The 57,671-nt window shown below is 74.3% G+C and carries 45 protein-coding genes, 1 tRNA gene, 1 other RNA gene, 1 pseudogene and 1 riboswitch (1 of these 49 only partly in view); of the genes and pseudogenes, 40 read left to right on the top strand and 8 right to left on the bottom strand.

Translation table 11 applies throughout. The annotated features are described in order from the left end of the window. Positions 1 to 287 precede the first annotated feature (287 nt). A pseudogene (locus ABD353_RS40380) lies at positions 288 to 1,178 on the top strand (DUF4407 domain-containing protein); the annotation flags it as partial. Between the two features lie 675 nt (positions 1,179 to 1,853). Here ABD353_RS40380 and ABD353_RS11420 read toward each other — a convergent pair. Next, positions 1,854 to 4,652, bottom strand: a complete 2,799-nt coding sequence (locus ABD353_RS11420) for an FHA domain-containing protein (RefSeq protein WP_344623408.1) — start codon at positions 4,650 to 4,652, stop codon at positions 1,854 to 1,856. 289 nt (positions 4,653 to 4,941) lie between these two features. Here ABD353_RS11420 and ABD353_RS11425 point away from each other — a divergent pair, with 289 nt between their 5' ends. The 3 genes from ABD353_RS11425 (at position 4,942) to prfB (ending at position 9,328) form a co-directional block, all read left to right on the top strand. After that, positions 4,942 to 6,762, top strand: coding sequence for a serine/threonine-protein kinase (locus ABD353_RS11425; protein ID WP_344623409.1), 1,821 nt, complete (start codon positions 4,942 to 4,944; stop codon positions 6,760 to 6,762). A gap of 162 nt (positions 6,763 to 6,924) precedes the next feature. Next, positions 6,925 to 8,184 carry a serine/threonine-protein kinase gene (locus ABD353_RS11430; RefSeq protein ID WP_344623410.1) on the top strand — a complete coding sequence of 420 codons (1,260 nt, stop codon included), beginning with the start codon at positions 6,925 to 6,927 and terminating at the stop codon, positions 8,182 to 8,184. Positions 8,185 to 8,218: 34 nt separating this feature from the next. Continuing rightward, the gene (gene prfB, locus ABD353_RS11435) at positions 8,219 to 9,328 is read left to right on the top strand and encodes a peptide chain release factor 2 (protein ID WP_344623411.1); all 1,110 of its coding nucleotides are present in this window, start codon (positions 8,219 to 8,221) and stop codon (positions 9,326 to 9,328) included. Between the two features lie 150 nt (positions 9,329 to 9,478). Here prfB and ABD353_RS11440 read toward each other — a convergent pair whose 3' ends face one another. Further along, positions 9,479 to 9,673, bottom strand: a complete 195-nt coding sequence (locus ABD353_RS11440; protein ID WP_263105151.1) for a hypothetical protein — start codon at positions 9,671 to 9,673, stop codon at positions 9,479 to 9,481. Between the two features lie 337 nt (positions 9,674 to 10,010). Here ABD353_RS11440 and ftsE point away from each other — a divergent pair, with 337 nt between their 5' ends. The 10 genes from ftsE to ABD353_RS11490 all read left to right on the top strand — a co-directional run bounded on the left by ftsE (position 10,011) and on the right by ABD353_RS11490 (position 22,185). Further along, positions 10,011 to 10,700 carry a cell division ATP-binding protein FtsE gene (gene ftsE / locus ABD353_RS11445; protein WP_344623412.1) on the top strand — a complete coding sequence of 230 codons (690 nt, stop codon included), beginning with the start codon at positions 10,011 to 10,013 and terminating at the stop codon, positions 10,698 to 10,700. A gap of 59 nt (positions 10,701 to 10,759) precedes the next feature. Continuing rightward, positions 10,760 to 11,671: a permease-like cell division protein FtsX gene (gene ftsX / locus ABD353_RS11450; protein WP_344623413.1), complete on the top strand. Its 912-nt coding sequence runs from the start codon at positions 10,760 to 10,762 to the stop codon at positions 11,669 to 11,671. 60 nt (positions 11,672 to 11,731) lie between these two features. Then, entirely contained in the window at positions 11,732 to 12,847 is a 1,116-nt protein-coding gene (locus ABD353_RS11455) for a S41 family peptidase (protein ID WP_344623414.1), read from the top strand. A gap of 150 nt (positions 12,848 to 12,997) precedes the next feature. Then, positions 12,998 to 13,480 carry an SsrA-binding protein SmpB gene (gene smpB, locus ABD353_RS11460; RefSeq protein ID WP_263105154.1) on the top strand — a complete coding sequence of 161 codons (483 nt, stop codon included), beginning with the start codon at positions 12,998 to 13,000 and terminating at the stop codon, positions 13,478 to 13,480. A gap of 146 nt (positions 13,481 to 13,626) precedes the next feature. Further along, positions 13,627 to 14,004: a transfer-messenger RNA gene (gene ssrA, locus ABD353_RS11465) on the top strand. Between the two features lie 198 nt (positions 14,005 to 14,202). Continuing rightward, positions 14,203 to 15,570: a nitrate/nitrite transporter gene (locus ABD353_RS11470; RefSeq protein WP_344623415.1), complete on the top strand. Its 1,368-nt coding sequence runs from the start codon at positions 14,203 to 14,205 to the stop codon at positions 15,568 to 15,570. Between the two features lie 213 nt (positions 15,571 to 15,783). Next, a complete protein-coding gene (locus ABD353_RS11475; protein ID WP_344623416.1) occupies positions 15,784 to 16,971 on the top strand; it encodes a uroporphyrinogen-III synthase in 1,188 nt (395 codons plus the stop codon). 286 nt (positions 16,972 to 17,257) lie between these two features. Beyond that, the gene (locus tag ABD353_RS11480) at positions 17,258 to 19,546 is read left to right on the top strand and encodes a HelD family protein (protein WP_344623417.1); all 2,289 of its coding nucleotides are present in this window, start codon (positions 17,258 to 17,260) and stop codon (positions 19,544 to 19,546) included. A gap of 400 nt (positions 19,547 to 19,946) precedes the next feature. Next, the gene (locus ABD353_RS11485) at positions 19,947 to 21,422 is read left to right on the top strand and encodes an NAD-dependent malic enzyme (protein ID WP_344623418.1); all 1,476 of its coding nucleotides are present in this window, start codon (positions 19,947 to 19,949) and stop codon (positions 21,420 to 21,422) included. A gap of 481 nt (positions 21,423 to 21,903) precedes the next feature. Then, positions 21,904 to 22,185 (top strand): HU family DNA-binding protein, encoded by a 282-nt coding sequence (locus ABD353_RS11490; RefSeq protein ID WP_030271959.1) that lies wholly within the window; start codon positions 21,904 to 21,906, stop codon positions 22,183 to 22,185. A gap of 85 nt (positions 22,186 to 22,270) precedes the next feature. On the opposite strand, the gene murA is transcribed toward ABD353_RS11490, so the two are convergent. Then, on the bottom strand, positions 22,271 to 23,611 hold the full coding sequence (gene murA / locus ABD353_RS11495) for a UDP-N-acetylglucosamine 1-carboxyvinyltransferase (protein WP_263105159.1): 1,341 nt from the start codon (positions 23,609 to 23,611) through the stop codon (positions 22,271 to 22,273). A 305-nt stretch (positions 23,612 to 23,916) separates the two neighbouring features. Here murA and ABD353_RS11500 point away from each other — a divergent pair, with 305 nt between their 5' ends. The 9 genes from ABD353_RS11500 (at position 23,917) to ABD353_RS11540 (ending at position 34,594) form a co-directional block, all read left to right on the top strand. Continuing rightward, entirely contained in the window at positions 23,917 to 24,486 is a 570-nt protein-coding gene (locus ABD353_RS11500) for a YqgE/AlgH family protein (RefSeq protein WP_344623419.1), read from the top strand. A 73-nt stretch (positions 24,487 to 24,559) separates the two neighbouring features. After that, entirely contained in the window at positions 24,560 to 24,838 is a 279-nt protein-coding gene (locus tag ABD353_RS11505) for a DUF3039 domain-containing protein (protein WP_344623420.1), read from the top strand. Between the two features lie 60 nt (positions 24,839 to 24,898). Then, positions 24,899 to 26,542, top strand: coding sequence for a beta-N-acetylhexosaminidase (locus tag ABD353_RS11510; RefSeq protein WP_344623421.1), 1,644 nt, complete (start codon positions 24,899 to 24,901; stop codon positions 26,540 to 26,542). A gap of 326 nt (positions 26,543 to 26,868) precedes the next feature. Then, positions 26,869 to 27,735 (top strand): FAD binding domain-containing protein, encoded by an 867-nt coding sequence (locus ABD353_RS11515; protein ID WP_344623461.1) that lies wholly within the window; start codon positions 26,869 to 26,871, stop codon positions 27,733 to 27,735. Beyond that, on the top strand, positions 27,732 to 28,964 hold the full coding sequence (locus ABD353_RS40385) for a (2Fe-2S)-binding protein (protein WP_425555134.1): 1,233 nt from the start codon (positions 27,732 to 27,734) through the stop codon (positions 28,962 to 28,964). The genes ABD353_RS11515 and ABD353_RS40385 overlap by 4 nt, the downstream gene beginning before the upstream one ends. Continuing rightward, entirely contained in the window at positions 28,961 to 31,231 is a 2,271-nt protein-coding gene (locus tag ABD353_RS11525; RefSeq protein ID WP_344623422.1) for a xanthine dehydrogenase family protein molybdopterin-binding subunit, read from the top strand. Before ABD353_RS40385 ends, ABD353_RS11525 begins: the two co-directional genes overlap by 4 nt. A 146-nt stretch (positions 31,232 to 31,377) precedes the next feature. Next, entirely contained in the window at positions 31,378 to 32,679 is a 1,302-nt protein-coding gene (locus ABD353_RS11530) for a S8 family serine peptidase (RefSeq protein ID WP_344623423.1), read from the top strand. Positions 32,680 to 32,799: 120 nt separating this feature from the next. Beyond that, positions 32,800 to 33,129: a hypothetical protein gene (locus ABD353_RS11535; protein WP_344623424.1), complete on the top strand. Its 330-nt coding sequence runs from the start codon at positions 32,800 to 32,802 to the stop codon at positions 33,127 to 33,129. 1 nt (position 33,130) lies between these two features. Then, a complete protein-coding gene (locus ABD353_RS11540) occupies positions 33,131 to 34,594 on the top strand; it encodes a WXG100 family type VII secretion target (RefSeq protein WP_344623425.1) in 1,464 nt (487 codons plus the stop codon). Positions 34,595 to 34,748: 154 nt separating this feature from the next. On the opposite strand, the gene ABD353_RS11545 is transcribed toward ABD353_RS11540, so the two are convergent. After that, positions 34,749 to 34,823: transfer RNA gene (locus ABD353_RS11545), tRNA-Cys, on the bottom strand. A gap of 285 nt (positions 34,824 to 35,108) precedes the next feature. Continuing rightward, a riboswitch (guanidine-III (ykkC-III) riboswitch) is annotated at positions 35,109 to 35,172 on the top strand. 50 nt (positions 35,173 to 35,222) lie between these two features. Here ABD353_RS11545 and ABD353_RS11550 point away from each other — a divergent pair. Both ABD353_RS11550 and ABD353_RS11555 read left to right on the top strand, forming a co-directional pair. Then, positions 35,223 to 35,537, top strand: a complete 315-nt coding sequence (locus tag ABD353_RS11550; RefSeq protein WP_344623426.1) for a DMT family transporter — start codon at positions 35,223 to 35,225, stop codon at positions 35,535 to 35,537. Between the two features lie 95 nt (positions 35,538 to 35,632). Further along, on the top strand, positions 35,633 to 37,111 hold the full coding sequence (locus tag ABD353_RS11555; RefSeq protein WP_344623427.1) for an MFS transporter: 1,479 nt from the start codon (positions 35,633 to 35,635) through the stop codon (positions 37,109 to 37,111). Between the two features lie 58 nt (positions 37,112 to 37,169). Here the strand turns inward: ABD353_RS11555 and ABD353_RS11560 are convergent, their stop codons facing one another. Next, positions 37,170 to 38,435 (bottom strand): polysaccharide deacetylase family protein, encoded by a 1,266-nt coding sequence (locus ABD353_RS11560; RefSeq protein WP_344623428.1) that lies wholly within the window; start codon positions 38,433 to 38,435, stop codon positions 37,170 to 37,172. A 224-nt stretch (positions 38,436 to 38,659) separates the two neighbouring features. Here ABD353_RS11560 and ABD353_RS11565 point away from each other — a divergent pair, with 224 nt between their 5' ends. The 4 genes from ABD353_RS11565 (at position 38,660) to ABD353_RS11580 (ending at position 45,914) form a co-directional block, all read left to right on the top strand. After that, positions 38,660 to 41,368, top strand: a complete 2,709-nt coding sequence (locus tag ABD353_RS11565) for a phosphatidylglycerol lysyltransferase domain-containing protein (RefSeq protein WP_344623429.1) — start codon at positions 38,660 to 38,662, stop codon at positions 41,366 to 41,368. Between the two features lie 127 nt (positions 41,369 to 41,495). Next, the gene (locus ABD353_RS11570) at positions 41,496 to 42,050 is read left to right on the top strand and encodes a class F sortase (RefSeq protein WP_425555137.1); all 555 of its coding nucleotides are present in this window, start codon (positions 41,496 to 41,498) and stop codon (positions 42,048 to 42,050) included. Between the two features lie 19 nt (positions 42,051 to 42,069). Next, positions 42,070 to 43,389 carry an alpha/beta hydrolase gene (locus ABD353_RS11575; protein ID WP_344623431.1) on the top strand — a complete coding sequence of 440 codons (1,320 nt, stop codon included), beginning with the start codon at positions 42,070 to 42,072 and terminating at the stop codon, positions 43,387 to 43,389. Beyond that, a complete protein-coding gene (locus ABD353_RS11580) occupies positions 43,386 to 45,914 on the top strand; it encodes a bifunctional lysylphosphatidylglycerol flippase/synthetase MprF (RefSeq protein WP_344623432.1) in 2,529 nt (842 codons plus the stop codon). Before ABD353_RS11575 ends, ABD353_RS11580 begins: the two co-directional genes overlap by 4 nt. 17 nt (positions 45,915 to 45,931) lie before the next feature. Here ABD353_RS11580 and ABD353_RS11585 read toward each other — a convergent pair whose 3' ends face one another. After that, entirely contained in the window at positions 45,932 to 46,369 is a 438-nt protein-coding gene (locus ABD353_RS11585; protein ID WP_344623433.1) for an SsgA family sporulation/cell division regulator, read from the bottom strand. A gap of 239 nt (positions 46,370 to 46,608) precedes the next feature. On the opposite strand from ABD353_RS11585, the gene ABD353_RS11590 reads away from it, so the two are divergent. The 7 genes from ABD353_RS11590 (at position 46,609) to ABD353_RS11620 (ending at position 51,886) form a co-directional block, all read left to right on the top strand. Then, positions 46,609 to 46,779, top strand: coding sequence for a CopG family transcriptional regulator (locus tag ABD353_RS11590; protein ID WP_344623434.1), 171 nt, complete (start codon positions 46,609 to 46,611; stop codon positions 46,777 to 46,779). Then, positions 46,776 to 47,162: a type II toxin-antitoxin system death-on-curing family toxin gene (locus tag ABD353_RS11595; protein ID WP_344623435.1), complete on the top strand. Its 387-nt coding sequence runs from the start codon at positions 46,776 to 46,778 to the stop codon at positions 47,160 to 47,162. The genes ABD353_RS11590 and ABD353_RS11595 overlap by 4 nt, the downstream gene beginning before the upstream one ends. Before the next feature lie 135 nt (positions 47,163 to 47,297). Then, positions 47,298 to 49,127, top strand: a complete 1,830-nt coding sequence (locus ABD353_RS11600) for a DEAD/DEAH box helicase (protein ID WP_344623462.1) — start codon at positions 47,298 to 47,300, stop codon at positions 49,125 to 49,127. A gap of 54 nt (positions 49,128 to 49,181) precedes the next feature. Then, the gene (locus ABD353_RS40390) at positions 49,182 to 49,574 is read left to right on the top strand and encodes a TM2 domain-containing protein (protein WP_425555138.1); all 393 of its coding nucleotides are present in this window, start codon (positions 49,182 to 49,184) and stop codon (positions 49,572 to 49,574) included. Between the two features lie 2 nt (positions 49,575 to 49,576). Next, positions 49,577 to 50,029, top strand: coding sequence for a DUF2752 domain-containing protein (locus ABD353_RS11610; RefSeq protein ID WP_425555135.1), 453 nt, complete (start codon positions 49,577 to 49,579; stop codon positions 50,027 to 50,029). A 350-nt stretch (positions 50,030 to 50,379) separates the two neighbouring features. Continuing rightward, positions 50,380 to 51,030 carry an IclR family transcriptional regulator gene (locus tag ABD353_RS11615; protein WP_344623436.1) on the top strand — a complete coding sequence of 217 codons (651 nt, stop codon included), beginning with the start codon at positions 50,380 to 50,382 and terminating at the stop codon, positions 51,028 to 51,030. Positions 51,031 to 51,070: 40 nt separating this feature from the next. Further along, positions 51,071 to 51,886: a hypothetical protein gene (locus tag ABD353_RS11620; RefSeq protein ID WP_425555136.1), complete on the top strand. Its 816-nt coding sequence runs from the start codon at positions 51,071 to 51,073 to the stop codon at positions 51,884 to 51,886. Positions 51,887 to 51,930: 44 nt separating this feature from the next. Here ABD353_RS11620 and ABD353_RS11625 read toward each other — a convergent pair whose 3' ends face one another. Beyond that, positions 51,931 to 52,413 (bottom strand): Lrp/AsnC family transcriptional regulator, encoded by a 483-nt coding sequence (locus ABD353_RS11625; protein ID WP_263105176.1) that lies wholly within the window; start codon positions 52,411 to 52,413, stop codon positions 51,931 to 51,933. Positions 52,414 to 52,627: 214 nt separating this feature from the next. Between ABD353_RS11625 and ABD353_RS11630 the strand changes: the two genes are divergently transcribed. Further along, complete coding sequence (locus tag ABD353_RS11630; RefSeq protein WP_344623437.1) at positions 52,628 to 53,173, top strand: VOC family protein; 546 nt, start codon at positions 52,628 to 52,630, stop codon at positions 53,171 to 53,173. A 32-nt stretch (positions 53,174 to 53,205) separates the two neighbouring features. On the opposite strand, the gene ABD353_RS11635 is transcribed toward ABD353_RS11630, so the two are convergent. After that, positions 53,206 to 53,751, bottom strand: a complete 546-nt coding sequence (locus ABD353_RS11635; protein WP_344623438.1) for a hypothetical protein — start codon at positions 53,749 to 53,751, stop codon at positions 53,206 to 53,208. A 167-nt stretch (positions 53,752 to 53,918) separates the two neighbouring features. Between ABD353_RS11635 and ABD353_RS11640 the strand changes: the two genes are divergently transcribed. From ABD353_RS11640 to ABD353_RS11650, 3 genes are all read left to right on the top strand, one after another. Beyond that, positions 53,919 to 54,635, top strand: a complete 717-nt coding sequence (locus tag ABD353_RS11640; protein WP_344623439.1) for a response regulator transcription factor — start codon at positions 53,919 to 53,921, stop codon at positions 54,633 to 54,635. An 83-nt stretch (positions 54,636 to 54,718) separates the two neighbouring features. Beyond that, on the top strand, positions 54,719 to 56,044 hold the full coding sequence (locus ABD353_RS11645) for a sensor histidine kinase (RefSeq protein WP_344623465.1): 1,326 nt from the start codon (positions 54,719 to 54,721) through the stop codon (positions 56,042 to 56,044). A gap of 201 nt (positions 56,045 to 56,245) precedes the next feature. Continuing rightward, positions 56,246 to 57,671 carry the 5' portion of a glycoside hydrolase family 18 protein gene (locus ABD353_RS11650; RefSeq protein WP_344623440.1) on the top strand. Its footprint extends 98 nt past the window's final position, so the window shows 1,426 of its 1,524 coding nt (coding positions 1-1,426); the start codon lies at positions 56,246 to 56,248; the stop codon falls past the right edge of the window.

Consider the following 57,671-nt stretch of genomic DNA (forward strand, 5'->3'; position numbering starts at 1 on the left):
GCCCCCCCGGGGGCTGGTCCCCCGCCTGCCCCCCCCCCCCCCCCCGGCCGGCCCCCCCCCCCCCCCCGACCGGCGGATCACCCGGGGCGGCCAGGAGGTCTCCGCCCTCGCCGGCGCGCGGCCCAGGAAGGAGAACGATGAGAATCCTCCCGACGAGAACGACCTCTTCGACTGATCCGGGCCCCGGGGCCGCCGGCCGCCGGCTGCGGGTGCTGACCGGCGTGGACGAGGAACTGCTCGCCCGCGTCCGCACCGAGCGGGCCCGGTACAGCGCGCTGGGCGCCGTCATGGTGTGCACCGCGGCCATCGGCGGGTTCTCGATGTTCTTCGCGCTCGAGGAGATCATCGGCGGGGTCCGGCCGTGGTTCGTCCTCGCGGCACTCGGCTGGGCCGTGTTCGTGCTGTGCCTGGACCGCTGGCTGGTGTCGAGCTCCGGCGGTTCCCGCTGGCGCACCCGCGCCTCGGTCCTGGCACCCCGGCTCGTCATCGCCTGCTTCTTCGGCTTCCTCATCGCGGAGCCGATCGTGCTGCGGATCTTCGAGCCGTCGGTGCTGTCCGTGGTGGCCCAGGACCGGCAGCAACACCTGGACCACCTGCGCCAGGAGCTGCTGGCGTGCAACCGTCCGCCGGGCGCCGCCGATGCGTCGCAGCCCGCCGGCGCCGACTGCGCCGACCGGGACCTCGGCCTCTCCGGGGAGCTCGGTGCCGTCTCCAGGAAGCTGGACCAGCTGCGGTCGCAGGCCGAACAGCTGCGGACGGGGATCGCCGAGGACCAGAAGACCCTCGCCGGGCTGCGGCAGACGGTCAACGAGGAGTGCAACGGCACCGAGGGCCGGGGCCTCACCGGCCGGGCCGGGAACGGTCCGGCGTGCCAGTACGACCAGGAGGCCGTGCGGAACTTCGTGGCCGCGCACCCGGTCGAGGACCAGCAGCGGCAGCTCGCCGAGCTCGACCGTGCGATCACCGAGGCCTCGAAGGGCCGGGCCGGGACGGAGTCGGACTTCCAGAACCTGCTCGTCCGGCGGATCGACGAGCGGTTGAAGCAGGAGGACCAGCCGGGTGCCCCGGTCGGCCTCGGCGACCGGTTCGACGCGCTGTTCGCACTGGCCGGCCGGAGCGGCTTCATCGGCGCGGCGAGCTGGCTCGTCCGGGTCTTCTTCGTCCTGATCGACTGCATGCCGGTCCTGGTGAAGTTCTTCAGCGGAGCGACCGCCTACGACCGTCTCGTGGAGAACGAGACCGTGTCGGCGGAGCGGATCCACACGGACGAGATGCGGGTCCGCGAGGAGGCGGCGTCCGAGCGGCTCAAGACCGAGCTGCACGAGATCCGGGCGCACGCCGCGCGGCGCCGCATGGAGATCGACCTGGAGACCCGGCGGCACGCCAACGAGCAGGAGACCCGCCAGCAGCAGGCCGTCGACGAGCTGTGGGAGCGCAAGCTCGGTGAACGCCGGACGGTGTCGTCCGACGGCGGGGGCGTCCGTCCGGCCGCCGCCGAGCGCCGTGCCGCGGAGGCACCCGTGTCGACGCCGGTGCAGCCTGCGGCCGAGGCGCCGACGGTCGACTCCGACGCCCTGGAGCGGCTCGTCGCGCAGAAGCTCGCGGAGAAGCGGGCCGCTCGGGGGCAGGCCGCGCCCGCCGGGGGACCGGTGGCCGACACCGTGGTGCCCGCGGAGCCGCCCGTGACCGCCCCGGCCGCCGGGCGGCCGGGCGGGGGGGGGCCGGGGGTGCCCGGGGGTGGCGGGGGAGAACTCCGGGGCGCCGCCCGCGGCCGCCCCCGCCGCCGAGCGGCCGGGCGGGCGGGGACCGGTGGTCCCCGTGCCCTGGTCGCTCCTCAAGCCGCCCGCCGAGCCTCAGCGGCACGCCGGTGTGAACGGCCACCAGGCCTGAACCCCGGTCGAGCGGCCGCCCTGGGCGGCGGCGCGCTGGAGGGCGCTGGCGAGCAGGGCGAGGTCGGTCGGGCCGTTGCCGAGTTCGCGGACGGGGCGGCGGGTCGGCGGCAGGCCGAGCTGCATCAGGTCCACCGCCACGACCGTCGGCCGCAGCGTGGACGTCCGCGGGATCCGGCCGCTGACCCGCGCGGTCTGGAAGGCCGTCACCCCGCCGTCCGGGCGCCGCAGGTAGCCGCGGCCCGGCGTCTCCTCCGGCAGCGCCGCGGCGTCCGGCAGGTGGATCAGCTGGTCGGACTCGGCCGGGTGGTCGGTGCGCAGCGCGATCCGTACCTGGGCGGCCTCGTCGATCTCGGTGCCCGCCGTCCGCTCCGGCGCGCCGGTGGCGGCGACCAGGTGCACGCCGAGCCGGCCGCCGCGCTCGGCGACCGCGGCCAGGGCCCGGGAGAGCGGCCGGCCGGCCGGCGAGGTCGGCGCGTACAGCGCGTCCAGGTCGTCGACCACCACGACCATCCGGGCGGGTACCCGCGGCGCGGCGGCCGCGTCCGGCGCGGTGCGCTGCTCGACCACCCGGGACGTCGCGGCGGCGGCCGCGGTGAGACCTCCGGCGGTCACCAGGGCGGGCGCCTTGCGGAGTATCCGGGCGGTGTGCCAGGCGGTGAAGTCCCGCCCGCCGAGCAGGGTCTCACGGCGCGCCAGCTCGTCCAGCAGGGCCTCGGCGGTGAGCAGGGCCTGCCGCGGGTCCGCGGCGGCGTCCAGGTGGGCGGTGACGTGCGGCAGGTCGGTGCAGGCCCGCAGGCCGGCCGACTGGTCCCGGTCGGCGGGGGAGCGGGACTCCACCACGGTGATCTCCAGCCGCTCCGGGCGTTCGGCGACGGCCAGCGAGGCGATCAGGGTGCGCAGCAGCTCGGTCTTGCCGGAGCCGGCCGCGCCGCCGATCAGCAGGTGCGGGCCGCCCTCGGCGCCGTGGCCGTCGGCGGCCTCGGTGTCGGCGAGGTCGACGGTGCACAGGCCGTCCCGGGCGGTGCCGATCAGGGCGGTGGCCGCGCCGGCGCCGTCCGGCAGCCCGGCCCAGCGGTCCGAGAGCTTGGCCGGGGTGACGGCCTCCAGCCGGAGCAGGTCGAGCAGGCGCAGGGCGTCCGGCAGCGGTCCGCGGGCGGCCGGGGCGGCCTCCCGCAGCGGGGCGAGAGCGCGGGCGAGCCGTTCGGCCCAGGCGGCCGGGACGGCGTCCAGGGCGACGTCCTCGATCCGCTCGCGGGCGCCGCCGGCGGGCAGGTCGACGGTGAGCCGGGTGGCGACCTCGCCGGTCACCGCGGCGCGGGCGCCGATCCCGGAGGGCAGCTCCTCCTCGGACTCCGCGAGGCAGACCGTGAAGACGCCGACGGCGGGGCCCTGGCGGAGCAGCAGGTCGAGGCCCTCGCGGGCCTCCGGGGTGCCCGGGTCGCCGTCGACGAGCAGGACGGTGGCCTCCGGGCCGCCCGAGGCGGCGGCCAGCTCGGCGAGCCGGGCCTGGGCCTGCTCGGGGCCGAAGCCGACCAGCAGCCGGCAGTCCTGCCCCTGGCCGGGTCGCAGGTGGGGCAGCCACATCGTCCAGTCCCAGTCGGCGGCGCGCTGCTCGTCGGCGGCGACCACCACCAGGGCGAGGCCGCTCGGCGGGTGCAGCACGGCGAGCTGGGCGGGCACGGCGCGGGCGAGCCCGGTGAGCCGCGGGCGCGGCCCGGCGAGGACGGCGATGCCCGCGGTCTGCAGGTCGGCGGTGACCGGGACGGCGGGCAGCAGCGTGCCCGGGGCGGTGCCGGGACCGCCCGGCCGGTCGGCGGTGCCGAGCCGGACGGCGAGCGCGTCGGGGTGGGTCGGGGTGCGTTCCCACAGCCTCGGGCCGGGGCCGAGCGCGGTGAGCAGCAGCGCGGCCGGGTCGGGCCAGCGCTCGCGCTGCGCGGCGGCCTGCCGGGTGCGGATCTGGACCTGCTGGGCGGCGGCCTCGGGGGCGGGCTGCTGGGGCGCGGTGCGGGAGCGGCGCAGCGAGAGCAGGCCGCGGGCGCGGCCGCCGGGGACCTGCGGGGGCTGCGAGGGCGGTGGGGGCACGGCGGCGGCCGTGCGGGCGCCGGGCCGGTCGGGCAGCTGGAGGTGGCCGTCGCCGTCCGGCACGGCGGGCCGCGACCCGGAATTCCCCCCGATCTCCGTGCGGGCGATCTGCAGGGTCGACTCGCCGAGCCGCAGCAGTCCGCCGTCGGGCAGCTCCGAGGAGTCGCCGCGCAGCCAGCGGCCGTCGAGCAGGGTGCCGTTGGTGGAGTCGAGGTCGCGGACGGTGACCGTGCCGTCGGCGAGGTGGAGGGCGAGGTGCAGCCGGGAGACGTCCGGGTCGTCGAGCGGCACGTCGGCCTCGCTGGAGCGGCCGACGCTGATCTCCTCGCCGTGCAGCCGGTGCACGCCGCCCGCGTCGGGGCCGCCGACGACCCGTAGTTCGGCGGCGGCGGGCAGCTCGTCGGGCCCGGTGTCCGGGTCCGGTTCGCCGAGCGAGAGGACCGCGCCGTCGATCAGCGGCGGTCGGCCGAGCAGCGCCTGGTCGTCCACCCGTTCCGCCCCGGCGTACAGCTGCACGTGCGTGGCGGACCGCGGGCCGCGCACGCCCGCCGCGCCCGCGAGCGCGCCGGCGACTGCGCCGAGCGCCGTGCCGGAGGGTGCCGTGACCAGCACGTCCGTGGACGATCCGGCGCCGGCCGGGCCGCTGCGCGGTCGGAGGACGGTGAGCCGGATCTGCATCTCGCCCGGGTCCCTTCTGCACACGTGTGGTGCCTGCCATCCTGCCACCCTGGAGCGACAGTCCGGGCACGGTACCGGATTTGACGATCTTGCGATCATCGCCGGGGCCGGACCGACGGCACGTCAGCCCGGGCGTCCCCTAGGGGGCACCCCCGAGACTTCCGCGCAGCTCGCGGTGCGCTCGCCTCGGCAAGCCGCCCGGGCACCGTTAGAGTTTGCGAAAACCGCGGAATCGTGGCCACCTGTCCGACCTCCGGGCAGCGAGGACGAGCGACCACAGGAGTCACAGGTGCGGCCGGTCGGCAGCAAGTATCTGATCGAGGAGAGCCTCGGGCGAGGGGCCACCGGTACGGTCTTCCGCGGCCGGGTCCGCGACGACGCCGCCGTTCCGGGCCTGGAGCCGGGCCGCGCGGTCGCCGTCAAGGTGCTGCGCGAGGAGCTGGCCACCGACCCCGACGTGGTGATGCGCTTCCTGCGGGAGCGCTCGGTGCTGCTGCGGCTCACCCACCCCAACATCGTCCGGGTCCGCGACCTGGTGGTGGAGGGCGAGCTGCTCGCCCTGGTGATGGACCTCGTCGAGGGGCCGGACCTCTTCCGCTACCTGCGCTCCAACGGCCCGCTCAGCCCGATCGCCGGCGCCCTGCTGATGGCGCAGGTCGCCGACGCGCTGGCGGTCAGCCACGCCGACGGCGTCGTCCACCGCGACCTGAAGCCGGCCAACGTGCTGCTGGCGACCACGGCCGGCCCGGACGGCTCCGAGCAGATGCACCCGATGCTCACCGACTTCGGCATCGCCCGGCTCGCCGACTCCCCGGGCATCACCCGCACCCACGAGTTCGTCGGCACCCCGGCGTACGTCGCCCCGGAGTCCGCCGAGGGCCGCCCGCAGACCGCCGCGGTCGACGTGTACGGCGCCGGCATCATGCTGTACGAGCTGGTCACCGGCCGTCCGCCGTTCCAGGGCGACGGCCCGATCGCGGTGCTGCAGGCCCACCTCGCCCAGGAGCCGGAGCGCCCGCGCTCGCTGCCCGAGCCGCTGTGGACGGTGATCGAGCGTTGCCTGCGCAAGAGCCCGGCCGAGCGGCCGACCTCGGTCGCGCTGGCCGAGGCGCTGCGGGTGGTCGCGGCCGGGATCGGCGTGCACTCCTCGCCCGCCGCGGTCGAGGCCGCGCTGGCCGTCGGCGACCTGCTGGTGACCGACCCGGCGCTGGCCGCCGCGACGCCGACCGCGGTGAACCCGCTGTCGGCCGGTTCCGCCGACGCCACCCAGGTGCTGCCCTCCCGCGGGTTCGACCCGGGCGCCGCGACCCAGGTGGTCGCCGCCGCCCCGGGCGCCGAGGACCGCACGCAGGTGATGGCCCCGCAGCCGGCCGCCTCCGGCGACCGGACCCGGGTGATGCCGCCGGTGCCCCCGGGCGCGCCCGCCGCCGAGCCGGAGGCGCCGCACCCGTGGCAGACCCAGCTGCGCGCCGCCCGCGACCGCAACCAGCAGACCCAGATCGGCTACTTCGACCCGGAGGAGCTGGACCGCCCGCAGGTCGCCCCGCAGCCGTACCAGGCCCAGCCGCCGTACCAGGCGCCCCAGCCCTACCAGGCCCCGCCGCCGTACCAGGCACCGCAGGGCCGGCCGCCGCAGCCGCCCCAGAGCGGCCGCGGGTCGGGCGGCTACTCGCAGCGCCCGCCGGTGGCCCCGCAGCCGTACCAGGCCCGGCAGAACCCGCCGCAGCCCCCGCAGGGCTACCGCCAGCCCCCGCAGGCCCAGCCGCAGGCCGCCCAGGCCGCGCCGACCCCGCAGGCCTACCCGCCGCCGCAGCCGCCCGCGCCGGCCCCGCAGCGCCGGCAGGAGCCCGCCCCGCAGCGGCGCCCCGAGCCGGCCCCGGCGCCCCGCCGCGAGCCGGCCCCGCGCCGGGAGCCGCGGCCGCGCAGCCGCAACCGGATGTACATCCCGGGCCTCGGCTGCCTCAAGGGCTGCCTGATGGTGCTGCTGATCCTGGCGATCGCCGCGGTGGCGCTGTGGAACTTCACCGACCTGCCAGTGTACTGGGAGAACGTCAAGAGCTGGTTCGCCAGCGCGAGCGACTGGATCAGCGGGTTGAACGGCGGTCGGTGAGCAGCCGACGGTCCGTCAGGGCGGCGATTTTGGCACTTTGTCGACAATTCACGAACTTTCCGTGAAACGACCGTCCCCGACGGCCCTCCGGCGCCCCCCGGAGGGCCGCCGGGCGCGTAGGTTGGTCGTCGAGCACCGACCTACCGAGCCCACGGAGCAGCATTGGCACGCAAGATCGGCAGCCGCTACACCGTCCACCAGGTGATCGGCCGGGGTTCCGCCGGCACCGTCTGGCTCGGCGAGGGCCCGGACGGCCCGGTGGCCGTCAAGTTGCTGCGCGAGGACCTGGCCTCCGACCAGGTCCTGGTCGGCCGCTTCGTCCAGGAGCGCGCCGCCCTCACCAGCCTCGACCACCCCCGGGTGGTCGGCGTGCACGACATGGTCGTGGACGGCAGCGACCTCGCCCTGGTCATGGACCTCGTCCAGGGCACCGACCTGCGCACCCGGCTGGAGCGCGAGGGCGTGCTCCCCCCGCTCGCCGCCGCCTCGGTGATCGCCGACGTCGCCGACGGCCTGGCCGCCGCGCACGCCGCCGGCATCGTCCACCGCGACGTCAAGCCCGAGAACGTGCTGCTCGACCTCGCCGCCCCGCCCGGACCCGGCGGCGCCCCCCGGGCCAAGCTCACCGACTTCGGCATCGCCCGCCTCGTCGACGCCCCCCGCCGCACCCGGGCCACCCGGATCATCGGTACCCCCGACTACCTCGCCCCCGAGATCATCGAGGGCCTGGAACCGCGCGCCGCCGTCGACATCTACGCCCTCGCCACCGTGCTCTACGAGCTGCTGGCCGGCTTCACGCCCTTCGGCGGCGGCCACACCGGCGCCGTGCTGCGCCGCCACGTCACCGAGAGCGTCCCGCCCGTCCCCGGCATGCCGGACGGCCTGTGGCGGATCATCTCCGAGTGCCTGGCCAAGGCCCCCGCCTCCCGGCTGCGCGCCGCCGAGCTGGCCTCCCGGCTGCGCGAGCAGCTGCCGGTCCTCGCCGGGCTGCCGCCGCTCGCCGTCCCCGCCCAGCGCGGCCCGGTCGAGGACGTGCCGACCCCCGGCGAGGCGGTGTACGCCGAGGTCGACGCCGGGACGGGCACCCACCGCCGCCGGCGCGGCCCGGCCGTGCCGCTCGTCCCCGCCCCCTCGCCGGACTCCACCCGCGACACCCACACCAGCCTGCGCCGGCCCTCCCCGCAGGAGCTCGCCTCCTACGCCGCCGAGTCCCGCGCGCAGCGCTCCGCCGCCCCGGTCACCAGCCACCGGCGCCGCCGGCTGGTGCGCCGCCGCCGGATGCTCGCCGTGCTGATCGCCACCGTGCTGCTGCTGGCCGGCGCGGCCGCCGCGTACAGCGCCTTCGCCGCCGAACCGCCCGCCGCCGGGCCCGCCCACGCCGCCGCGGGAGGGCCCGCGGCGCCCCTCGGACCCCCGGTGTAGCCGAACGGTCTCCGCGAACCATTACGCTTGAGGCGTGGCAGCCGTCGATCCTTCCGAAGAGCTCAAGAACCTCGAGACGACCATGGGGTCGATCGAGGCCGTCCTCGACCTGGACAAGATCCGGGCCGACATCGCGACCCTGGAGGAGGATGCAGCCGCCCCGACCCTCTGGGACGACGTCGCCAACGCGCAGAAGGTCACCAGCCGGCTCTCGTTCCTCCAGGGCGAACTGCGCAAGTTCGAGACCCTGCGCGGCCGGGTCGACGACCTGGGCGTCCTGTTCGAGCTGGCCGAGGCCGAGGACGACGCGGACACCCGCGTCGAGGCCGAGGTCGAGCTGGAGTCGGTCAAGAAGGCCGTCGAGGAGCTCGAGGTCCGCACCCTCCTGTCGGGCGAGTACGACGCCCGCGAGGCCCTGGTCAACATCCGTGCCGAGGCGGGCGGCGTCGACGCCGCCGACTTCGCCGAGCAGCTGATGCGCATGTACCTGCGCTGGGCCGAGCGGCACGGCTACCCGACCGAGGTCTACGACACCTCGTACGCCGAAGAGGCCGGTATCAAGTCCGCGACCTTCACCGTCAAGGCGCCGTACGCCTACGGCACCCTCTCCGTCGAGCAGGGCACCCACCGCCTGGTGCGCATCTCCCCGTTCGACAACCAGGGCCGCCGGCAGACCTCCTTCGCCGGCGTCGAGGTCCTCCCGGTCGTCGAGCAGTCCGACCACGTCGACATCGACGAGGGCGACCTGCGCATCGACGTGTACCGCGCCTCCGGCCCCGGCGGCCAGGGCGTCAACACCACCGACTCCGCGGTGCGCATCACCCACCTGCCGACCGGCATCGTGGTCTCCTGCCAGAACGAGCGCTCGCAGATCCAGAACAAGGCCTCGGCGATGAACGTCCTCCAGGCCAAGCTGCTGGAGCGGCGCCGCCAGGAGGAGAAGGCCGCGATGGACGCCCTCAAGGACAGCGGCAGCTCCTGGGGCAACCAGATGCGTTCCTACGTCCTGCACCCGTACCAGATGGTCAAGGACCTGCGCACCGAGCACGAGGTCGGCAACCCGCAGGCCGTCCTGGACGGCGACATCGACGGCTTCATCGAGGCCGGCATCCGCTGGCGCAAGCAGCGGGAGACCGCCAGCTGATCGGGTGCGGACGCCGGGCGAGGTGAACGTTCGGCACGGCATCGAGGCCGGCATCCGCCGGCGCAGGCAGCGGGAGACCGCCGGCTGATCCCAGATCTACGACGAAGGCCCCCGGAGCTCGGCTCCGGGGGCCTTCGGGCGTTCCTGGTCTCAGGCCAGCGCCTGCCGGGCGATGAGGGCCACCGCGAACAGTGCCGCGATCAGGGCCAGCAGGGTCGCCGGGGTCAGTGCGGCGAACGGGCCCTGCTGCTCCTGCATGCGGGCCCGGTTGGCGCGGCACACCGGGCACCGGCCCTCGCTCACGCGGCCGTTGCAGTTGGCGCACACCAGATGGTCGCAGGTCATGCGATCTCCTCCTTGCTGTCACTGCAAACGCACCGGACGGGCCGATGGTTCCGTCCGTCTCTCCACTGTGCCAGGTTCGCGGGCGCTCGGCCCCCGCAGAGGGGGCGTTCTCCGGTGTGATTGTGAGATAGCGCGCACAAATCCCACCTTCCAATTCCGGACAGACGGGAACAATCCCCGACGAATCATCGGTCGGTACCCGACCCGGGACTGCGGGTCGGGCCGTGGTTCGCGTATGGTCCCAGACCTGGAGCGGTCGGGGAGGATGCCGCTTCGACCGCCGCTCCCGGTCCGGGGCGCGGACGGGCCCACCTAGGATGGCCTCCGTGATGCAGCCGTGATCAGATTCGACAACGTCTCCAAGACCTATCCCAAGCAGAACCGTCCTGCCCTGGACAACGTCTCGCTGGAGATCGAGAAGGGCGAGTTCGTCTTCCTGGTCGGCTCGTCCGGCTCGGGGAAGTCGACCTTCCTCCGGCTCTGCCTGCGCGAGGAGCGCCCCAGCACCGGGGCCGTGCACGTGATGGGCAAGGACCTCGGCAAGCTGTCCAACTGGAAGGTGCCGCACATGCGCCGCCAGCTGGGCACGATCTTCCAGGACTTCCGCCTGCTGCCGAACAAGACGGTCGCGCAGAACGTCGGCTTCGCCCTGGAGGTCATCGGCAAGCCGCGCAGCGCCATCGCCAAGGTGGTGCCCGAGGTGCTCGACCTGGTCGGCCTCGGCGGCAAGGAGGACCGCATGCCCGGCGAGCTCTCCGGTGGTGAGCAGCAGCGCGTGGCGATCGCCCGGGCCTTCGTCAACCGCCCGATGCTGCTGATCGCGGACGAGCCCACGGGAAACCTCGACCCGCAGAACTCGGTCGGCATCATGAAGCTCCTCGACCGGATCAACCGCACCGGCACCACGGTGCTGATGGCCACGCACGACCAGGCCATCGTCGACCAGATGCGCAAGCGCGTGATCGAACTCGACAAGGGGCTGCTGGTCCGCGACCAGGCCCGCGGCGTGTACGGCTACCAGAACTAGCCGCCACCCGTCGTCACGCCTGACCGCCCAGCCTGCACCGACCCTGGATTGAGAGAAGCATGCGTATCCGGTTCGTCCTCTCGGAGATCGGCATCGGCCTCCGCCGCAACCTGACGATGACCATCGCGGTCATCGTCAGTGTCGCGCTGTCCCTCGCCCTTGCCGGTGGCAGCCTCCTGGTCCGCGACCAGGTCAACTCGATGAAGGGCTACTGGTACGACAAGGTCGAGGTCAGCATCTCGTTCTGCACCAAGTTCGACATGGCGGCCTCGGCGCAGTGCGCCAGCGGTGCGGCCACCGACGACCAGGTGACCGCGGTCAAGGCGCAGCTCGACAAGATGACCCCGCTGGTGCAGAAGGCCACCCTGGAGACCGCCCCCGAGGCGTACAAGCACTGGAAGGAGTCGAACCCGGACAACCCGCTGCTCGCGGCGGTCGGTCCGGAGGCGATGCCGCAGTCGTGGCGGGTCAAGCTCAGCGACCCGACCAAGTACGACGTCATCCAGAGCGCCTTCGCCGGCAAGCCCGGCGTGAAGTCGGTGGACGACCAGCGCCGGATCCTGGAGAACCTCTTCGGCCTGCTGAACGGTCTGCAGACCGCCGCCTTCGTCATCATGGTGCTGATGCTCTTCGTGGCGCTGCTGCTGATCGTCAACACCGTCCGGGTGTCGGCCTTCAGCCGACGGCGCGAGACCGGCATCATGCGCCTCGTCGGTGCCTCGAACTTCTACGTGCAGATGCCGTTCATCGCGGAGGCCGCGTTCTCCGCCCTGCTCGGCGCGGTGATGGCCTCCGGCCTGCTGCTGCTCGGCCACTTCTTCGTCCAGCACTGGCTGGCGAAGCGGGTGCTGTTCATCCAGTTCATCGGCCTGTCCTCGGTCCTGACGGTGATTCCGCTGCTGGTCGTGGTCGGCATGGCGATGGCCGGCATCGCGGCCTTCTTCACCCTGCGCAAGTACCTCAAGGTCTGACCTGCGAGGTCCCGGGCGTTCCGTCGCCCCGGCGGGGCCGTGCCGCCTAGACTCCGTCGCATGCCGGGAAGCCACCGTCGGGTACGCCAGGGAGCCGCGCTCACCCTGGTGTTCGGCGTCGTCCTGATGGCGGGTGCCGCGAGCGGCGCCTGGGGCGAGCCGCTGACGGTGCCGCTGCCGCCCTCGATGGACGCCGCCGCACGGCTCGCCGCCGGACGGGACGTCACCGGAGCCGACCTCAGCCCGCAGCAGGCCGAGGCCCTGGTCGACGCGAGCGGCGACCGCTGGGCCGCCTACCTGAGCCCGGACCAGTACGCGGACCTGGTCCGCGGCCGCTACCTCGGCGTGGGGCTCTCGGTGGACCGCAGCAGGGACGGCTCGACCGCCGTCTCCGCCGTGCAGCCCGGCGGCCCGGCCGCCCGGGCCGGCATCGCGGCCGGGGACCGGCTGGTCGCGGTCGACGGCGCCCGGGCCGACGGCCTGCCGGTGACGGAGGTGGTGGCCCGGCTGCGCGGCAGCGCCGGTGCCCCGACCGACCGCACGGTGGCGCTCACCGTCTCGCGCGGCTCGGCCGCCCCGCGCGAGGTCGTGCTGGGGCGGGCCTTACTGGCCGCCCAGGAGGTCGGTGTCGAGCGGCTGCCCGACGGCGTGACGCGGATCACCGTGCGGGCCTTCACCAGCGGCGTGGCCGAACAGGTCCGGATCGCGGCCCAGGGGGCCCGGGCGGTCGTGCTGGACCTGCGCGGCAGCTCCGGCGGCCTGGTCGACGAGGCGGTCGGCACCGCCTCGGTCTTCCTGGACGGCGGGCCGGTCGCCTCCTACGAGTCCCGCGGGGTGCGGCGCGAGCTGACGGCCGCCTCCGGCGGGGACACCGCCACCCCGCTGGTGGTGCTGGTGGACGGCGGGACGATGAGCGCCGCCGAACTGCTCGCCGGCGCCCTGCAGGACCGCTGCCGGGCCGTCCTGGTGGGCGCCAGGACCTTCGGCAAGGGCACCGTGCAGCAGCCCAGCCGGCTGGCGGACGGCGGCGTGGTGGAGCTCACCGTGGGCCGCTACTACACCCCGGAGGGCCGCTCGCCCGACGGCACCGGCCTGCAGCCCGACGTCTCGGCCGCCCCGGAGGGCGCCGCCGACCTCGCCCTGCACGTCCTCGCGGGCCTGGGCGCGCGCCGCTGATCCGCCGGGCCGCCACGGCCCCGCAGCGGCGCGCCTCGGCCCGCACCGGCCCCGCATCGGACCTCCGGCGGCCCGCCGGCCCGGCACGCCCGCCACCCGCGCGCAAAAGGACTGCCCCCGACGTCGCCGAGGTGCGAGAATGTCGGCGCTATGGCAAAGGAAAAGGGCAACAAGGTCATCGCGCAGAACAAGCGGGCGCGGCACGAGTACACCATCCTCGACACCTACGAGTGCGGCATGGTGCTGACCGGTACCGAGGTGAAGTCCCTCCGCGAGGGCCGGGCGAACATCGTCGACGGGTACGCCTACATCCAGGGGCACGAGGCCTGGGTCGACAACCTGTTCATCCCGGAGTACACCCAGGGCACCTGGACGAACCACTCGGCGAAGCGCAAGCGCAAGCTCCTGCTGCACAAGCTGGAGATCCGCAAGCTGGAGTCGAAGGTGAAGGAGACGGGCCACACGCTCGTCCCGCTCTCCCTGTACTTCAAGGACGGCCGGGTCAAGCTGGAGATCGCCCTGGCGGTCGGCAAGAAGCTGTACGACAAGCGCCAGACGCTGCGCGAGCAGCAGGACCGGCGTGAGTCGGACCGCGCGATCGCCGCGGCCCGCCGCAAGCAGCGCGCGGTCTGACCCCGGCCCGGTCTCCGGCCCGGCCCGTCGGAGGGGCCCGCCCCGCCGCCCGGTAATGCGCTGGACCCTCCGGGGGCCGACCGCGTACCATGGCAATCGCACCGCCGGAGGGCCCCGCCCACCGGAGCTGTTTGTCAAATCAACATGGGGATGATCGGTTTCGACGGTGGTAGTCGAAACAGGAGAAGCGAGCCGAGGAACGCGGCAATGATCTCGTTAACCACGTGTCGCAAAAAAATAATCGCCAACACCAAGCGCGATACCCCGCAGTTCGCTCTCGCTGCCTGATCAGCGAGCGAATAGGGTGTCAGACCGGGGAGTTCCCGACCCGGACCCTGGCATAATCTAGGGAACTCAACCAACCGCCCCGGCTACGGGGGCGGGAGGGAAGCCAAACAGTAGCTGGGCCCGTCGGCGGCTTGTCCGCGTGACTGCCGGGGCCGAGAAAAGCACAGCGGACTGCGCTCGGAGAAGTCCTGAATCCACTCCATCGGACCCGGGTTCGATTCCCGGCATCTCCACCATCCCATGTGCACCCAGGCCGTCCTCCACTCCCGGAGGGCGGCCTTCGTGTGTCTCCGGACCCTCACACCGGCGGCCGGCGGCGGGTGAGAGGACGGTTCCGCAGGCTTCACAGACCACAACGATCCCGAAACCATGGGCTCCTAGCGTCATCGATGACAGCACGGGCAGGGCAGGCACCGGCACGCAAGGGGAGACCGATGAGCGACACAGCCCAGCGCAGAACAGGCGGCCGCTGGATCCAGGAATGGCGGCCCGAGGACACCGAATTCTGGGAGCGCACCGGCCGCAAGGTCGCCAACCGGAACCTGATCTTCTCGGTGTTCTCCGAGCACATCGGCTTCTCGATCTGGAGCCTGTGGTCCGTCATGGTCCTCTTCATGGGCAAGGGCTACGGCATCGACCCGGCCGGCAAATTCTTCCTGGTGGCCATGCCCACCCTGGTCGGCTCCTTCGTCCGGATCCCCTACACCTTCGCCGTCGCCCGGTTCGGCGGCCGGAACTGGACGATCGTCTCCGCGCTGCTGCTCCTCGTCCCGAGCATCGCCGCGGCGTACGTGATGCACCCCGGCACCTCCTACACCACCTTCATGGTGGTCGCGGCCCTCACCGGTGTCGGCGGCGGCAACTTCGCCTCCTCCATGACCAACATCAACGCCTTCTTCCCGCTCCGGAAGAAGGGCTGGGCGCTCGGCCTCAACGCGGGCGGCGGCAACATCGGCGTCCCCGTCATCCAGCTGGTCGCGCTCGCCGTGATCACCTGGGCCGGCGCCACCTCGCCCCGCCTGGTGCTCGGCATCTACATCCCGCTGATCGCCGTCGCGGCGCTCTGCTCGGCCCTGTTCATGGACAACCTGGCCCAGCTCAGCAACGACACCGGCACCTTCAAGGCCATCCTCAAGGAGAGGCACACCTGGCTGATGTCGGTGCTCTACATCGGCACCTTCGGCTCCTTCATCGGCTTCTCCTTCGCCTTCGGCCTCGTCCTGCAGAACCAGTTCGGCCGGACCCCGCTGCAGGCCGCCCAGCTCACCTTCATCGGCCCGCTGCTCGGCTCGGTCATCCGCCCGGTCGGCGGCTGGCTGGCCGACCGCTGGGGCGGCTCCCGGATCACCTTCTGGAACTTCGTCGCGATGGCCGCCGCCGCCTCGGTGGTGACCTACGCCTCCTCGATCAAGTCGCTGCCGGTCTTCCTCGTCGGCTTCATCGCGCTCTTCGTCTTCGCCGGCATCGGCAACGGCTCCACCTACAAGATGATCCCCGGCATCTTCGAGGCCAAGGCCCAGGACCGGATCGCCGCCGGCGACACCCCCGCGGACGCGGCCGCCTGGTCCCGCCGGATGTCCGGCGCCGCGATCGGCGTGATCGGCGCGGTCGGCGCCCTCGGCGGCCTGTTCATCAACCTCGCCTTCCGCCAGTCCTTCCTCACCACCAAGAGCGGTACCCCCGCCTTCGTCTCCTTCCTCGCCGCCTACGCCGTCTGCTTCGCCCTCACCTGGGCGGTCTACCTGCGCCGCCCGGCCGCCGCCCCCACCGGCGCCCAGGCCCCGGCACTCGCCCGGGTCTGATCGCCACCGAGGGCCGGTCCGCACCCGCGGACCGGCCCTCACCTGCGAAACAAGCCGGAAATCGGACCGACCCGGCGGTGACACCCCGGCACGGGACGATGACGGTCCACCCACCCACCCGCCGCCCGCCACGGCCCCGCAGGGACCGCAGCGAGCGGCACGCCCCCGAGGCACGCCGACGGCCCCGGGGCGCTCCACGAAGGACGTCAGCCCATGGCCGACCGCACCGCCGTCGCGACCGCCGCCCTCGTACCGTCGCAGGACACCGCCCCGCCGCTGGCCGGCTACACCATCGGCATCACCGCCGCCCGCCGCGCCGACGAGCTCGCCGCCCTCCTCCAGCGCCGCGGTGCCACCGTGCTGCGCGCACCCGCCCTGCGGATCGTCCCGCTCGCGGACGACACCGAACTCCTCGCCGCCACCCGCGCCCTGATCGCCGACCCGCCGGACATCGCCGTCGCCACCACCGGCATCGGCTTCCGCGGCTGGATCGAGGCCGCCGAGGGCTGGGACCTGTTCGACGACCTCGTCGGCAGTCTCGCCAAGGCCGAGATGCTGGCCCGCGGCCCGAAGGCCAAGGGCGCCATCCGCGCCGCCGGACTGCGCGAAGCCTGGTCCGCCGAGTCGGAGTCCTCCGTCGAGGTGCTCGAACGGCTCCTCGACCAGGGCGTCGACGGCCGCCGGATCGCCGTCCAGCTGCACGGCGCCCCGCTGCGCGACTTCGTCGACTCGCTCACGACCGCCGGCGCCGAGGTCGTCGAGGTCCCCGTCTACCGCTGGCTGCCGCCGCTCGACCTCGGACCCGTCGACCGGCTCCTCGACGCCACCTGCAGCGGCTCCCTCGACGCCGTCACCTTCACCTCCGCCCCCGCCGCCCTCGGCCTCCTCGACCGCGCCGCCGAACGCGGCCAGACCGCCGAGCTGCTGCACGCGCTGCGGCGCGACGTCCTGCCGGTCTGCGTCGGACCGGTCACCGCCGCCCCGCTCGAAGAACTCGACATCGCCACCGTCTGGCCCGAACGGATGCGGCTCGGGGCCATGGTGCAGACCCTCACCGCCCGGCTCCCCGACCGGGCCCGCCGGCTCGCCGTCGCCGGACACACCCTCGAACTGCGCGGCCAGGCCGCCCTCGTCGACGGCGACCTGCGGCCGGTGCCGCCCGCCGGAATGGCCCTGCTGCGGACGCTCGCGAGGCGGCCGGGGTGGGTGGTGCCGCGGAGCGAACTGCTGCGGGCGCTGCCGGGCAGCGGGGACGACGAGCACGCGGTGGAGACGGCGATGGCGCGGCTGCGGGCCGCCCTCGGCACGCCCCGCCTGATCGCCACCGTCGTCAAACGCGGCTACCGCCTCGCCGTCGACCCCGTCCCGGCCCCGGACACCAAGTACGGCGACGAGGACTAGCTCGGGGGCAAGCCTGCCGATCGGGGGAGTCGAGATCAGGGGCGCGGGGAACCGCGCAGTGTGGGAGCGGGTCACCGTACGGATCAGGGGCGGGCCCTGTTCCGTCGGGATGCCCGGCCCCGGACTGCGCAGTTCCCCGCGCCCCTGTTTTGGCTCGCTTCGGTCCGTGCAGGTTCCCCGCGTCCCCGTCGTGGTGCACCTGGGTGGTCCCGGCGACCTGGCGGGGGCGGCAAGGAGTAGGATCTTCCGTCCGCCGCTCCCGCCCGCGCCGTACCCCCCGAGGCCCATGCACACCACACCAGAGACCACCGACTCCGTCCGCGACCGCGAGATCGCCGAGGAGCAGAGCCACCTCGACACCGTCTACCGGCGTCTGGAGGAGAAGCTCGCCGAGGCCGAGTACATCCTCGAGGACGCCGCCAAACGCGTGCAGGTCGGCACCCCCGGCGCGCTCGCCGAGCGCGACGCCCAGGTCTACCGGGCCGGTGCGCACCTGCAGCGGCTGAACAGCGAGTTCGAGGACTTCCTGTTCGGCCGGATCGACCTCCAGCAGGCGGACGCGCCCGAGGAGCACGGCATCCCCTCGCAGACCCCGATGGACCCGGCCGACCCGGCCGTCGCGGAGACCCTGCACGTCGGCCGCCTCGGCGTGCTCGACGCCGAGTACGGCCCGCTGGTGATCGACTGGCGGGCGCCGGCCGCGGCGCCGTTCTACCGGTCGACCCCGCTGGAGCCGGGCCGGGTGATCCGCCGCCGGGTGATCCGTTCCCGCGGCCGCAAGGTGATCGGCGTCGAGGACGACCTGCTGCGCCCCGACCTGACCCCCACCCTGGACGGCCGGGAGCTGGCGGTGGTCGGCGACGGCGCACTGATGGCCTCGCTGGGCCGGGCCCGCAGCCACACCATGCGCGACATCGTCTCCTCGATCCAGAAGGAGCAGGACGAGGTCATCCGGGCGGCAGCGGCCGGCGCCACCCTGGTGACGGGCGGTCCGGGCACCGGCAAGACCGCGGTCGCCCTGCACCGGGCCGCGTTCCTGCTCTACCAGGACCGCCGCCGGTACGCGGGCGGCATCCTGGTGGTCAGCCCCACCCCGCTGCTGGTCTCGTACACCGAGGGCGTGCTGCCCTCGCTGGGCGAGGAGGGGCAGGTGGCGATCCGGGCGGTCGGCAGCCTGGTCGACGGCATCGAGGCGGAGCGCTACGACACCCCGGAGACGGCCCGGATCAAGGGGTCGGGCCGGATGGTCCAGCTGCTGCGCCGGGCGGCCCGGGCGGCCCTGGAGCTGAATGCGCCGACCGAGCTGCGGGTCTTCGCCCGCGGTGAGTCGCTGCGGCTGGACGCCGGCCGGCTGAAGGCGCTGCGCGCGACCGTCGTCGGCGGTGGCGGCACCCCGCTGAACCTGCTGCGCCCGAGGGCCCGCCGGCTGCTGCTGGACGCCCTGTGGCAGGACCTCACCCGGCACCTGCCGAAGCCGACCACCCACTCGGAGCGGGAGCAGCGCCAGGACGAGCGGGAGGCCTTCGACGAGTACGTCTCGGACGAGTCGGCGTTCCTGGACTTCCTGGACGCCTGGTGGGCGCCGGTGACCCCGCGCCGGGTGCTGGCGACCCTGCGCCACCCGCGGCACACCAACCGGATCGCCCGGCGTGCGGTGACCCCGGAGGAGGCCCGGCTGCTGGCCGCTTCCTGGCGGCACCTGGACGCCCGCGGCGGGGGCGCCCTGTCGGCGCACGACGTGGCGCTGGTGGACGAGCTGCAGGTGCTGCTCGGCGAGCCGGCCCGGCCGAAGGTGCGCGAGGTGGACGCCGTCGACATGCTGTCCGGGCTGGACGAGCTCACCACGTACGCGGAGCGCTCCTACGGCCGGCGCGAGCGCGTCCCGGTGGAGCGCACCGAGTACGCGCACGTGATCGTGGACGAGGCGCAGGACCTCACCCCGATGCAGTGGCGGATGATCGGCCGCCGGGCGCGGATGGCGACCTGGACGATCGTCGGCGACCCGGCGCAGTCCTCCTGGCCGTTCCCGCAGGAGGCGCAGTCCGCGATGGACGAGGTGCTCGCCGGCAAGCCGCGCCGCCGTCACACGCTGACCGTGAACTACCGGAACCCCGCCGAGATCGCCGAGGTGGCGGCGAAGGTGCTGGCGCTGGCGGCGCCGGGCACGCCCTCGCCGAGCGCGGTGCGGTCGACGGGCGTCGTGCCGCGGTTCGCGGCCGTCCGGGAGGCCGGGGCGGAGGCCTTCGGCCGGGCCGCCCGGGTCGAGCTGGAGCGGCTGCTGGGCGAGGTGGACGGCACCGTGGCGGTGGTCGTGCCGATGGACCGCCGGGCGGAGGCGGCCGGCTGGGCGGAGGGCCTGGGCGACCGCGTGGTGGCGCTGGGCAGCCTGGAGGCCAAGGGGCTGGAGTACGACGCGACGGTGGTCGCCGACCCGACCGGCATCGCGGGGGAGTCGGAGGCGGGCCTGCGGGTGCTGTACGTGGCGCTCACCCGGGCCACCCAGCGGCTCACGGTGCTCTCCGGCCCGGACGACCTGCCGGACGCGGACGGCGTGCCCGCCCTGCTGCACGGCTGACGCGGGCGCCGGCCGGGCCGCCCGCACGGCCGGCGCACCGCCGTACGGCGGTGTGCCGGCGCCGCGGTACGACGAAGGCCCCCACCCGGAGGTGGGGGCCTTCTCACGTCAATGACACCGACCCGCCATGCTCGCCTCGCGGCAAGTGGTCGCTCGAAGCGACGAAGGTTGGGCCCGGGGGCTTGGATCGAGCCGGTGTCCCGTCCAATGTAACGCATCGGCTCGGGACGCCAAGGCCGCGGCGGGAGATTTTCGGCGGAGCACACGACCGGCCCAGTGCGGCGGCCCGTGCCGTTTGTGGGTTCTGCACACTCAATGAACTTTATTTCTGGCTACCGACCGGTAAGTGCGACGATCGAGACCGGAAAGACCCTCAAGAGCGGACGGAAGAAGGACGTCGATGGCGACGGTGCCCAGTGTCTCCAACTCGATCACGGTGCGGCTGGAGGTCCCGGCCCGGGGCAACGCCGTCAGCGCGATCACCACGGCCGTCGAGTCCTCCGGGGGTTCGGTCACCGGTCTCGACGTCACCGCCTCCGGCCTGGAGTCGCTGCGCATCGACGTGACCGTCGCCGCGTCGTCGGTGGCCCACGGCGAGGAGATCGTCGAGAAGCTGCGGACGATCGACGGCGTCAGCATCGGCAAGGTCTCGGACCGCACCTTCCTGATGCACCTCGGCGGCAAGATCGAGATGTCCTCGAAGCTGCCGATCCGCAACCGCGACGACCTCTCGATGATCTACACCCCGGGCGTCGCCCGGGTCTGCATGGCGATCGCCGAGAACCCCGAGGACGCCCGCCGCCTCACCATCAAGCGCAACAGCGTCGCGGTGGTCACCGACGGCTCCGCGGTGCTGGGCCTGGGCAACATCGGCCCGAAGGCCGCGCTGCCGGTCATGGAGGGCAAGGCGGCCCTCTTCAAGCGCTTCGCGGGCATCGACGCCTGGCCGATCTGCCTGGACACCCAGGACGCCGACGAGATCGTCGCGATCGTGAAGGCGATCGCCCCCGGCTTCGCCGGCATCAACCTGGAGGACATCTCCGCGCCGCGCTGCTTCGAGATCGAGGCCCGGCTGCGCGAGGCCCTGGACATCCCGGTCTTCCACGACGACCAGCACGGCACCGCCATCGTCGTCCTCGCGGCGCTGACCAACGCGCTCAAGGTGGTCGGCAAGGACATCGCCGACATCCGGGTGGTGATGTCGGGTGCCGGCGCCGCGGGCACCGCGATCCTCAAGCTGCTGCTGGCCGCCGGCGTGGAGCACGCCACCGTGGCCGACGTGCACGGCGTCGTCCACAGCGGCCGCGAGGACCTCAACGACAGCCTGCGCTGGATCGCCGAGCACACCAACCGCTCCGGCCGCACCGGCAGCCTCAAGGAGGCGGTGGCCGGCGCCGACGTGTTCATCGGCGTCTCGGCCCCGAACGTGCTGGACGGCGACGACCTGGCCACCATGGCGGAGGACGCGGTCGTCTTCGCGCTGGCCAACCCGGACCCGGAGGTCGACCCGGCGGTGGCCCGGCAGACCGCCGCGGTGGTCGCCACCGGCCGCAGCGACTTCCCGAACCAGATCAACAACGTGCTGGTCTTCCCGGGCGTCTTCCGCGGCCTGCTGGACGCGCAGAGCCGGACGGTCGACACCGCGATGATGATCGCCGCGGCCCGGGCGCTGGCCACCACGGTCGCGGACGACCAGCTCAACGCCAACTACATCATCCCGAGCGTCTTCCACCCGGACGTCGCGAAGACCGTGGCGGCGGCCGTGCGCGAGGTCGCGCTGGCCTCGCGGGAGGGCCAGGAGCCCGTTCCGGTGCGCCCGACCGCGGGCATCGTGGGCACCCTCGACACCTCCTCCTTCCCGGTCGTCGGCATCTGACCGGAGTGTCGTTCTTGATCGCTCAGGTGTGCGAACGACGCGCCGGGCGCCGGATCGGCCCTTCCCCTTGCGACACAAGGGGAAGGGGCGTGTTTGGGCTTGTCGGTGCCAGGGCGTACGGTAGCCCTGCACGGGGGTGGCGTGTCCGACAAGTACGGAACGTCCCTCCCGGCTTTCCGGCGTGTCGTCCCGACCGCCGCCCGGTCCGGCCCTCCGGGGCCGACGGAGCGTCACACCTCCGCCGGGCGGGATCTGTTCGGGTCAACACCGCCGGTGGCCGATTGGCTTTCTCAGTGCCGGTCGGGGCAGGATTCGTACCCGGGCGGGCGGTTTGCGGCGCTTCGGGGCCGGAGCCCGGCCCCTGACCACCCCTCGCCTGAACGAGCACCAGTGTGCGGACCAGCGGCCCATCCGGGTTCCCCCGGAGGGGGCGACCGATGGGGCCCCCGCACACCGCAAGCAACAGACCACAGGAGTACACATGAACCGCAGTGAGCTGGTGGCCGCGCTGGCCGAGCGCGCCGAGGTGACCCGCAAGGACGCCGACGCCGTGCTGGCCGCCTTCGCCGAGGTCGTCGGCGAGGTCGTCGCCAAGGGTGACGAGAAGGTCACCATCCCCGGCTTCCTGACCTTCGAGCGGACCCACCGCGCCGCGCGCACCGCCCGCAACCCGCAGACCGGTGACCCGATCCAGATCCCGGCCGGCTACAGCGCCAAGGTCAGCGCCGGTTCCAAGCTGAAGGAAGCCGCCAAGGGCGCCTGAGCCCCGGCAGCAGCCCGGACGACGCGATGGCCGGCCTCCCCTCGGGGAGGCCGGCCATCGGCGTTCAGGTGCCCGTGCGGGCCCGTCAGACGGTCACGGGCTGCTCGGCGGGCAGCTCGACGTGCGCGCCGAGGTCCCGCAGCTTGGACATGAAGTTCTCGTAGCCGCGGTTGATCAGGTCGATGCCGTGCACGGTCGAGGTGCCCTCGGCCGCCAGCGCCGCGATCAGGTACGAGAAGCCGCCGCGCAGGTCCGGGATGACCAGCTCGGAGCCGATCAGCTTGGACGGGCCGGAGACCACCGCGGAGTGCCGGAAGTTGCGGGCGCCGAAGCGGCAGGGGGTGCCGCCGAGGCACTCGCGGTAGAGCTGGATGTGCGCGCCCATCTGGTTCAGCGCGCCGGTGAAGCCGAGCCGCGACTCGTACACCGTCTCGTGGACGATGGACAGGCCGTTGGCCTGGGTCAGCGCGACGACCAGCGGCTGCTGCCAGTCGGTCTGGAAGCCGGGGTGCACGTCGGTCTCCAGGGCGATCGCCTTGAGCTCGCCGCCCGGGTGCCAGAAGCGGATGCCCTCGTCGTCGACCTCGAAGGCGCCGCCGACCTTCCGGAAGGTGTTCAGGAAGGTCATCATCTCGATCTGGCGGGCGCCGCGGACGTAGATGTCGCCCTTGGTGGCCAGCGCGGCGCACGCCCAGGACGCCGCCTCCAGACGGTCCGGCAGCGCCTTGTGGTTGTAGCCGCCCAGCTCGTCCACACCGGTGATCAGGATGGTGCGGTCGGTGCCCATCGAGATGATCGCGCCCATCTTCTGCAGCACGCAGATGAGGTCGACGATCTCCGGCTCGACGGCCGCGTTGCGCAGCTCGGTGACGCCCTCGGCGAGCACCGCCGTCAGCAGCACCTGCTCGGTCGCGCCGACCGACGGGTAGGGCAGCTCGATCTTGGTGCCGTGCAGGCGCTGCGGGGCGACCAGGTAGGTGCCCTGCGGGTGCTTCTCGATGGTGGCGCCGAACTGGCGCAGCACCTCGAAGTGGAAGTCGACCGGCCGGCCGCCGATGTCGCAGCCGCCCAGGCCCGGGATGAACGCGTGGCCGAGCCGGTGCAGCAGCGGGCCGCAGAACAGGATCGGGATGCGCGAGGAGCCGGCGTGCGCGTCGATGTCCGCCACGTTGGCGCTCTCGACGTGCGAGGGGTCGAGGATCAGCTCGCCGTCCTCGTCGCCGGTGCGGACGGTCACGCCGTGCAGCTGCAGGAGGCCCCGCACGACCTTGACGTCGCGGATGTCCGGCACGTTGCGCAGCCGGCTGGGGCCCTGGCCGAGCAGTGCGGCGACCATGGCCTTGGGCACCAGGTTCTTGGCACCGCGGATCTGGATCTCGCCTTCGAGCGGGTTACCGCCGTGGACCAGCAGGAGGTCGTCGGTCATCGTTCTCGCAATCCGGGGTGCGCAGGGGGTTCTTACGGCTGCGGGGCAGGGGGAGACGCGAGTGGAAGGTCCTTCCACCGTCGGCGAAAGCCCTTCCACCATCCATAGATGGTAGAGGGTGGGCGATTGGTTCCCGTGTGCCCCTTTGGTGATCATGCTCCGCGGGGGCTGCGGAGGCCCCCCGGCGCCCGGTGGGCAGGGCCGTCCGGGTGGTGCGGGTGCGACCCGGCGGGCCTGCGGGGACGGGGCGAGGAGGTTTCGTGTTGGGGCGCCCCTCCCGGGCCGTCCTGCGGGATCATGTGGGCATGACCGCGGCCCCCTCCCACACCGGCCGACTGCTCGTCGCGACGCCCGTGCTCACCGACCCGAACTTCGCGCGAGCGGTGGTGCTGCTGCTCGACCACGACGACCAGGGGGCCCTCGGGGTGGTGCTGAACCGGCCGACCCCGGTGGAGGTGTCGACCGTCCTGGACGGCTGGGCCGACCTGACCGGCCAGCCCGCGGTCGTCTTCCAGGGCGGCCCGGTGGCGCTGGACTCGGCGCTCGCCCTCGCGGTGGTGCCCGGCGAGCCCGGCCACGGCGAGCCGATCGGCTGGCGGCGGGTGCACGGCGCGATCGGCCTGGTCGACCTGGAGGCGCCGCCCGAGGTGCTGGCCGGGGAGCTCGGCGCGATGCGGGTCTTCGCCGGCTACTCCGGCTGGTCGCCCGGGCAGCTGGAGGCGGAGATCGCCGAGGGCGCCTGGTACCTGGTCGACTGCGAGCCCGGCGACGTCTCCAGCCCCGAGCCCGAACGGCTCTGGCGGTCGGTGCTGCGCCGCCAGCGCGGCCCGCTGGCGATGCTCGCCACCTACCCGGACGACCCCACCATGAACTGAGCCCGGCGGCCGCGGCCGGTCGTCCGGTGCGCTACTGGCCCGCTTCGGAGCGGCGCCCATAGACTTGGCATCCATGAGCACTCTTGAGCCCGAGCGCGGACTCGGCACCGGCACCCTGGTCGAGCCCGTTCCCCAGGTGTCCCACGGGGACGGCGACCACGAGCGCTTCGCGCACTACGTCCAGAAGGACAAGATCATGGAGAGCGCCCTCTCCGGGTCCCCCGTGGTGGCGCTGTGCGGCAAGGTCTGGGTCCCGGGCCGCGACCCGAAGAAGTACCCGGTCTGCCCGATGTGCAAGGAGATCTTCGACGGTCTCGGCCAGGGCGGCGACGGCGGCGGCGACGACAAGTAGCACCGAGTCGGTCCGGCAGTGGTCTGTACCACTGCCGGGCGACGGGGCAGGATGGCCCGCATGGACCTCATCCCCGCCCCCCGGCACCTGAAGGCCGACGACGGGGCGCCCGGCCCCTGGAGCTTCCGGCTGCACCCCGGGACCAGGATCGCCGCCGACGACCCGGCGGCGCAGGCCGTCGCCCGCCGGCTGCGCGCCGAGCTCTCCGCCGCGACCGGCTTCGCCCTCGACGCGTGCACCGAGGAGCAGGGCCGCCTGCTGCGGCAGACGATCACCCTGCGGACGGACCCGGAGCTGCTGGCCGCGGGCGGTCCCGAGGCGTACGCGCTGGCGGTGCACGAGTACGGCGCCGTGCTGCGCGGCGGCGCCGGCCCCGGCCTGTCCCACGCCGCGCAGACGCTGCGCCAGCTGTTCGACCCGCGGATCTACCGCCGCGCCCCGCTGCCCGGCGCCGACTGGGTGCTGCCCTCGGTGCGGATCGAGGACGCGCCCCGCTTCGGCTGGCGCGGCGTGCTGCTGGACGTCGCCCGGCACTTCCTGCCCAAGGCCGACGTCCTGCGCTTCCTCGACCTGATGGCGGCGCACAAGCTGAACGTCCTGCACCTGCACCTCACCGACGACCAGGGCTGGCGGATCGAGATCCGGCGCCACCCGCGACTCACCGCGGTCGGCTCCTGGCGGGAGCGGTCCATGGTCGGCTACCGCTCCGCGGACCGCCGCGACGACCGCCCGCACGGCGGCCACTACACCCAGGACGACCTGCGCGAGATCGTCGCGTACGCCGCCGACCGGCACATCACCGTCGTCCCGGAGATCGACCTGCCCGGACACTCCCAGGCGGCGATCGCCGCGTACCCCGAGCTCGGCAACACCGACGCGGTGGACACCTCGGCGCTCGGCGTCTGGACGGACTGGGGGATCAACCCCAACGTGCTGAACGTCACCGACGGCACCCTGCGGTTCTTCGAGGAGGTGCTGGAGGAGGTCCTGGAGGTCTTCCCGTCCGAGTTCGTCCACCTCGGCGGCGACGAGTGCCCCAAGGACCAGTGGCGGGCCAGCCCCGCCGCGCAGGCCCGGATCGCCGAACTCGGCGTCGACGGCGAGGACGGGCTGCAGAGCTGGTTCATCCGCCACTTCGACCGCTGGCTGGCCGACCGCGGCCGCCGCCTGATCGGCTGGGACGAGATCCTGGAGGGCGGCCTCGCACCGGGCGCCGCCGTCTCCTCCTGGCGCGGCTACGAGGGCGGCATCGCCGCCGCCCGGGCCGGCCACGACGTGGTGATGTGCCCGGAGCAGCACGTCTACCTCGACCACCGGCAGGCCCCGGGCGGGGACGAGCCGATCCCGGTCGGGTACGTCCGCACCCTGGAGGACGTCTACCGCTTCGAGCCCGTGCCGCCGGAGCTGGACGGCGCCGCGGCCGCCCGGGTGATCGGCACCCAGGCCAACCTGTGGACCGAGTTCATGACGAACGCCCGCGACGTCGACTACCGGGCCTTCCCGCGGCTCGCCGCGTTCGCCGAGGTCGCCTGGTCCGACCTGCCGCGCGACCCGGACGAGCGGGACTGGGCCGGGTTCGAGCGCCGGATGGCCGGCCACTACCCGCGCCTGGACGCCCTCGGGGTCGAGTACCGGCCGCCCGGTGGCCCGCACCCCTGGCAGCGCCGCCCCGGGGTCGCCGGACGGCCCGCGGAGGGCCCCTGAGGCCGCCGCGCCCCCGCGCGCGTCAACCGCGTGCGCGGGGGCGTCCGCACCCCGCGGACCCCGCCGGACCTGCTGCCGCGTCAGGTCAATATCCGATGAACATCCGGGCGGAGCCCTTCCGGTTCGCTCGGTTTTGTGGCCTGATTCGTCCGGTATTGCCCTCACCGCCGGACCGGCCGGCAAGTGATCATCCGGCATTGTGTGCCAGAGTTGCCCAACCCGGCCCGATCGCCCGTACCCTACGGGCCAGGCCGCACTGCCGGTGGGAGGGCAGGGCAGTTGATGAGCAAGTGGAGCACGGTGGAATCCTGGTGAACCGGACGATCATGCTGCCGGCCTCGGTCGACGAGGCCGTCGACGCGCTGGCCGCGACCCCGGGAGCCGTCCCGGTGGCCGGCGCGACCGACCTCATGGAGGCGGTCAACGCGGGCCGGCTGCGCCCCGCCGCACTGATCGGCCTCGGCCGGATCACCGAGCTGCGCGGCTGGCGCTACGAGGACGGCGGCACCGCCGTGCTCGGCGCCGGACTCACCCACGCCCGGATGGACCGCCCCGACTTCGCCGCGCTCATCCCCGCCCTCGCCGACGCCGCCCGCACGGCCGGCCCCCCACAGGTCCGCAACGTCGGCACCCTCGGCGGCAACATCGCCACCGCCGCGGCCGCCGGCGACACCCTGCCGGTGCTCGCCGCGCTGGAGGCCACCGCCACCCTCGCCCGGTCCGGCGCCACCCGCGACGTCCCGGTCACCCACCTGCTCACCGGCCTCGACCCGCTGCGCCCCGGCGAGCTCCTCACGTGGGTGCGCGTCCCGCTGCTGCACGCCCCGCAGGTCTTCCTCAAGGCCGGCGGCCGCAGCGGCCCCGCCCGCGCCGCCGCCTCCGTCGCCCTCGTCCTCGACCCCGCCCGGCGCGCCGTGCGCTGCGCCGTCGGCGCCGTCGCCCCCGTGCCGCTGCGCCCGCACGAGGCCGAGGCCTGGGTGGCCGGCTGCATCGACTGGGACGTCCGCGGCGAGGACGGCGCCCAGCCCATCGACCCCGCCGCGCTCGCCGCCTTCGGCGAGTACGTCGCCGCCGCCTGCATCCCCGACGCCGCCCTGGAGGGCGCCGGCGAGGGGGCGGCGGCCACCCTCGTCCGCCAGCGGCGTACCGTGGCGGTGCTGGCCCGCCGGGCACTGGGAAGGGCGCTGAAGTGACGGACGAACTCAACGGCCTCGGCGACGTGCGCCCCTGCGCCTCGTACACGCTGCGGGTCAACGGCTTCGAACGGCCGGTCAACGACGCCTGGATCGGCGAGAGCCTGCTCTACGTGCTCCGCGAGCGGCTCGGCCTGGCCGGCGCCAAGGACGGCTGCGAGCAGGGCGAGTGCGGCGCCTGCACCGTCCAGGTCGACGGCCAGCTGGTCGCCGGCTGCCTGGTGCCCGCCGCGCTCGCCGCCGACAGCGAGATCGCCACCGTCGAGGGCCTCTCCGGCGCCGGCACCGCCAGCGACGTCCAGCAGGCGCTCGCCGAGTCCGGCGCCGTCCAGTGCGGCTACTGCACCCCCGGCCTCGCCATGGCCGTCCACGACCTGCTGCAGCGCAACCACCGCCCCACCGACGTCGAGGCCCGCCAGGCCCTGTGCGGCAACCTCTGCCGCTGCACCGGCTACCGCGGCGTCCTCGCCGCCGTGCAGACCGTCGCCCAGGCCCGCGAGGCCGAACTGGAAGCCGAGCTGGAGGCCGCCGAGGCCGCCGCCGAACAGGCCGACGCGGCCGCACCCGCCGACGGCGCCACCGCCGCGCCGCCCGTGGCGGCCGGCCAGCAGTCCGCCGCCGACCTCCCGCTCGCCGGCGAACTCCCGCTCTACGCCGACTCCGAACTCTGGGTCGAGGCCGACCAGTACGCCGCCGCCCACCGGCCCCAGGCGCCCGAGCAGCCCGCCGCCGTCCCGGGCCCCGAGGGGTACTACCAGCCGCCGCAGCCCGCCGAGGGCTACCTCGGCTACGTCCCGGCACCCGCCCAGGCCCCCGGACACGAGGCCGCCCCGTACGACACCGGGCGCTACGAGGCCACCCCCGCCCACGGCACCGCCCACGACGGCCCGGCCCACGACACCACGCCCGCGCACGGCACCCCGTACATTCCCACGCCCGCGCACGGCACCTCCTACGAGGCCGCCCCCTACGGCGCCACCCCGCCGCACGGCATCCCGCTGCCGGACCAGGCCCACTACGACGGCGCCCCCGTCTACGAGGGCGGCTACGACACCGGCCAGGTGTACGTCACCCCGGCCGGCTACGACAGCCCGGTCTACGAGACCGGCTACGACACCGCCACCGGCCACCACGGCCACCACGGCCACCCGGGCCACACCGGCCCGGCCGGCTACGACGGCACCACCCCCGCCCACGGCATCAGGCTCCCCGAGGACGAGAACGCATGACCGCGCCCACCGAGCAGGACACCCCGGCGCCCGAACCGTTCGGCCTCGGCAGCTCCCCGCTGCGCACCGACGCCCTCCCCAAGGCGCTCGGCATCTACCCCTACGCCGCCGACCTCTGGGCCGAGGGCCTGCTTTGGGGCGCCGTGCTGCGTTCGCCGCACGCCCACGCCCGGATCGTCTCCGTCGACACCTCCGCCGCGCTCGCCCTGCCCGGCGTGCACGCCGTCGTCACCGCCGCCGACCTGGCCTCCTGCCCCGTCCCCGGTGACCGGCCGGTCCTCGCCTCCGAGGTCGTCCGCCACCACGGCGAGCCGATCGCCGCCGTCGCCGCCGAGACCCCGGACACCGCCCGGCTGGCCGCCTCCCTCGTCGCCGTCGAGTACGAGGTGCTGGAGGCCGTCACCGACCCCGAGGCCGCCTTCAACGCCGCGCCGCTGCACCCCGACGGCAACCTCTTCCGCCACCTCCCGCTGCGCACCGGCGACCCGGAGGCGGTCGGCGAGTTCGTCGTCGAGGGCCTCTACCAGGTCGGCCGGCAGGACCCGGCCCCGATCGGCGCCGAGGCCGGCCTCGCCGTGCCCCGCCCCGACGGCGGCGTCGAACTCCACCTCTCCACCACCGACCCGCACGGCGACCGCGACCGCACCGCCGCCTGCCTCGGCCTCGACCCCGACCGGGTGCGCACCGTCGTCACCGGCGTCCCCGGCGCCGCCACCGACCGCGAGGCGCTCTCCTTCCAGGTGCTCCTCGCCCTGCTGGCCCTGCGCACCGGCCGCCCGGTGAAGATGACCCTCACCCGCGAGGAGTCCTTCCACACCCACACCTCCCGGCACCCCGCCCTGCTGCGCTACCGCCACCACGCCGACGCCGAGGGCAAGCTGGTCAAGGTCGAGGCGCAGATCCTGCTCGACGGCGGCGCCTACGCGGACGTCTCCGCCGAGGCGCTCGCCGCCGCCACCGCCTTCTCCGTCGGCCCGTACACCTGCCCCAACGTCTTCGTCGACGCCTGGGCGGTGCGCACCAACAACCCGCCGGCCGGCCGGATGCGCGGCGAGGGCGCCCTGCAGACCTGCTTCGCCCACGAGTCCCAGCTCGACCAGCTGGCCAAGCAGGTCGGCATCGACCCGCTGGAGATCCGCCGCCGCAACGCCATGGCCACCGGCGACCCGCTGCCCACCGGCCAGGCCGTCACCTGCCCGGCCCCGGTCGAGGCACTGCTCGACGCGGTCACCGAACTCCCGCTGCCCGCCCTCCCGGTCGACGACCCCGAGGCCGACTGGATGCTCCCCGGCGGGCCCGGCGGCGCCGGCGACCCGGCGGCCGTCCGCCGCGGCATCGGCTACGCCGTCGGCATGGTGCACATGCTCGGCGCCGAGGGCGAGGACGAGGTCTCCACCGCCACCGTGCGGGTCAGCGGCGACCACGCCACCGTCATCTGCGCCGCCGTCGACGCCGGCCAGGGCTTCGCCACCCTCGCCCGGCAGATCGTGCAGACCACCCTCGGCGTCTCCGAGGTGTACGTCGCCCCCGTCGACAGCGACCAGCCCGCGGCCGGCCCCTCCGCCCGCGGCCGGCACACCTGGGTGTCCGGCGGCGCCGTCGAGAAGGCCGCGCTGATGGTCCGCCACCAGCTGCTGCAGCCGATCGCGGCCAACTTCGGCATGTCCGTCGAACTGCTCTCGATCGCCGACGGCAAGATCACCTCCTACGACGGCGTGCTCGGCATGCCGGTCGCCGAGGCCCTGGAGGGCAAGGAGCTCTGGGCCACCGCCCAGTGCCGTCCGCACCCCACCGAGCCGCTGGACGAGAACGCGCAGGGCGACGCCTTCGTCTCCATCGCCTTCTGCGCCATGCGGGCCGTCGTCGACGTCGACATCGAACTCGGCGCCGTCCGGGTGGTGGACGTCACCGTCGCCCAGGACGTCGGCCGCGCCCTGAACCCCCGCCAGATCGAGGACCGCATCGAGGGCGCCGTCGCCCAGGGCGTCGGCCTCGCCCTGATGGAGAACCTGCGCACCGAGGGCGGCCGTCCGGTCAACGCCTCGCTCACCGGCTACCGGCTGCCGACCGCCCTCGACACCCCCGACATCCGGATCGCCGCACTGCTCGAGGAGCGCGACGTGGTCGCCACCTTCGGCGCCAAGGCGGTCAGCGCGGTGCCCGCGGTCGTCGCGCCCGCGGCGGTCGCCGCCGCCGTCCGCGCCGCCACCGGCATGCCGGTCGGCCGCCTGCCGATCCTCCCCGAGGACGCCATCGCCGCCGTCTGACACGCCGTCCGGGCCCCGTTCCGGCAGGCCGGTCGGCCGATGCCGCGTCAGTCCGCGCCCGGACAGACGATACGATCGAAGCGCCCTGTGCACGCGGGGGCGTTGCGACAACGTACGGGCAGCAGCAGACGACTGACGGGGTAGTGATGAGGCTGACCAGGGCCATGCGGGTGCTCGGCGCCACGACATTGGCAGGTGCACTCCTGCTGGCGGCCGCCCCCGGGGCGTCCGCGGACCAGGTCCGGGACGGGCAGTGGGCCAACCAGTACTTCAAGCTCGACAAGGTCTGGTCCGTCAGCAAGGGCGACAACGTGATCGTCGCCGTCATCGACAGCGGCGTCGACGCCACCCACCCCGACCTCACCGGCCAGGTCCTGCCTGGCTACGACCAGAGCGGGAAGAACCTCAACACCAGGCCGACGGACTCGCACGGCACGGGGATGGCCGCGGAGATCGCGGGCCGCGGCCACGGCAGCAACGCCGGAGTGGTCGGCTTGGCCCCGGGCGCCAAGATCCTCCCCGTCTACAAGGCCGACGCGCAGGACTCGGACGCCATCCCGCAGGGCGTCAAGTGGGCCGTGGACCACGGCGCCAAGGTGATCAACATCTCGCAGGGCTCGTCCTTCGCGAACCCCGACATGCCGGCCGCGATCGCGTACGCCTACCAGCACGACGTCCTGGTGGTCGCCGCCGCGGGCAACAACGGCTCGGCGGTCGACAACCCGGCCAACCTGCCGGGCGTGCTCGCGGTCGCGGCCGCGGGCAAGGACGGCGAGGTGTGGGCCGACTCCAGCTTCGGACCGGAGGTCCGGCTCGCCGCGCCCGGTGTCGACGTCGTCACCGCGGGCAAGTGCGGCTCCAGCCAGTACTGCATCGGCAGCGGCAGCTCGGACGCGGCCGCCTACGTGTCCGGCGCCGCGGCGCTCGTCCGCGCCAAGTACCCCCAGCTCACCGCCGGTCAGGTGGCCAACCGCCTGGCCAAGTCGGCTGCCGTCCCGGCGTCGGCCAGTGGTGCCAAGCTGCCCGACCCGCACTTCGGGTACGGCGTGATCCGGCCCTACGAGGCGCTGACCATGGACATCCCGGCGGGCAGCAAGGAAGGCCCGCTGACCGCGCCGGGGGGTGCGGCCGCACCGGGTGCCGCCTCGGACGCGCCGGTGTCGCAGCCCGTGACCAAGACCTCCGTCTTCGGCGGCATCACGCCGCTGATGGTGCTCGGCGCCCTCGCCGTCGTGGTGGTGCTGCTCGTCGTGGTGATCGCCGCGGCGACCCGCAACCGCCGCAGGCTGCAGGCCGCCCCGGTGCCCCCGCAGGGCCAGGCCCCGTACGGCGCGGCCCCCGGCTGGCCGCCCGCGCAGCAGCCCTACGGCACCCAGCCGCCGCCTCCCGGGTACCCCCAGCAGCAGCCGTACCAGAACCCCTACCAGGGCGGTAACCCACCGCGATGACGGTGTGTCAGTACACGGCCTAGAGGCGATACGATCGAACGCCCTGTCAGGGCGCCATGCCCCGTTGCGCACGGGGTGCAGCAACAACGGGGAAGTACGGACTCCAGGGGGAGGAGTGAGATGGCCGACGGATACCGCGTCAACACGGACGAGCTGGAAGCGGTCGTGAAGCGACTGAGGGCCCTCCAGCAGGGCCTCAGCGAGTGCGGCAACAAGGCGAAGTACAACACCGTCCTCGTCAGCGACGACTTCGGTGCCAACTTCGCGGAGGCGAAGCAGCTCTTCGCCGCACACGCGCAGATGCAGGAGTTCCTGAGTCAGCACATCCAGGAGCTCGACTCGCTGATCAACGACTTCGGTGACAAGACGCACACGGTGAACACCGCCTACCGGACGCGCGAGGACGAGTTCGTCGCCTCGACGAAGTCCATGCAGTCCGGGAGGGCGTGAGATGAGCCAGTTCGAACACGAGGACCTGATCCCGCTCAAGCGGATGCTGGAGCACTCACGGCCCGAGCGACTCCACGAGGTCAGCCAGCACTGGACCAACGTCCACCAGGAGCTGGAGCAGGCCGTGGCCGATCTGCAGCGGGCGGTGCAGCACGCCACCGCCAACTGGGAGGGCGCGGCCGCCGACGGCTTCACCAAGCGGGCGGCGACCCTGCAGACCAGCATGACCAACACGGCCGCCCATGCGCAGAACACCTCCTCGGCGATGAAGTTCGCCGGGGACGCCCTGCAGCAGAGCAAGGCCACCATGGCGCAGATCCAGGTGCCCAGCACCTTCGACCGCGGCGCGAAGCTGCTCGGTGACGGCTTCGACCGCTCCGACGCTCAGTTCAAGGCCGACGTGGCCGGCGGCATGGACCGGATCAGCGCGGTCAACAAGAACTACAGCGAGCTCTCGGCGACCGAGGTCTCCCACCAGTACGCCATCGGCGTCATGGAGCACCTCGCGCCGCAGTACAACCAGGCCGCCGGGTACCTGAAGCCTCCGGCGAAGGAGAACCGGCACGACCCGTCCAAGGCGTTCCCGCCGGAGCCCGAGAACCCCGTTCCGCCCGCGATCGTCGCCCCCCCGCCGCCCTCGCCGAAGTACCCGAACGGCGTGCCGGACGACCCGTCGGGCAAGCCGGGGCAGACGGACCCGCAGGGGCCGAAGCAGACGATCCCGGGTTCGCCGCACGTGCCGACCCCGCTGCCGGGCGACGTCCCGCCGGGGTCGATGCCGACCCCGGGCCACCCGGTCGTTCCGCCGAGCACGGGGATCGACAGCCTGCCGCCGGTCGGGACGCACCCGACCCCCGGCGGTGGCGGCACCGGCACGCTGCCGACCGGCCCCGGTGGGGGCGGCGGTCTCGGTGGTGGCGGTGGCCTGGGCGGTGGCGGCGGTCTCGGTGGGGGCGGTGGCTACATCCCCGGCGGTCTCGGCGGCGGTTCGCTGCCCGGCCGCGGCGGGACGTCCGGCGCGGGCCGCGGCGGGGCCACCGGGCCCGGCGGCGGTGCCGGCGGTCGTACCGGGGGCAGCGGCGCCGGCGGTACGGGTGCTGGTGGCGCCGGCCGCCAGGGGATGCCCGGCACGGGCGGCATGCCCGGCCTGGGCGGTGCGGGCGGCAAGGGTGCCGGGGCCGGTGCCGGTGGCAAGGGCGGCAGCGGCCTGGTCCGCCGCGGTGGCGGTGTGATCGGCGGTGCCAAGGGCGGCACCGGCGGCCGGTCGTTCACCGAGGGCGGTTCCGGGATCGGCAAGGGCCGGGCCGGCCAGAACGGTGCCCCCGGTGGCGGCGGCATGCACGGCGGCCCCGGTGCGGCGGGCAAGAAGAAGGACAAGAACAACAACGGCCAGCGTCCCGACTACCTGGTCGAGGACGAGGAGACCTGGCGCGGAGGCTCTGCCAACCCGCCGGTGATCGACTGACCGTCCCGCACCCCGAACGGCGCGGACCACCCCGGACGACGGGGCGGTCCGCGCCGTTCCGCATGTGCGGAGAAAATCGGGAAAACCCCTGCCGGACGGAAAAGGAAATGCCGCGCCACCGGACGGCGGAATTCGCCGTCCGGTGGCGCGGAAATGGAGGCCGTGGCGGGAATTGAACCCACGTAAACCGCTTTGCAGGCGGCTCCCTGAACCACTCGGGCACACGGCCGGGGACGACGGGGGCGCCTGTGCGGGCCCGTCGTGAGAGGGGTGGAGCGTGGCGCGCGTCAGGCGCGGCGGGAACAGCGACAGCCGGGACAACAGGCGGCACAGGTGCGGGGCGCTGCGATCGCCGCCGTCTTCCTGTTCATGGCCGACTCCTGTCGTCACTGTCGTGGGCGGCGGGCCCGGTATTCGGTCTCCGCCGTGCTGGTGAATTCATCTTAGGGGGAGCGGGGAGGGGTGCGTCAATATTCGAGTATGAATTCCGTGTGTCGTCGTGTGTTACGTTCGAGGGGTGGCGTGATCGAGCGCCCCGGACGAGGTGCGTCGTACCCGGCAGGACAAGACGGCGCGGTACTGCGGCGGCAGCGACAGAGCTGCCGCCCTCTACTGCGGAGGTGCCGTCGTGGCGTGGCTGGTGTTGATCGTGGCGGGCGTGCTGGAGACCGTCTGGGCGGTGTCGCTGGAGGCGGCCAAGGGGTTCTCGCGCCCGCTGCCGAGCGCGGTGTTCGCGGTGGCGCTGGTGCTGTCGATGGGCGGGCTGGCGTACGCGCTGCGGAGCATCCCGCTGGGCACCGGCTACGTGGTCTGGGTGGGCATCGGCGCGGTCGGGACGGCGCTGTACGGGATGGCGGCGCTGGGCGACGCGCTGACCGCGGCCCGGGTGACCTGCCTGTTGCTGATCCTCGGCGGTGTGATCGGACTCAAGGTGCTGCACTGAGCCGTAGGTCACCGAAGGCTTAGGTCGGAGGTCCCGGGTGATCACCGACCGATGGTCAGGAGTCACCGGCACCCGAGCGCCTTACGATGGCAGGCATGGCCACCACCTCCTCCTCGACCCCGGTCGACCGCGCCGAGCCCGTGCCCGACACCGCCCTCGACACCGGGGGAGTGATGAGCGGGCCGTACCGGGCGCTGACGCTGGGGATCGTCTCGGTGGTGCTGCTGCTCGCCTTCGAGGCGACGGCGGTGAACACGGCGATGCCGGTCGCCGCCAGGCAGCTCGACGGGCTCGGCCTGTACGCCTTCGCCTTCTCCGGCTACTTCACGACGACGCTGTTCGCCCTGGTGGTCTCCGGCCAGTGGTGCGACCGGCGGGGCCCGCTGGCGCCGCTGTTCACCGGCATCGCGGTGTTCGGGGCGGGCCTGGTGGTGGCCGGCACGGCGGTCGGCATGTGGCCCTTCGTGGCCGGCCGGGCGATCCAGGGGCTCGGGGGCGGACTGGTGATCGTCGCGCTGTACGTCGTGGTGGGCCGGGCCTTCCCGGAGCGGCTGCGGCCGTCGGTGTTCGCGGCGTTCTCGGCGGCCTGGGTGCTGCCGTCGATCGTCGGCCCGCTGGTCTCCGGCGCGGTGACCCAGCACCTCGGCTGGCGCTGGGTGTTCCTGGCCGTGCCGGTGCTGATCCTGCTGCCGCTCGCCGTGATGGGCCCGGCGCTGCGCCGGGCGGAGCGGGCGCAGCCGCCGCTGCGGCCCGCGCCGTTCGACCGGCGCCGCACCTGGTGCGCGGCGCTGGCGGCGCTGGGCGCCGGGCTGCTGCAGTACGCGGGCCAGCGCCTGGACCTGCTGGGTCTGCTGCCTGCCGCGCTGGGCGCGGCGCTGCTGGTGCCGGCCGTGGTGCGGCTGCTGCCGCCGGGCACGCTGCGGGCGGCCCGCGGGCTGCCGACGGTGATCCTGCTGCGCGGCGTCGCGGCGGGTGCGTTCTTCGCGGCGGAGGCCTTCGTCCCGCTGATGATGGTGACCCAGCGGCACCTGTCGCCGACCCTGGCGGGCCTGACGCTGACCAGTGGCGGCCTGTCGTGGGCGCTCGGCTCCTGGCTGCAGGGGCGGCCGTGGGCGGACCGGCACCGGGAGGCGCTGATCCGGGTGGGCTTCGTGCTGACCGCGGTGGCGATCGCCGGGGCCGCGGTGGTGCTGGTGCCCGCGGTGCCGGCCTGGACGGCGGCGGTGTTCTGGGCGGTCGGCGGTGTCGGGATGGGCCTGGCGGTGGCCAGCATCAGCGTCCTGATGATGAAGCTGTCGGCGCCGGAGGACACCGGCGCCAACTCGGCGGCGATCCAGCTGAGCGACGCGCTCGGCAACGTGCTGCTGATCGGTCTGGCGGGTGTGCTGTTCGCCGGGCTCGGCGGCGGTTCGGTGGCGGCCGCCGAGGGTGGGACGGCGCCGGCCGGCCCGTTCGCGGTGATCTTCCTGGTGATGACCGGGGTGGCCCTGCTGGGTGCCCTGGTGTCGGGCCGCACCGGTGCGGGGCGCAAGCCCGTGGCGGTGGCCGAGGCTCCGGCACTCGCCGAGGGCTGACGGCGGCGGGGCCGGCGCGGACCCTCCGCGCCGGCCCCGGCCGCAGCCGCCCCGCCCCTCAGGTCGAGGGCGCCGCCTGGGCGGCCCCGCCGAGGAAGGACTTCCAGCCGCCGGCCGGGGACTCGCCGGGCGCCAGCGACTGCAGCTTGCGCAGCACCGCCGGGTCCTGCACCTCCAGCCACTCGACCAGCTGCCGGAAGGACACCAGCCGGACCTCCGGGCGGCCGGCGATGCCCTTGAGGGCCTCCTCGACGGCGTTCATGTAGATGCCGCCGTTCCACTGCTCGAAGTGGTTGCCGATGATCATCGGCGCCCGGTTGGTGGTGTACGCGCGCTCGAAGCCCGCCAGGTAGGAGTCGCGGGCCTGGGTCTGCCAGGCGCCGTACCGCGCGGTGTCGCCCTTGGTGCTGTTGCCGGACTGGTTGTACATGATGTTGTAGTCCATCGAGAGCACCTGGAAGCTGTGCCCCGGGAAGGGGATGGACTGCAGCGGCATGTCCCACAGCGCCCCGCCCTGGAACTTCTGCGGCCACACCTGGAGCCCGCCGGGGCCGCTGCTGTCGTACTTCCAGCCCCGCTTGGCGGCGGTCGGCAGCAGGCCGCGCTGGCCCTCCAGGCAGGGGGTGCGGCCGCCGATCAGCTCCTTGCGGTAGTCGAAGGGCAGCGCCGGGAGGTCGGTGAGGCCGGTGTTGGTCCGCCAGTTCATGACGAAGTCCATGGCCTGCTGGATCTCGCTGTCCCAGTCCTCGGGGGACCACCGGCCGCCGCCGGTGGGGCCGCAGAAGTGCCCGTTGAAGTGGGTGCCGATCTCGTGGCCCTCCAGCCAGGCGTCGCCGACCTGGCTGATGGTCTCGCGGATGTGCTCGTCGCTCAGGTAGCCGATGTCGGAGGCGCCGACCGGGTGCTGCGGCGGCCGGTACAGGTCCCGCTTGGACTCGGGCAGCGTGTAGATGCCGCTGAGGAAGAACGTCATCTTGGCGTCGTGGTCCTTGGCGAGCTGCCGGAACCGCGAGAACAGCCCGTTGTCGAGTTCGCCGGCGCCGTCCCAGGAGAACACCACGAACTGCGGGGGACGCTCGCCCAGCTCCAGCGGCACCGCCTCGGGCTGGTGCGGCTGCGGCCCGGAGTCGGAGGTCGACCCGTCGCCGATCAGCGAGGCGGGCGGCTTGGGGACGCCCGAGCCGCCGTCGGCCGCTCCCGAGGCCCGGACGGGCGGGCCGGCCTGCTCGCCGCCCCGGCCGCCGCTGCTCGCGCAGCCGGCGGCGAGCGCGGCCGCGGTGGCGGCGCCGCCGGCCAGCAAGGACCTGCGGGAGAGAGCGTCCATGGTCGTCTCCGTTCGGGTGGGGTCTGTTCGCAGCGGGACCGCACGGGCTGACAGTCCGACAGTCGGATGGACGGTCCGGGGGTGGGTGCGGCCCACAGCATGGCACGTCGGAGGGCCCCTGCCGGGGAACGCGGAGTGAACCCGGCTGGGTCGCCCGAAACGCTCGCCCGTTCGGACCATCGCACGCGCCATCGAGTGGCGGAGTCCGGCTGAGCCGTCGTCAGATGGTGGGAACCGTCCCGCCGCGCCGCCTCCCGGAGGTCCCGTACGCCATGTGGCAGTCGCTGCTCGACGCGTACCGGGAGCGGATCGTCGACACCGGACGCGAGCCGCTGTTCCTGCTGCTGGTGGGACTGCTGGCCTCCTTCCTCTTCATCCGCTTCAGCGTCCGGATGATCCGGCGCGGCACCAGCTGGTGGCCCGGCAACGTCACCCCCGGCGGCCTGCACATCCACCACGTGGTGTTTGGCCAGGCCCTGGTGCTGATCTGCGGCGTGGGGGCCTTCACCGTCCGCGGCAACGGCGGCCAGCTGTGGAACGTCCTCGCGTTCGGCTTCGGCATCGGCGCCGGCCTGGTGCTCGACGAGTTCGCGCTCGTCCTGCACCTCCAGGACGTCTACTGGAGCGAGCAGGGCCGCAAGTCCGTGGACGCGGTGATCCTGGCGGTCGCCTTCATCGCCCTGCTGCTGATCGGCGAGCTGCCGTTCGGCGGCTTCAGATCCCGGTTGACGGCCGGACAGTTCGTCGGCGCAGGAATCCTGCTGCTGCTGGTCGGGATCAGTCTCTTCAAGGGCAAGATCTGGACGGGCCTGCTCGGGGTGATGCTGCCGCCGCTGGCCATGGTCGGCGCCGTCCGGCTGGCCCGGCCGCAGAGCCCCTGGGCGCGCTGGCGCTACCGCACCCGGCCCAAGCGGATGGCCCGCGCCGAACGCCGGGACGCCCGGATCCACGGACGGATCGTCGCCGCCAAGACCTCCTTCTACAACGTGCTGGCCGGCGCCCCCGACGCCGAGACCGCACCCGCCGGCGCCGCACCGGCCGACGGCCCGCCCGCCCCGCCGGCCCCCCGCCCGGAGCCGGCCCGGGCACCGGCCCCGGAGCCCGGGCCGAAGGCCCCGGCGGCCGACCGCGACCGCGGCGGGGCGGCCGCCTCCGGGGCCGGGCGCGGGCCCGCCCCGTCGGTGCCCGTCTGGCGCCGCCGGTTCGCCGCCGGCGCCGAGTGGTACGTCCGGGTGGTCGCGCTGCTCAACCTGGTCGCCGGGCTGATCGAGCCCTTTCGCCAGCAGGTCCAGCGGGCCAACCGCGGGGACTTCTTCACGCCCGTCCTGGTCGCCTCCGGCTTCACCGGCGCGCTCTTCGCCGGGCTGCTCGCCGTCATGCTCCGCCGCCGCAAGCGGGCCGCCTGGACGGTCACCACCGTCCTGGTGGCGATCTACACCGCGCTGTTCGGCTGGGCGCTCGCCTACGTCGACTACAGCGAGCACCCCTTCAACTGGATCTCCGCCCTGATCACCGTGACCCTGCTCGTCGCGCTGCTGATCGGCCGGCCCGTCTTCACCGCCCGCGGCACCCGGGGCAACGTGGTGCTGGCCGCCGTCGTCCTGGTGGCCGGCGGGGCCCTGCTGACCGTGCTCGGCGCCGCGGTCGTCCGCGCCACCTACCCCGACACCCCGCCCGACTGGGGCGACGCCTCGCTGTACGTGCTGCTGCGCCTGCTCACCCTCTCCGGGGTCGTCCAGGTCGCCGACGTGGACGTGCCCGGCTGGGTCGACCTCGGGATCAACCTGTTCGGCGCCGCGCTGCTGCTGATCGCCCTGCGGGTGCTGTTCCGCTCCCCGCGCGGCCACGTCGCGCAGCAGCCCGAGGACGAGCAGCGGCTGCGCGACCTGCTCGCCCGGCACGGCGCCCGTGACTCGCTCGGCTACTTCGCGCTCCGCCCCGACAAGGCGGTCTGCTGGTCCCCGTCCGGCAAGGCCGCCGTGCTGCACCGGGTGGTCAACGGCGTCGCCCTCGCCTCCGGCGACCCGATCGGCGACCCGGAGGCCTGGCCGCAGGCGATCGAGGTCTGGCACCGCCGGCTGCGCGAGCAGGGCTGGATCCCGGCCGTCACCGGCGCCGGGGAGGCCGCCGCCACCGCCTACACCCGGGTCGCCGGGCTGCGCGCCCTGGAGTTCGGCGACGAGGCGGTCGTCGAGACGGCCGGCTTCACCCTGGAGGGCCGCGCCATGCGGCCGCTGCGGCAGGCGCACAGCCGGGTCCGCAAGGCCGGGTACCGCGCCGTCGTCCGCCATCACCGCGACATCCCCGACGGGGAGATGGCCGACCTGATCCGGCTCGCCGACGCCTGGCGGCACGGCCGCACCGAACGCGGCTTCTCGATGGCGCTCGGCCGGCTCGGCGACCCCGCCGACGGCGACTGCCTGATGATCGAGTGCCGGGACGAGAACGACCGCACCTGCGCCCTGCTCAGCTTCGTCCCCTGGGGCGGGCACGGGCTCTCCCTGGACCTGATGCGCCGTGACCGGGAGTCCGACAACGGCCTGGTCGAGTTCATGGTCACCGAGCTGCTGCTGCGCGGCGCCGCCGGCGAGCTGCAGGTCGCCCGGGTCTCGCTGAACTTCGCCATGTTCCGGGCGGTCTTCGAGGAGGGCGGCCGGCTCGGCGCCGGGCCGGTGCTGCGGCTGTGGCGGGCCGTCCTGCGCTTCCTCTCCCGCTGGTGGCAGCTGGAGTCGCTGTACCGGGCCAACGCCAAGTACCGGCCCGACTGGCAGCCGCGCTACCTGCTCTACGAGAAGTCCACCGAGCTGTTCGCGATCGGCCTGGCCAACGCGATGGCCGAGGGCTTCGTCACCCGCCCGCGGCTGCCCGCCGTGCGCCGCCGCCGGAACGGGCCTCACCCGGGCGGGGCAGCGGCGGATGTCCCGGTCGGCTGACGGCCCTTCACTTGAGACGGGCCGCGCAGGGCGGACCGGCGGACGGGAGCACGGGTTGGGCGGACAGCGCAGGAGCCCCTGGCCGGGCACGCTGGCGGCCGGCGCCGCCCTGGTGCTCGGTGCCTGGATGCTGCACGGCGGCGGCATCCTGCCCCCGCTGCCCACCGCCGAACAGGGCGTCGACGCCCTCGGGCTGCCCATGGTCGTCGCCCCGCCGATGCCCCGTTCCGCGCCGACCAGGATCCGGATCCGCAGCGCCGGCATCGACGCGCCCGTCACCGGCCTCGCCCTCGACGACGACGGCCGGCTGCAGCCGCCGCCCGAGGACGACGACAACCTGGCCGGCTGGTACGCGGCCGGCACCGCCCCCGGCGAGAGCGGCACCGCCGTGCTGGCCGGCCACGTCGACACCGCCGACGGCCCGGCCGTCTTCTACCGGCTCGGCACCCTGCACCGCGGCGACCAGGTGGAGGTCGTCCGCGCCGACCGCACCACCGCCCACTTCGCCGTCGACGGCGTGGAGGTCTACCCGAAGAAGGACTTCCCCGACCGGAAGGTCTACGGCGCCTCGCCCAACGCCCAGCTGCGGCTGATCACCTGCGGCGGCGGCTTCACCAGGCAGCACGGCTACGACGGCAACGTGGTGGTCTACGCCCACCTCGTCCGCGCCGCCACGGCCTGACCGGCAGGGGGAGCAGACCGTGGACCGCAGCCTCGCCTCCTGGAACCCGCTCGACTGGCCGATCACCACCGGCGTCGTCCCCTACGCCCTGCTGGTCGCCGGCAGCGCCGCGCTGCTGCTGCTCGTCCTGGTCCCCGCGCCGCGCTGGTGGCCGCTGCGGCTGCCCGCCGCCGTCCTCGCCGCGGCCGCCGGCGGCGTGCTCACCGCCCTGACCGTCAACAGCTGGTGGCAGCCGTTCGCCGGCGGGCTGCCCGACGAGGTCACCGCCTGGATCGCGCTCGCCCTGCTCGGCCTCGCCCTCGCCGTCGCCCGCTTCGTGCCGACCGTGCCGCCGCGCACCGCCGGCAAGGTGCTCGTCCCGGTCGCCGCCCTGCTGGTCGGCGTCATGGCCGCCTCCCAGGTCAACCGCTTCTACGACGAGTACGGCACGCTCCGCGCGATGCTCGCCCCGGCCACCGAGGCGCTGCCCACCGGCCGGGACCCGCACACCGTCGCCGCCCCGCCCGGCGGAGCCCTCGCGCAGGTCTGGCACCCGCCGCCCGGCCTGCCCGCCCGCGGCACCCTCGCCAGGACGCCGATCCCCGGCGCGAAGTCCGGGTTCGACGCCCGCGACGCCTACGTCTGGCTGCCGCCCGCCTACCGGGCCAGCCCCCGACCGCTGCTGCCGGTGCTGGTGCTGATGGCCGGCCAGCCCGGCAGCCCCTCCGACTGGGTCTCCTCCGGGCAGCTGGAGACCACCATGAACGACTTCGCCGCCGCGCACGGCGGCCTCGCGCCGATCGTGCTGATGGTCGACCAGACCGGCTCCACCTGGGGCAACAGCCTGTGCATGGACTCCCGGATCGCCCGCGCCCAGACCTACCTCGCCGAGGACGTCCCCGACTGGACCCGCCGCCACCTGCAGACCGCGCAGGGCCGCCGCTCGTGGGCGATCGGCGGGCTCTCGCTCGGCGGCACCTGCGCCCTCCAGCTCGCCGTCAACGCCCCGCGGGTGTACGGCACCTTCCTCGACATCTCCGGCCAGCGCGAACCCACCCTCGGCAGCCACCAGCAGACCGTGCAGCGCGCCTTCGGCGGCGACGAGGCCGCCTTCGACGCCGTCGACCCGCTGCACGTGATGGCCCGCGAGCGGTTCCCCGACACCGCGGCGACCTTCGTGGTCGGTGACGAGGACGGCGAGTACGGGCCGCAGCAGCGCACGGTGCACGCCGCGGCCGTCGCGGCCGGGATGAAGGCCCGCTCCATGACCGTTCCGGGCGGCCACGACTGGAACACCTTCCGCGCCGGACTCGCCGACAACGTGACCTGGCTCGCCCAGCAGACGGGACTGATCACATGACCGACCGCACCACCGCGGACACCGACCGGGCGCCCGCCCGGCCGGAGCCCGAGTACGGCAGCCGCCCCGCCCGGCTCGCTGCGGCCGCCCTCGCCCAACTGCGCCGGGCCCCGCTCACCCTCGCCCTGATCGCCGTCCTGTGGGTGGTCGGCGCGGCCACCCGCAGCCTCGGCACCGGGCCGTCCGACTCCCTGCTGCCGTACGTCGGCGTCGGCATCCCGAGCCTCGCCGACGGCCACTGGTGGACACCGGTGAGCTCGCTGTTCTGGTGCTCCGGCATCGGCTCGTACGTGGTCACCACGCTGCTGCTGGCGGTCTTCGGGCCGTTCGCCGAACTGCGGCTCGGCACCGCCGCCGCGGCGGCCGTGCTGCTCGGCGGGCAGATCGCCGGCACCCTGCTCGGCACCGCCGCCGTCCGGCTCGGCGTCTCCGCCGACCTCGGCTGGACGAAGGCGATCCAGGACCAGATCGCCGTCGGCCCGACCATCGGCGTGTTCGCCCTCGGCGCGGTCGTCAGCTTCCGGCTGACCGCGCTCTGGCGGCGCCGGCTGCGGCTGGTGGTCGTCCTGGTGCCGCTGGTGCTGATGCTCTACGTCGGGCACCTGCAGGGCGTCCAGCGGGTCGCCGCGGTGCTCGCCGGGCTGGCCGCCGGCACCCTGGCGCACCGCCACCGCGGACACCGCCCGCACCGCGCCTCGCACACCGAGACCCGGGTGCTGGTGGCGCTCACCCTCGCCGCCACCGCGCTCGGGCCGCTGGTCGCCTCCCTCTACCGGGACGCCATCGGCCCCTTCAACACCCTCGCCGACCTGTACTTCTCGCACGTCCCGTCCTCGGCGGAGGTCGCCGACGCCTGCGCCGGGTCGGCCAGGGCCTGCGCGCACGCCCACTCCGCCGTCCGCTACTTCGACTCCCCGGGCCGGCTGATGGCCGCCCTGGTGCCCGTCCTGCTGCTCGTCCTCGCCGAGGGCCTGCGCCGCGGACTGCGGCTCGCCTGGTGGCTCACGGTGCTCACCGAGCTCGCCTGGGTCGGGGTGCTCGGCTGGCTGCTGGCGATCAACTACGACGACTTCGCCGCGGACGGCGGCACCGGGCTGCTCTTCGAGCTCGTCGGCGAGGCGCTGCTGCTGCCCGTCGCGATGCTGGTGCTGCAGGCCGTCACCCGGCGCAGCTTCGACCAGCGGACGGCGCCGCGGGTGCGCGACCGGCTGGCCGCCGTCGTCGGCGGCGCCCTGGCGGTCTGCTGCGCCGCGTACGTCGGCATCGGCTGGCTGATCCGCGACCAGTACGAGCCGGACGCCACGGCCGCGGGGCTGGCGGCAGGCCTGCCCTCGGTGCTGCTGCCGCCCGCCTACGACGAACTGCTGCCGGACCGGCCGATCGCCGCCGGCGGCGGCGCGCAGGCCCTGGAGATCGCGGTCGGGCTGGTGTTCTGGGCGGTGGCGCTGACCGCGCTGCTGGTGGCCTTCCGCCGCCCGGTGGTGCACGCGGACGCCGAGGACGCGGCCCGGGCCCGCGCGCTGCTCACCGAGTACGGCGGCTCGACGCTCTCCTTCATCTCCACCTGGGACGGCAACCACTACTGGTTCGACGGGGACGGCCGGGCCGCGGTGCCGTACCGGGTGATCGCCACCGTGGCGCTCACCACCGGGGACCCGTTCGGCGAGCCGGAGGCCCGGCGGCGGGCGGTCGCCGGCTTCGCCCGCTACTGCGACGCCCGGGGCTGGACGCCGTGCTTCTACAGCGTCTCCGCGGACGCGCGGCAGGCCGCCGAGCAGCTCGGCTGGCGCTCGCTGCAGGTCGCCGAGGACACCGTGGTGCCGCTGCCCGACCTGGCCTTCACCGGCAAGAAGTGGCAGGACATCCGGACCTCGCTGAACAAGGCCGGCAAGCAGGGCATCACCGCCGAGTGGTGGACCTACCGGGAGGCGCCGATCGGCATCCGCGACCAGATCCGCTCGATCTCCGAGGAGTGGGTCTCCGACAAGGGCCTGCCCGAGATGGGCTTCACCCTGGGCGGGCTGGCCGAGCTCGACGACCCGGCGGTGCGGATGCTCGTCGCGGTGGACGGCGACCGCACCGTGCACGGGCTGACCAGCTGGATGCCGGTCTACGGGGCCGGGCAGCCGGTCGGCTGGACACTGGACTTCATGCGCCGCCGCGCGGAGGGCTTCCGCGGGGTGATGGAGTTCCTGATCGCCTCGGCCGCGCTCGGCTTCAAGGAGGAGGGCGCGCAGTTCCTCAGCCTCTCCGGGGCGCCGCTGGCCCGCGCCGACCGCGGCGGCGAGCCGCCGACCGCCCTGCAGCGGATGCTCGACTGGATGGGCAAGGCGCTGGAGCCGGTGTACGGCTTCCGTTCGCTGCTCGCCTTCAAGGCGAAGTTCCAGCCCGAGTACCGGCCCATGTACATGGTCTACCCCGACCCGGCGGCGCTGCCCGCGATCACCCGGGCGATCGGCAAGGCGTACCTGCCGCACATGACCCCGGGGCAGGGGGTGCGGCTGATGCGCAAGCTCTCCGCCTGAGGCGCCCGGGGCCGCCGTCAGCCGAGGAGCTCGGCGAGCGCGCGGTCGGCGTCCAGCAGCAGGGCCTCGTCGCCCTCCGGGACGGCGAGGAGGGTCTCCGCGAGGAAGTGCCGCAGCTGGGCGCCGTCGAACTGGAGCAGGGCCACGCCCTCGGCGGAGCGCAGCTCCAGCATGGTGCGCCCGGACGCGGCGGGCCGCAGGTGCACGTCGCCCATGCCGCTCGGGGCGTCCAGGCCGGCGGCCAGCAGCCACCGGGCGAAGACCCACTCGACCTCCGGCGGGGCCTCGGGCAGCGGCGTGCCGTCCAGGGAGAACTCGGCGGGGAAGGCCATCCGGACGGCCAGCGGGTCGTCGGACCGGTAGCGCAGGGCCACCCGGAGCACGGCGGTGCGGTGGGTGGTGACGTAGAGGCGGGCCTGGACGACCTGTTCGACGACGATGGGCGCAGCTGTCATGGCGGTTCCTCCCGGTGTCGTCCTGCCCCGAAGTTCGCGGGCGGAACGTGTGACGTGTGTGGATTCTGTGACGGCCGGGGTGCGGCCCGTCGGGAGGGGAGAGCGGGACGGCGGACCGTCCTTACCGGGCGGGGGCTGTGAGCCCGGTCACCCGCACCGGCCGGCCGACCCGGCGGGCCGGGACCCGGCGCCGAAATCCGGTACCGGTCCGGGCCGCGCCGCCGGTAGCGTCCCGGCGCATGACCGAGCAGACCACCGGCCGGCCGCCCGAGGGCGGCGGCCGTCCGCAGCACGCCCGGGGGCCGCAGGAGGAGCGCCGCGAGGCCGACCTGCGGCGGGCCGAGATCCGGCGCCTGGGCGCCAAGTACGCCGAGTGCCACGCCGAACTGCTGAGGAGGCTGGGGGAGTGAACCGCCTGGAGACCGCCGAGCTGCTGGAGCTCGCCGCCTTCGCCTGCCGGGGCCGTCCGGCCGAGCTCCGCGAGCCCGGCCTGCTGGACTCCGCCGCGCACCGGCCGTCCGCCGGGATGTTCGGGGTGGAGGTCTACCCGGGCGTCTTCGAGAAGGCCGCCGCACTGCTGCACGCGGTGGCCTCGAACCACCCCCTGGTGGACGGCAACAAGCGGACCGCGTGGATGGGCGCGGTCGTCCTGCTGGACCTCGCGGGCACCGACATGGCCGGTGTCGACCAGGACGCGGCGTACGAGCTGGTGGTGGCCGTGGCGGCCGGCGAAACCACCGACGTCGGGGTGATCGCGGAGCGGCTGCGGGCGCTGCACGAGGGTCGAGCCTGAGCGGGCGAACCGGCGCGGCCCGGTAGGCTGGGCTGGTTGTCCGACCACCGCCCGACAGCGGGCTGGGGCCGCGAAGACCGCCCTGACCTGCGACGATCCCCTCCGGAGCCCGTGAGTACCGCCGCCGCCTCCCCGATGTCGCCGCTGTTCTCCGACGTTGCCTCGCCGCACGCGCCCGTCCGCCCGGCCGGCACGTCGAACGCCTCGCACCACCTGTCGCCGGCCTTCCCCGGCCGTGCCCCCTGGGGCACGGCCGGCAAGCTCCGGGCCTGGCAGCAGGGTGCGCTCGACACGTACATCGAGAAGCAGCCGCGCGACTTCCTCGCGGTCGCCACCCCGGGCGCGGGAAAGACCACCTTCGCCCTGACCCTCGCCTCCTACCTGCTGCACAACCACCTGGTGCAGCAGGTGACGGTCGTCGCGCCGACCGAGCACCTGAAGAAGCAGTGGGCGGAGGCCGCGGCCCGGATAGGCATCCGGCTGGACCCGGCGTACTCCTCGGGCCCGCTCTCCAAGGACTACCAGGGCATCGTCGTGACCTACGCGGGCGTCGGGGTCAACCCGATGCTGCACCGCAACCGCACGGAGGCCCGCAAGACCCTCGTCATCATGGACGAGATCCACCACGCCGGTGACTCGAAGTCCTGGGGCGAGGCCTGCTTCGAGGCCTTCGAGCCCGCCACCCGGCGGCTCGCGCTCACCGGTACGCCGTTCCGCTCGGACACCAACCCGATCCCGTTCGTGGCGTACGAGGCGGACACCGACGGCCTGCGCAAGTCCGTCGCGGACTACACCTACGGCTACGGGCACGCGCTGGCCGACCACGTCGTCCGCCCGGTGATCTTCCTCTCGTACAGCGGCAACATGCGCTGGCGCACCAAGGCCGGTGACGAGCTGGAGGCCCGGCTCGGCGAGCCGATGACCAAGGACCTGATCGCCCAGGCCTGGCGCACCGCGCTCTCCCCGCAGGGCGAGTGGATCCCCAGCGTGCTGCAGGCCGCCGACCGGCGGCTCACCGAGGTGCGCAAGGCGATCCCGGACGCCGGCGGCCTGGTCATCGCCACCGACCAGAACGTGGCCCGCGCCTACGCCAAGCTGCTGCGCGAGATCAGCGGCGAGAAGGTCACCCTCGTCCTCTCCGACGAGGCGGAGGCCTCCAAGCGGATCTCCGACTACTCGGCCGGCACCTCGCGCTGGATGGTGGCCGTCCGCATGGTGTCCGAGGGCGTCGACGTGCCCCGGCTGTGCGTCGGCGTGTACGCCACCTCGATCTCCACCCCGCTGTTCTTCGCGCAGGCCGTCGGCCGCTTCGTGCGGGCCCGCAAGCGCGGCGAGACGGCCTCCGTCTTCCTGCCGACCATCCCGATGCTGCTCGGCTTCGCCAACGAGATGGAGCTGCAGCGCGACCACGTCCTCGACCGGCCGAAGAAGGAGGGCGAGGGACTCTTCGACGAGGAGGACCGGCTGCTCGCCGAGGCCGAGAAGGCCAACGACGGGCCGGACGCCGGCGGCGAGGAGTTCTCCTACGAGGCGCTCGGCAGCGACGCGGTCTTCGACCGGGTGCTGTACAACGCCATGGAGTTCGGCATGCAGGCGCACCCGGGCAGCGAGGAGGAGGAGGACTACCTCGGCATCCCGGGCCTGCTGGAGCCGGACCAGGTGCAGATGCTGCTGCAGAAGCGCCAGCACCGGCAGATCCAGCGCTCCAAGGCCAAGCCGGCCGAGGAGGCCGACCTGGTCGAACTGCCCGCCGAGCAGCGGCCGGTGGTGACCCATCAGGAGCTGCGCGAGCTGCGCAAGGAGCTGAACGCGCTGGTCGCCGCCTGGCACCACCGCACCAACCAGCCGCACGGCACCGTCCACAACGAGCTGCGCCGGCAGTGCGGCGGACCGCTGACCGCGCAGGCCACGGCGAACCAGCTGAAGGCGCGGATCGCGAAGATCCGGGAGTGGGCGAAGGGCTGACGCCCGTTCGGGGTGACGGGGGCCCGGGCGGAGTCTCCCGACTTGGCAAAGAAAGTGTGGAGACACGCGGTCATACGATCCGTTAATCTTCCGCGTGCCCGGCTCCGGTACGGACCTCCACGAGGTGACGGACCGGCGCCCCGTCCCACATGCCGAGACCCGGCCGTCCCGCACGGCGGGCCGGCCGCGCACCGAACGAGGAGTCACCCCGTGGCGTACACCGCCCAGAACCCCGAGCTGTCCGACAAGTCGAAGGTCGTCGCAGGCCTCCTGCAGATCTTCCTCGGCGGCTTCGGCATCGGCCGCTTCTACACCGGCCACGTCGGCATGGGTGTCGCCCAGCTGCTCACCTGCGGCGGTCTCGGCGTCTGGGCCCTGATCGACGGCATCCTCTTCCTGGTCAGCGACACCCGCACCGACGCCCAGGGCCGCACGCTGCGCGCCTGACCGTGCGCCCCGCCCGGACCCGGCCGCACCCCCGCCCCGCGAGCAGTGCGGGCGGGGGTGCCCGCCGTCGTGCCGCGCTCCCGCGGCACCCGGCGGCCGGCCCCCTCGGCCTGCTCGCGGCCGCCCTCGCCGGCGCCGGGTACCTGTACACCCGCGACCCCCACCTGCCCGGGCAGGCCCTGCCCTTCTGCCCCTTCCACCGCCTCACCGGCCTGCAGTGCCCCGGCTGCGGCGGCACCCGGGCGGCCTGGGACCTGCTGCACGGCGACCTGTCCGCGGCCTGGCACGACAACGCCGCCCTGCTGCTCGCACTGCCCTTCGTCGCCGCCTGGTACCTCGTCCGACTGCGGCACGGCCTGGCCGGCCGGACCTGGCGGCTGCGCCTCGGCCCCCGCACCGTCGCCGCACTGCTGACCGCGGCGGCGCTCTGGACGGTCGGCCGGAACCTGCTCTGAGCGCCCCGGTCCGAGGGCCGCCGTGTCCGGAGTCCGGTCAGATATCGAACACCTGAGCCATTCAGGGCCCGGAATGTGGGCTTAATGTCCGTATTTGCGTCTCGACTTTGCGTCGATGATGACCGAATTTTGGACAACTACTTCCGCAGCGTGCGAAGAGTTCACTACCTTCTCCCCACGCTCGCTCGACGGACCACCCCCACCCCGAGAAGAGCACCGCGGAGCTGTGCCCTCGTCGATGGCGCCGAGCCAGCTGCTCCAGCGCGGACACCCACCTGCGCGTGACACCTCCGTCCCGGCCCGAGCCCCACGCCGGCGCCGGTGCCCGCCGCGGAAAGGACTTGCGCGTCGTGACTGCCGAAACCTCCCAGACCCTGGACCGAGGGGTCCGGGTCCTCAAGCTCCTCGCCGACTCCGAGCGCGGCCTGACCGTGACCGAGCTCGCCGCCCGGCTCGCCGTCAACCGCACCGTCGTCTACCGGCTGCTGGCCACCCTGGAACAGCACGGCCTCGTCCGCCGCGACATCGGCGGCCGGGCCAGAGTCGGCCTCGGGGTGCTCCGCCTCGCCCACCGCGTCCACCCGCTGCTCCGCGAGGCCGCACTGCCGGCCCTGCGCAGCCTCGCCGAGGACCTCGGCGCCACCGCCCACCTCACCCTGGTGGACGGCAACGAGGCGCTCGCCGTCGCCGTCGTCGAACCCAGCTGGACCGACTTCCACGTCGCCTACCGGACGGGCCTGCGCCACCCGCTCGACGAGAGCGCCGCCGGCCGCGCCATCCTGGAGGCCCGCGGCTTCCCCAGTCAGCGCCGCCCCGACCAGGGCTTCGTGATCACCCGCGCGGAGGAGCAGTCCGGCGCGAGCGGTGCCGCGGCCGCCCTGATCGGCCTCAGCGGCATCGAAGGCAGCGTCGGCGTCGTGATGCTCAACGGCCTGGTGCCCGAGCGGGTCGGCCCGCGCGTCGTCGAGGCCGCCACCGAGGTCGCCGACGCGCTGCGCTGACCCCGTACCGCGGGCCCGGCGGCACCGCCGGTGTGGTTCGATGCGGGATGTGTCTCCTGCGAAGCTGCCCACGGCCCTGACCGCCCCCAAGACCCGCGCCCTGGCGCTGTGCACCGTCCTGGTGCTCGCGCTGTTCGGGGTCACGGCGTTCGTGCCGCTGCCGTTCACGCTCACCCAGCCGGGCGTCACCGCGAACACCCTCGGCAGCTACAACGGGGTGCCGGTCATCACCGTCACCGGCACCCCGGTGCGGACCACCGGCGGCGAGCTGCTCGCCACCACCATCTCCGCCACCAACGCCGGTGAGAAGATCAGCTTCCGCGACGCCCTGCGGGCCTGGATCCGCGAGGACGAGGCGGTGCTGCCGACCGAGGCCGTCTACCCGCAGAGCAACCCCGGCAAGGCCGAGCAGGAGACCGCCCAGCAGATGGCCGAGTCCCAGGACAGCGCCACCGCCGCCGCCCTCTCCTACCTTCACCTCTCGCCGTCCCAGGTCACCGTGAAGATCGACCTCGGCGACATCGGCGGCCCCAGCGCCGGCCAGATGCTCAGCCTCGGCATCATCGACAAGATCGCCGGGAACGGCCGCGGCGGCGACCTCACCGGCGGCCGGGTGGTGGCCGGCACCGGCACCATCGACGACCAGGGCGTGATCGGCGCGGTCGGCGGCGTCGCCCTGAAGACCCGGGCCGCCGCCCGGGACGGCGCCACCGTCTTCCTCGTCCCCGCCTCGGAGTGCTCCGACGCCAAGGTCGACACCCCGCAGGGCCTGCGGCTGATCCCGGTGGCGACCCTCGCCTCCGCCGTCGCCGCACTCGACGCCCTCGACGGCGGCGGCTCCGTGCCCAGCTGCTGACCCCGCGTCGGGGCCGCTCCGCGGGCGGCCCGGGCCGCGCCGGGTCACTCCCGGGCGGCCTGCTCCACCAACGGCAGGATCCGGTACGGCACCGGGTTCTCCAGGGCGATCGCGGTGGACGCCCGGACGATCCCGTCGAAACCCACCACCCGGTCGATCACTCGCTGCAGGTCCGCGTTCGACCGCGCGACGATCCGCACCAGCATGTCGCCCTGCCCGGTGATCGTGTGCAGCTCCAACACCTCCGGCACCGCCGCCAGATGGGCCCGCACGTCACTGCCCTGGCCCTGCGAGATCTCCAGCGTCGCGAAGGCCGTCACCGGGTAGCCGAGCGCCGCCGGATCCACCTGCGGACCGAAACCCCCGATCACCCCGCGCGCCTGCAGCCGGTCCAGCCGGGCCTGCACCGTGCCGCGCGCCACCTGCAGCCGCCGGGAGCACTCCAGCACACCGATCCGCGGCTCCTCGCTCAGCAGCCTGATCAGCTTTCCGTCGAGTGCGTCGATCGCGTCGTTGGGTGAGTGCACAACCGCTCCGTCCGCCGGCCGGTCCGACGGTCGGTCGTCCCGGTGGGCAATCTGTCCAGTGGGTGCGGCCATTCTCCGGCCCCCGGGGGCACCTTGCCCAGGAGGAAACGGAACAGTTGCGCGCCCCGAGGAGCCGCGCCACCCTCCTGCACACCCCGGCGGGCGGCCGCTCCGCCCCCGAACCGTCCCCGGGGCGACCCGGGGAGGCCCTGCCATGACCGCGCACATCGCCAACACCCGCTACGCCCTCCGCCCTTGCCCCTCGCCCGGGGCACCGCCCACCGGGGCGGGCCCGCTCGCCGCCACCGACGCCCTCGTCCTCGCCGTCCGCGACGCCCGCCGCGCCGCCCACCACTACCGCACCGCCCTCGGCCTGCACTGCACCGCCTACACCGGACCGGAGACCGGCAACCCGCAGCTGCGCGCGTACGTTTTGGAGGCCGGCGGCGCCCGCTGGGTGGTCAGCTCGCCCGCCGGCACCGGCGGCAGGCTCGCCCGCCACCTCGCCGAGCACGGCGAGGGCGTGCTGGAGGTCGTGCTGCGGGTGCCGGACGTGCACTGGGCCTTCGACTACGCCGTGGACCGCGGCGCCGCGGCCGTCACCGAACCCCACGAACTGAGCGACCGCCACGGCACCGTCGTGCTCGCCGCCGTCGGCGACGGCGGCCCCGTCCGCCACACCCTGGTCGACCGGACCGGCTACACCGGCCCCTACCTCCCCGGATACGTCGCCCGCCCCGGCGCCGGCTCCGCCGCCTGAGCGACCGCCGGGGCGGCCGGAGCGGCGGGAGGTCAGCGGACGACGGTCTGGACGTCCGGCGGGTGGCCGTTCCAGGTGACGAACACCGAGTTGGCCTTGTCGTCCTTGGAGAAGTCGATCCGCATCCAGTGGTCGCCGTTCCACACCTGGACCTGCCAGCCCGCGTCCGGCGTCGCCGAGACCAGGTCCGCCCGGTCCGGGTGGATGTCCAACGCCACCCGGCCGCCCGGCACCAGGTAGCTGCGCACCGAGGACGGCGACGGCGGCTTCACCGTAGGCGAGGCCGACCGGATCGGACTCGGCAGCGTCGGCGCCGCCGACGGCGAGGGCGGTGCCGAGGACGCGGAGGGCGAGGGGTCGGCCGGTGCGGTCGACCCCGGCTCCTCGCCCGAGTCCGTCGCCGAGGCCGCCGGCGGCAGGCTCGCCGCCGCCTGCGTCGTCGAGGACGGCAGCGGCACCGCCTGCGGCCGCTCGAAACCCGCCTCGGTCAGCACCGTGTGCACGCCGTACCAGGACAGCGCCACCGCCGCTCCGGTGGCCACCGCCCAGGCGCCGATCTGTACCAGTCCGCTCCGCATCGTCCGCACATCCTGCCGCATCCCGCGCGGCCGCAGCGCCCCGGGCCCGGCAATCCTGTGAAAGGTTGCGGCAACCCTGTGAAACGTCCGCGCCGGAGCACGGGCAATCAACGCATAACGCCCGAGGTACAGACCAATGGGGGGCCCATGCCGTACCGTGCAGGGCCATGGCAACAGTGCTCGTGGTCGAGGACGACCCCTTCGTACGCTCCGCGCTGATCCGACACCTCGCCGAGACCGGCCACGCGGTGCGCAGCGTGGGCACCGCGTTGGAGGCACTGCGGGAGGTCGCCCAGGTCGGCTGCGACCTGGTGATCCTCGACCTCGGCCTGCCCGACCTCGACGGCAGCGAAGCGCTCAAGATGATCCGCGGCCTCACCAACGTGCCCGTCATCATCTCCACCGCCCGCGACGACGAGGCCGAGATCGTCCGCCTGCTCAACGCCGGCGCCGACGACTACCTCGTCAAGCCGTTCTCGCCCGAGCACCTGACGGCCCGGATGGCGGCCGTGCTGCGCCGCCTCGGCGGCGGCAGCGCCCCCGCCCCCCAGGTCCTCCGGGTCGGCGGACTCGCCATCGACGTGCAGCGCCGCGAGGCCGCGCTCGACGGCCGGTCGCTCGACCTGACCCGCCGTGAGTTCGACCTGCTGGCCTTCCTCGCCGCCCGGCCCGGCGTCGTCGTGCCGCGCAAGGAGATACTCGCCGAGGTCTGGCGCCAGACCTACGGCGGCGACCAGACCATCGACGTGCACCTGTCCTGGCTGCGCCGCAAACTCGGCGAGACCGCCTCCCGGCCCCGCTACCTGCACACCGTCCGCGGCGTCGGCGTGCGGCTGGAGGCCCCGAGCGGCACGGTCGCCGACCCGGTGGGCCGCCTGACATGACGCCCCCCGGCACCGGGCCGACCGGCGGGGACGCCACGGCCGCGGACACCTCACCCGCCACGAGACCCCGCTTCACCCGCTCGCTGCGCTGGGCCCTCGTCAAGGCCGCCGTCGCCGGCACCACGATGGTCGCGCTGGCCTTCCTCATCCCGCTCGGGCTGATGGTCCAGCAGACCGCCAGCGACCGCGCCTTCACCGCCGCCGAACGCCAGGCCGCGGCCCTCGGCCCGGCCCTCGCCATCACCACCGACCAGGACCCGATCGCCCGCGCCGTCGCCGCCGCCGACCTCGCCACCGCGGGCGGGGACCGCAGCGACGGCAGCGGACGGGCCTTCACCGTCCGGGTCGCCGGCGGCTTCGCCCTGCTCCAGCCGGTCGCCGTCGAGGGCGGCCGGATCGCCGTCGTCGAGGTGTACGTCGCCGAGGCCGACCTCAGCCGCGGCGTCGGCACCGCCTGGCTGGTGCTCTCGCTCGTCGCCCTCGCCCTGGTCGCGATCGCCGTCCTGGTCGCCGACCGGCTCGGCGCCCGGATCGTCGGCTCCGCCCGCCGCCTCGCCGGCGCCGCCCGCTCGCTCGGCGCCGGCAACCTCGCCGTCCGGGTGCCCGTCGACGACGCCCGCGCCAAGGGCGCCCCCGAGGAACTCCGCGAGGCCGGCCACGCCTTCAACGCGATGGCCGACCGGGTCGTCCACCTGCTCGCCGCCGAACGCGAACTGGCCGCCGACCTCTCGCACCGGCTGCGCACCCCGCTCACCGTGCTGCGGCTCAACGCCGCCTCGCTCGGCAACGGCGACGCCGCCGACGCCACCCGGCACGCGGTCGCCCAGCTGGAACGCGAGGTCGACCAGATCATCCGCTCCGCCCGGCGCGGCCGCGACGAGACCCCCGCCGTCCAACTCGGCTGCGACGCCGCCGAGGTGATCCGCGAACGGGTCGGCTTCTGGTCCGCGCTCGCCGAGGACGAGGGCCGGCCCTGGCAGCTCGCCGGCGCCGACGCACCCGTCCACGTCCCCGTGCAGCGCGGCGACCTCGCCGCCGCCGTCGACGCCCTGCTCGGCAACGTCTTCCGGCACACCGCCATGGGCACCGCCTTCTCCGTCGACGTGCTCGCCACCGAGAGCTCCGTCATCGTGCTGGTCGGCGACGCCGGACCGGGCTTCACCGACCCCGAGGCCGCCATCGAACGGGGCTCCGGCCACGGCGGCGAGGGCTCCACCGGCCTCGGCCTGGACATCGTCCGCAAGCTCACCGAGGCCACCGGCGGCGACCTCGCCCTCGGCCGGTCCGCCGGCCTCGGCGGCGCCGAGATCCGGCTGCGCCTGCAGACCCGCCCGTCCGGCGACACCCCGCGGGCCGGCCGGCGGCGGCGGGTACGGCCCGGCCGCCGCCGCACCGCCGGGGTCGAGTAGCGGACCGCGGGTGTGCCGTGGCCTGTCGGGCCGTGGGGCCCGGCCGCGCCCCACGAGGCCGGGGCCCTGGCCTTAAGAGCTCCCTAAGAGAGGCTCACCCCTTCCTGAGCAGCGGTTTCACGGGGTTTACGGGCCGGTAGCGTCGGCGGCGCCCGGGTCGGCCAGGACCCGGCCCGACCCCTCTCAGCGGAGGTACCCGACATGCCGAGCCAGCCCGTCCGACGCCAGGGCCACCGCCGTCGCAGCCGCAAGGGCGCCGTCCTCGGGGCCTCCGCGATCGCCACCGTGCTCGTCGCGGGCGGCGTGGCCGCCCTCGCCTCGTCCGCCAGCGCCGCCTCGCTCGGCGCCGTGTACAGCCGCACCAGCACCTGGGACAGCGGCTACACCGGCCAGTACGTGGTCAGCAACTCCACCTCCGCCGCGATCGACGGCTGGACGCTCAGCTTTGACCTGCCGGCCGGCGCCAAGATCTCCTCGCTGTGGAACGCCAGCTACACCGCCTCCGGCCAGCACGTCACCGTGAAGCCCGAGTCCTGGAACAAGCGGATCGAGGCCGGCCGCACCGTCGACGTCGGCTTCGTCGTCCAGGGCTCCGGCGGCGCCCAGGCCGAGCCCGGCCACTGCCTGATCAACGACGTGTCCTGCAGCACCGGCCCCGCCCCCACCCCCTCCGGCCGGCCCACCACCGCCACCCCGAAGCCGACCCCCAGCCCCACCGGCAGCACCACCAAGCCGACCGCCACCCCGACCCCCACCGCGACGAAGACCACCGCCTCGCCGACCCCCACCAGCACCGGCACCCCCGGCGGCGGCCGCTTCGCCCCCTACGTCGACACCTCGCTCTACCCGGCGTTCGACCTGGTCGGCACCGCCAAGGCCACCGGCGTGAAGCACTACACCCTCGCCTTCGTCGTCTCCGGCGGCGGCTGCACCCCGAAGTGGGGCGGCGTCAGCGACCTCAACACCGACGCGGTGGCCGCCCAGATCGGCGCGCTCCGCGCGGCCGGCGGCGACGTCCGGGTCTCCTTCGGCGGCGCCAACGGCAGCGAGCTCGCCACCGCCTGCTCCTCCGCCGGCGAGCTCGCCGCCGCCTACCAGAAGGCCGTCGACGCCTACGGCCTCACCAAGGTCGACTTCGACGTCGAGGGCGGCGCCCTCGCCAACACCGCCGCCAACACCCGGCGCGCCCAGGCGATCGCCCAGCTCCAGCGCACCGCCGCCGGCAAGGGCAAGGCCCTGGACGTCTCCTTCACCCTGCCGGCCCTGCCCAGCGGCCTGACCCAGGACGGCATCAACCTGGTCTCCAACGCCAAGGACAACGGCGTGCAGGTCGGCGCGGTCAACATCATGGCGATGGACTACGGCGACGGCGCCGCCCCCAACCCGCAGGGCCGCATGGGCAAGTTCGCCATCGACGCCGCCACCGCCACCCAGGCCCAGATCAAGGGCGTCCTCGGCCTCTCCGACAGCGCCGCCTGGGCCAAGACCGCCGTCACCCCGATGATCGGCGTCAACGACGTCGCCAGCGAGGTCTTCACCGTCGCCGACGCCACCCAGCTCGCCGAGTTCGCCAAGACCAAGCACCTCGCCTGGCTGGCCATGTGGTCCGGCACCCGCGACAAGGCCT

The sequence above is a fragment of the Kitasatospora arboriphila genome, from assembly GCF_039528095.1.
In the GTDB taxonomy this organism is placed as follows: domain Bacteria; phylum Actinomycetota; class Actinomycetes; order Streptomycetales; family Streptomycetaceae; genus Kitasatospora; species Kitasatospora arboriphila.

Coding starts and splice junctions, on each gene's coding strand:
- ABD353_RS11475 (WP_344623416.1), top strand. CDS start 15,784: ATGGCCGACCGCACCGCCGTCGCGACCGCCGCCCTCGTACCGTCGCAG.
- ABD353_RS11640 (WP_344623439.1), top strand. CDS start 53,919: ATGGCAACAGTGCTCGTGGTCGAGGACGACCCCTTCGTACGCTCCGCG.
- ABD353_RS11555 (WP_344623427.1), top strand. CDS start 35,633: ATGGCCACCACCTCCTCCTCGACCCCGGTCGACCGCGCCGAGCCCGTG.
- ABD353_RS11440 (WP_263105151.1), bottom strand. CDS start 9,673: ATGACCTGCGACCATCTGGTGTGCGCCAACTGCAACGGCCGCGTGAGC.
- ABD353_RS11530 (WP_344623423.1), top strand. CDS start 31,378: ATGAGGCTGACCAGGGCCATGCGGGTGCTCGGCGCCACGACATTGGCA.
- ABD353_RS11635 (WP_344623438.1), bottom strand. CDS start 53,751: ATGCGGAGCGGACTGGTACAGATCGGCGCCTGGGCGGTGGCCACCGGA.
- ABD353_RS11600 (WP_344623462.1), top strand. CDS start 47,298: ATGTCGCCGCTGTTCTCCGACGTTGCCTCGCCGCACGCGCCCGTCCGC.
- ABD353_RS11560 (WP_344623428.1), bottom strand. CDS start 38,435: ATGGACGCTCTCTCCCGCAGGTCCTTGCTGGCCGGCGGCGCCGCCACC.
- ABD353_RS11585 (WP_344623433.1), bottom strand. CDS start 46,369: ATGACAGCTGCGCCCATCGTCGTCGAACAGGTCGTCCAGGCCCGCCTC.
- ABD353_RS11500 (WP_344623419.1), top strand. CDS start 23,917: ATGACCGCGGCCCCCTCCCACACCGGCCGACTGCTCGTCGCGACGCCC.
- ftsX (WP_344623413.1), top strand. CDS start 10,760: ATGCGTATCCGGTTCGTCCTCTCGGAGATCGGCATCGGCCTCCGCCGC.
- ABD353_RS11620 (WP_425555136.1), top strand. CDS start 51,071: ATGCGGGATGTGTCTCCTGCGAAGCTGCCCACGGCCCTGACCGCCCCC.
- smpB (WP_263105154.1), top strand. CDS start 12,998: ATGGCAAAGGAAAAGGGCAACAAGGTCATCGCGCAGAACAAGCGGGCG.
- ABD353_RS11535 (WP_344623424.1), top strand. CDS start 32,800: ATGGCCGACGGATACCGCGTCAACACGGACGAGCTGGAAGCGGTCGTG.
- ABD353_RS11570 (WP_425555137.1), top strand. CDS start 41,496: ATGCTGCACGGCGGCGGCATCCTGCCCCCGCTGCCCACCGCCGAACAG.
- ABD353_RS11480 (WP_344623417.1), top strand. CDS start 17,258: ATGCACACCACACCAGAGACCACCGACTCCGTCCGCGACCGCGAGATC.
- ABD353_RS11490 (WP_030271959.1), top strand. CDS start 21,904: ATGAACCGCAGTGAGCTGGTGGCCGCGCTGGCCGAGCGCGCCGAGGTG.
- ABD353_RS11505 (WP_344623420.1), top strand. CDS start 24,560: ATGAGCACTCTTGAGCCCGAGCGCGGACTCGGCACCGGCACCCTGGTC.
- ABD353_RS11470 (WP_344623415.1), top strand. CDS start 14,203: ATGAGCGACACAGCCCAGCGCAGAACAGGCGGCCGCTGGATCCAGGAA.
- ABD353_RS11510 (WP_344623421.1), top strand. CDS start 24,899: ATGGACCTCATCCCCGCCCCCCGGCACCTGAAGGCCGACGACGGGGCG.
- ABD353_RS11580 (WP_344623432.1), top strand. CDS start 43,386: ATGACCGACCGCACCACCGCGGACACCGACCGGGCGCCCGCCCGGCCG.
- murA (WP_263105159.1), bottom strand. CDS start 23,611: ATGACCGACGACCTCCTGCTGGTCCACGGCGGTAACCCGCTCGAAGGC.
- ABD353_RS11590 (WP_344623434.1), top strand. CDS start 46,609: ATGACCGAGCAGACCACCGGCCGGCCGCCCGAGGGCGGCGGCCGTCCG.
- ABD353_RS11455 (WP_344623414.1), top strand. CDS start 11,732: ATGCCGGGAAGCCACCGTCGGGTACGCCAGGGAGCCGCGCTCACCCTG.
- ABD353_RS11565 (WP_344623429.1), top strand. CDS start 38,660: ATGGTGGGAACCGTCCCGCCGCGCCGCCTCCCGGAGGTCCCGTACGCC.
- ABD353_RS11515 (WP_344623461.1), top strand. CDS start 26,869: ATGCTGCCGGCCTCGGTCGACGAGGCCGTCGACGCGCTGGCCGCGACC.
- ABD353_RS11540 (WP_344623425.1), top strand. CDS start 33,131: ATGAGCCAGTTCGAACACGAGGACCTGATCCCGCTCAAGCGGATGCTG.
- ABD353_RS11485 (WP_344623418.1), top strand. CDS start 19,947: ATGGCGACGGTGCCCAGTGTCTCCAACTCGATCACGGTGCGGCTGGAG.
- ABD353_RS11525 (WP_344623422.1), top strand. CDS start 28,961: ATGACCGCGCCCACCGAGCAGGACACCCCGGCGCCCGAACCGTTCGGC.
- ABD353_RS11420 (WP_344623408.1), bottom strand. CDS start 4,652: ATGCAGATCCGGCTCACCGTCCTCCGACCGCGCAGCGGCCCGGCCGGC.
- ABD353_RS11630 (WP_344623437.1), top strand. CDS start 52,628: ATGACCGCGCACATCGCCAACACCCGCTACGCCCTCCGCCCTTGCCCC.